Origin of the sequence: Paenibacillus sp. FSL R10-2748 (assembly GCF_038005565.1) — a bacterium.
Taxonomy (GTDB): Bacteria; Bacillota; Bacilli; order Paenibacillales; family Paenibacillaceae; genus Paenibacillus; species Paenibacillus polymyxa_B.
On the sequence record NZ_JBBOTK010000012.1, the window covers coordinates 57,672 to 115,342 of the forward strand.

56 protein-coding genes (2 of these 56 cut by a window edge) are annotated in these 57,671 nt (G+C 44.7%); 37 read left to right on the forward strand and 19 right to left on the reverse strand.

The features are described 5' to 3' along the window. From NSS66_RS24655 to NSS66_RS24665, 3 genes are all read left to right on the forward strand, one after another. On the forward strand, positions 1–1,607 hold the final stretch of the coding sequence (locus NSS66_RS24655) for an amino acid adenylation domain-containing protein (RefSeq protein ID WP_340960009.1). The gene continues 9,607 nt to the left of window position 1, outside the view; the window shows 1,607 of its 11,214 coding nt (coding positions 9,608–11,214); its start codon lies off the left edge, out of view; the stop codon is at positions 1,605–1,607. A gap of 265 nt (positions 1,608–1,872) precedes the next feature. Continuing rightward, a complete protein-coding gene (locus tag NSS66_RS24660; RefSeq protein WP_340960011.1) occupies positions 1,873–3,774 on the forward strand; it encodes a serine hydrolase domain-containing protein in 1,902 nt (633 codons plus the stop codon). Positions 3,775–3,873: 99 nt separating this feature from the next. After that, the gene (locus NSS66_RS24665) at positions 3,874–6,909 is read left to right on the forward strand and encodes a chitinase N-terminal domain-containing protein (RefSeq protein ID WP_340960012.1); all 3,036 of its coding nucleotides are present in this window, start codon (positions 3,874–3,876) and stop codon (positions 6,907–6,909) included. Positions 6,910–7,220: 311 nt separating this feature from the next. On the opposite strand, the gene NSS66_RS24670 is transcribed toward NSS66_RS24665, so the two are convergent. After that, complete coding sequence (locus NSS66_RS24670) at positions 7,221–7,568, reverse strand: hypothetical protein (protein WP_023988452.1); 348 nt, start codon at positions 7,566–7,568, stop codon at positions 7,221–7,223. 365 nt (positions 7,569–7,933) lie between these two features. On the opposite strand from NSS66_RS24670, the gene greA reads away from it, so the two are divergent. Next, positions 7,934–8,413 carry a transcription elongation factor GreA gene (gene greA / locus NSS66_RS24675; protein WP_013310174.1) on the forward strand — a complete coding sequence of 160 codons (480 nt, stop codon included), beginning with the start codon at positions 7,934–7,936 and terminating at the stop codon, positions 8,411–8,413. Between the two features lie 133 nt (positions 8,414–8,546). Here the strand turns inward: greA and NSS66_RS24680 are convergent, their stop codons facing one another. Both NSS66_RS24680 and NSS66_RS24685 read right to left on the reverse strand, forming a co-directional pair. Then, positions 8,547–9,086, reverse strand: coding sequence for a transcription repressor NadR (locus NSS66_RS24680; protein WP_028541390.1), 540 nt, complete (start codon positions 9,084–9,086; stop codon positions 8,547–8,549). Continuing rightward, positions 9,083–10,237, reverse strand: a complete 1,155-nt coding sequence (locus tag NSS66_RS24685; RefSeq protein ID WP_340960014.1) for an IscS subfamily cysteine desulfurase — start codon at positions 10,235–10,237, stop codon at positions 9,083–9,085. The genes NSS66_RS24680 and NSS66_RS24685 overlap by 4 nt, the downstream gene beginning before the upstream one ends. Before the next feature lie 166 nt (positions 10,238–10,403). Here NSS66_RS24685 and nadA point away from each other — a divergent pair, with 166 nt between their 5' ends. Then, on the forward strand, positions 10,404–11,510 hold the full coding sequence (gene nadA / locus NSS66_RS24690; RefSeq protein ID WP_340960016.1) for a quinolinate synthase NadA: 1,107 nt from the start codon (positions 10,404–10,406) through the stop codon (positions 11,508–11,510). 43 nt (positions 11,511–11,553) lie between these two features. On the opposite strand, the gene NSS66_RS24695 is transcribed toward nadA, so the two are convergent. Then, positions 11,554–12,909, reverse strand: coding sequence for an outer membrane protein assembly factor BamB family protein (locus NSS66_RS24695; protein WP_068938719.1), 1,356 nt, complete (start codon positions 12,907–12,909; stop codon positions 11,554–11,556). A 223-nt stretch (positions 12,910–13,132) separates the two neighbouring features. Between NSS66_RS24695 and NSS66_RS24700 the strand changes: the two genes are divergently transcribed. The 3 genes from NSS66_RS24700 to NSS66_RS24710 all read left to right on the forward strand — a co-directional run bounded on the left by NSS66_RS24700 (position 13,133) and on the right by NSS66_RS24710 (position 15,421). Next, a complete protein-coding gene (locus tag NSS66_RS24700; protein WP_231118746.1) occupies positions 13,133–13,462 on the forward strand; it encodes a hypothetical protein in 330 nt (109 codons plus the stop codon). Then, positions 13,428–14,261, forward strand: a complete 834-nt coding sequence (gene yidC / locus NSS66_RS24705; RefSeq protein ID WP_023988458.1) for a membrane protein insertase YidC — start codon at positions 13,428–13,430, stop codon at positions 14,259–14,261. The genes NSS66_RS24700 and yidC overlap by 35 nt, the downstream gene beginning before the upstream one ends. 485 nt (positions 14,262–14,746) lie before the next feature. Next, a complete protein-coding gene (locus tag NSS66_RS24710; RefSeq protein ID WP_340960019.1) occupies positions 14,747–15,421 on the forward strand; it encodes a phosphatase PAP2 family protein in 675 nt (224 codons plus the stop codon). 42 nt (positions 15,422–15,463) lie between these two features. On the opposite strand, the gene NSS66_RS24715 is transcribed toward NSS66_RS24710, so the two are convergent. Continuing rightward, complete coding sequence (locus tag NSS66_RS24715; protein WP_340960021.1) at positions 15,464–16,114, reverse strand: undecaprenyl-diphosphatase; 651 nt, start codon at positions 16,112–16,114, stop codon at positions 15,464–15,466. 147 nt (positions 16,115–16,261) lie between these two features. On the opposite strand from NSS66_RS24715, the gene NSS66_RS24720 reads away from it, so the two are divergent. Both NSS66_RS24720 and NSS66_RS24725 read left to right on the forward strand, forming a co-directional pair. After that, a complete protein-coding gene (locus NSS66_RS24720) occupies positions 16,262–16,972 on the forward strand; it encodes a response regulator transcription factor (RefSeq protein WP_340960022.1) in 711 nt (236 codons plus the stop codon). Further along, positions 16,972–18,348, forward strand: coding sequence for a sensor histidine kinase (locus tag NSS66_RS24725; protein ID WP_028541385.1), 1,377 nt, complete (start codon positions 16,972–16,974; stop codon positions 18,346–18,348). Before NSS66_RS24720 ends, NSS66_RS24725 begins: the two co-directional genes overlap by 1 nt. A 46-nt stretch (positions 18,349–18,394) precedes the next feature. Here NSS66_RS24725 and NSS66_RS24730 read toward each other — a convergent pair whose 3' ends face one another. Further along, a complete protein-coding gene (locus NSS66_RS24730; protein WP_023988464.1) occupies positions 18,395–18,868 on the reverse strand; it encodes a C40 family peptidase in 474 nt (157 codons plus the stop codon). Between the two features lie 352 nt (positions 18,869–19,220). Between NSS66_RS24730 and NSS66_RS24735 the strand changes: the two genes are divergently transcribed. Continuing rightward, positions 19,221–20,255, forward strand: a complete 1,035-nt coding sequence (locus NSS66_RS24735; RefSeq protein WP_023988465.1) for a glycosyltransferase family 4 protein — start codon at positions 19,221–19,223, stop codon at positions 20,253–20,255. 5 nt (positions 20,256–20,260) lie between these two features. Beyond that, entirely contained in the window at positions 20,261–21,004 is a 744-nt protein-coding gene (locus NSS66_RS24740; RefSeq protein ID WP_023988466.1) for a succinylglutamate desuccinylase/aspartoacylase family protein, read from the forward strand. A gap of 225 nt (positions 21,005–21,229) precedes the next feature. On the opposite strand, the gene NSS66_RS24745 is transcribed toward NSS66_RS24740, so the two are convergent. Both NSS66_RS24745 and NSS66_RS24750 read right to left on the reverse strand, forming a co-directional pair. After that, positions 21,230–22,573, reverse strand: coding sequence for a sugar phosphate nucleotidyltransferase (locus NSS66_RS24745; protein ID WP_023988467.1), 1,344 nt, complete (start codon positions 22,571–22,573; stop codon positions 21,230–21,232). 60 nt (positions 22,574–22,633) lie between these two features. Further along, a complete protein-coding gene (locus NSS66_RS24750; RefSeq protein ID WP_076265378.1) occupies positions 22,634–23,470 on the reverse strand; it encodes a DUF6492 family protein in 837 nt (278 codons plus the stop codon). Between the two features lie 208 nt (positions 23,471–23,678). Between NSS66_RS24750 and NSS66_RS24755 the strand changes: the two genes are divergently transcribed. Beyond that, a complete protein-coding gene (locus tag NSS66_RS24755) occupies positions 23,679–24,542 on the forward strand; it encodes a YheC/YheD family protein (protein WP_340960024.1) in 864 nt (287 codons plus the stop codon). Between the two features lie 157 nt (positions 24,543–24,699). Here the strand turns inward: NSS66_RS24755 and NSS66_RS24760 are convergent, their stop codons facing one another. Next, the gene (locus tag NSS66_RS24760) at positions 24,700–25,182 is read right to left on the reverse strand and encodes a DinB family protein (protein WP_340960026.1); all 483 of its coding nucleotides are present in this window, start codon (positions 25,180–25,182) and stop codon (positions 24,700–24,702) included. A gap of 138 nt (positions 25,183–25,320) precedes the next feature. On the opposite strand from NSS66_RS24760, the gene NSS66_RS24765 reads away from it, so the two are divergent. Then, positions 25,321–25,869, forward strand: a complete 549-nt coding sequence (locus tag NSS66_RS24765) for a CGNR zinc finger domain-containing protein (RefSeq protein WP_023988471.1) — start codon at positions 25,321–25,323, stop codon at positions 25,867–25,869. 194 nt (positions 25,870–26,063) lie between these two features. After that, positions 26,064–26,843, forward strand: coding sequence for an ABC transporter ATP-binding protein (locus NSS66_RS24770; protein WP_340960028.1), 780 nt, complete (start codon positions 26,064–26,066; stop codon positions 26,841–26,843). A gap of 17 nt (positions 26,844–26,860) precedes the next feature. Here the strand turns inward: NSS66_RS24770 and NSS66_RS24775 are convergent, their stop codons facing one another. Together NSS66_RS24775 and trhO are read right to left on the reverse strand one after the other, a co-directional pair. After that, complete coding sequence (locus tag NSS66_RS24775; RefSeq protein ID WP_069080113.1) at positions 26,861–27,787, reverse strand: AEC family transporter; 927 nt, start codon at positions 27,785–27,787, stop codon at positions 26,861–26,863. Positions 27,788–27,996: 209 nt separating this feature from the next. Then, positions 27,997–28,890 carry an oxygen-dependent tRNA uridine(34) hydroxylase TrhO gene (trhO, locus tag NSS66_RS24780; protein WP_023988475.1) on the reverse strand — a complete coding sequence of 298 codons (894 nt, stop codon included), beginning with the start codon at positions 28,888–28,890 and terminating at the stop codon, positions 27,997–27,999. Positions 28,891–29,100: 210 nt separating this feature from the next. Between trhO and NSS66_RS24785 the strand changes: the two genes are divergently transcribed. The 4 genes from NSS66_RS24785 to NSS66_RS24800 all read left to right on the forward strand — a co-directional run bounded on the left by NSS66_RS24785 (position 29,101) and on the right by NSS66_RS24800 (position 34,513). Further along, positions 29,101–30,390 carry a glycoside hydrolase family 27 protein gene (locus tag NSS66_RS24785; RefSeq protein WP_209942072.1) on the forward strand — a complete coding sequence of 430 codons (1,290 nt, stop codon included), beginning with the start codon at positions 29,101–29,103 and terminating at the stop codon, positions 30,388–30,390. A 225-nt stretch (positions 30,391–30,615) separates the two neighbouring features. Continuing rightward, positions 30,616–31,659 carry a carbohydrate kinase family protein gene (locus NSS66_RS24790; RefSeq protein ID WP_023988477.1) on the forward strand — a complete coding sequence of 348 codons (1,044 nt, stop codon included), beginning with the start codon at positions 30,616–30,618 and terminating at the stop codon, positions 31,657–31,659. 97 nt (positions 31,660–31,756) lie between these two features. Beyond that, positions 31,757–32,452 (forward strand): adenylate kinase, encoded by a 696-nt coding sequence (locus tag NSS66_RS24795; RefSeq protein WP_028541375.1) that lies wholly within the window; start codon positions 31,757–31,759, stop codon positions 32,450–32,452. A gap of 321 nt (positions 32,453–32,773) precedes the next feature. After that, positions 32,774–34,513 (forward strand): proline--tRNA ligase, encoded by a 1,740-nt coding sequence (locus NSS66_RS24800; RefSeq protein WP_069080118.1) that lies wholly within the window; start codon positions 32,774–32,776, stop codon positions 34,511–34,513. On the opposite strand, the gene NSS66_RS24805 is transcribed toward NSS66_RS24800, so the two are convergent. Then, the gene (locus NSS66_RS24805; RefSeq protein WP_028541373.1) at positions 34,510–35,274 is read right to left on the reverse strand and encodes a spermidine synthase; all 765 of its coding nucleotides are present in this window, start codon (positions 35,272–35,274) and stop codon (positions 34,510–34,512) included. The two genes, NSS66_RS24800 and NSS66_RS24805, sit on opposite strands and share 4 nt — an antisense overlap. Positions 35,275–35,492: 218 nt before the next feature. Between NSS66_RS24805 and NSS66_RS24810 the strand changes: the two genes are divergently transcribed. Continuing rightward, positions 35,493–36,212, forward strand: coding sequence for a YebC/PmpR family DNA-binding transcriptional regulator (locus NSS66_RS24810; RefSeq protein WP_013310214.1), 720 nt, complete (start codon positions 35,493–35,495; stop codon positions 36,210–36,212). Between the two features lie 93 nt (positions 36,213–36,305). Further along, positions 36,306–36,482 (forward strand): hypothetical protein, encoded by a 177-nt coding sequence (locus tag NSS66_RS24815; RefSeq protein WP_226887860.1) that lies wholly within the window; start codon positions 36,306–36,308, stop codon positions 36,480–36,482. Positions 36,483–36,546: 64 nt separating this feature from the next. Here NSS66_RS24815 and NSS66_RS24820 read toward each other — a convergent pair whose 3' ends face one another. From NSS66_RS24820 to NSS66_RS24830, 3 genes are all read right to left on the reverse strand, one after another. Continuing rightward, complete coding sequence (locus NSS66_RS24820) at positions 36,547–37,737, reverse strand: oxalate decarboxylase family bicupin (protein ID WP_340960041.1); 1,191 nt, start codon at positions 37,735–37,737, stop codon at positions 36,547–36,549. Positions 37,738–37,825: 88 nt separating this feature from the next. After that, positions 37,826–38,305, reverse strand: coding sequence for a Cys-tRNA(Pro) deacylase (gene ybaK / locus NSS66_RS24825; RefSeq protein WP_340960031.1), 480 nt, complete (start codon positions 38,303–38,305; stop codon positions 37,826–37,828). A 17-nt stretch (positions 38,306–38,322) separates the two neighbouring features. Continuing rightward, positions 38,323–38,688: a ribosomal protein L7/L12 gene (locus NSS66_RS24830; protein ID WP_068938727.1), complete on the reverse strand. Its 366-nt coding sequence runs from the start codon at positions 38,686–38,688 to the stop codon at positions 38,323–38,325. Between the two features lie 283 nt (positions 38,689–38,971). Here NSS66_RS24830 and NSS66_RS24835 point away from each other — a divergent pair, with 283 nt between their 5' ends. From NSS66_RS24835 to NSS66_RS24880, 10 genes are all read left to right on the forward strand, one after another. After that, entirely contained in the window at positions 38,972–39,880 is a 909-nt protein-coding gene (locus tag NSS66_RS24835; RefSeq protein ID WP_025721092.1) for an ROK family protein, read from the forward strand. 35 nt (positions 39,881–39,915) lie between these two features. Next, positions 39,916–40,524, forward strand: coding sequence for a DUF1349 domain-containing protein (locus NSS66_RS24840; protein WP_013310225.1), 609 nt, complete (start codon positions 39,916–39,918; stop codon positions 40,522–40,524). A gap of 211 nt (positions 40,525–40,735) precedes the next feature. Continuing rightward, the gene (locus NSS66_RS24845) at positions 40,736–42,151 is read left to right on the forward strand and encodes a glycoside hydrolase family 1 protein (protein WP_071559638.1); all 1,416 of its coding nucleotides are present in this window, start codon (positions 40,736–40,738) and stop codon (positions 42,149–42,151) included. Positions 42,152–42,456: 305 nt separating this feature from the next. Beyond that, the gene (locus tag NSS66_RS24850) at positions 42,457–42,837 is read left to right on the forward strand and encodes a VOC family protein (RefSeq protein ID WP_023988486.1); all 381 of its coding nucleotides are present in this window, start codon (positions 42,457–42,459) and stop codon (positions 42,835–42,837) included. Positions 42,838–42,936: 99 nt separating this feature from the next. After that, positions 42,937–43,524 (forward strand): sugar O-acetyltransferase, encoded by a 588-nt coding sequence (locus tag NSS66_RS24855; RefSeq protein ID WP_076160911.1) that lies wholly within the window; start codon positions 42,937–42,939, stop codon positions 43,522–43,524. A 153-nt stretch (positions 43,525–43,677) separates the two neighbouring features. Then, positions 43,678–44,229 (forward strand): phosphodiesterase, encoded by a 552-nt coding sequence (gene yfcE, locus NSS66_RS24860; RefSeq protein ID WP_023988488.1) that lies wholly within the window; start codon positions 43,678–43,680, stop codon positions 44,227–44,229. Between the two features lie 118 nt (positions 44,230–44,347). Further along, positions 44,348–45,379 (forward strand): agmatine deiminase family protein, encoded by a 1,032-nt coding sequence (locus NSS66_RS24865; RefSeq protein WP_254349198.1) that lies wholly within the window; start codon positions 44,348–44,350, stop codon positions 45,377–45,379. Between the two features lie 29 nt (positions 45,380–45,408). Next, on the forward strand, positions 45,409–46,284 hold the full coding sequence (gene aguB / locus NSS66_RS24870; RefSeq protein WP_025721082.1) for an N-carbamoylputrescine amidase: 876 nt from the start codon (positions 45,409–45,411) through the stop codon (positions 46,282–46,284). Positions 46,285–46,881: 597 nt separating this feature from the next. Continuing rightward, a complete protein-coding gene (locus NSS66_RS24875; protein ID WP_340960033.1) occupies positions 46,882–48,903 on the forward strand; it encodes an NAD(P)/FAD-dependent oxidoreductase in 2,022 nt (673 codons plus the stop codon). Positions 48,904–49,093: 190 nt separating this feature from the next. Continuing rightward, positions 49,094–50,014 carry an aminoglycoside phosphotransferase family protein gene (locus NSS66_RS24880; RefSeq protein WP_076160925.1) on the forward strand — a complete coding sequence of 307 codons (921 nt, stop codon included), beginning with the start codon at positions 49,094–49,096 and terminating at the stop codon, positions 50,012–50,014. A 51-nt stretch (positions 50,015–50,065) separates the two neighbouring features. Here the strand turns inward: NSS66_RS24880 and NSS66_RS24885 are convergent, their stop codons facing one another. Further along, positions 50,066–50,497, reverse strand: coding sequence for a hypothetical protein (locus NSS66_RS24885; RefSeq protein ID WP_340960034.1), 432 nt, complete (start codon positions 50,495–50,497; stop codon positions 50,066–50,068). Between the two features lie 179 nt (positions 50,498–50,676). Here NSS66_RS24885 and NSS66_RS24890 point away from each other — a divergent pair, with 179 nt between their 5' ends. The 4 genes from NSS66_RS24890 (at position 50,677) to NSS66_RS24905 (ending at position 54,305) form a co-directional block, all read left to right on the forward strand. Then, positions 50,677–51,126, forward strand: coding sequence for an Imm63 family immunity protein (locus tag NSS66_RS24890; protein WP_340960035.1), 450 nt, complete (start codon positions 50,677–50,679; stop codon positions 51,124–51,126). Positions 51,127–51,258: 132 nt separating this feature from the next. Continuing rightward, entirely contained in the window at positions 51,259–52,242 is a 984-nt protein-coding gene (locus NSS66_RS24895) for an ABC transporter substrate-binding protein (RefSeq protein WP_023988494.1), read from the forward strand. A 33-nt stretch (positions 52,243–52,275) separates the two neighbouring features. Beyond that, complete coding sequence (locus NSS66_RS24900; RefSeq protein WP_025721067.1) at positions 52,276–53,301, forward strand: FecCD family ABC transporter permease; 1,026 nt, start codon at positions 52,276–52,278, stop codon at positions 53,299–53,301. Further along, positions 53,298–54,305, forward strand: coding sequence for a FecCD family ABC transporter permease (locus NSS66_RS24905; RefSeq protein ID WP_028541364.1), 1,008 nt, complete (start codon positions 53,298–53,300; stop codon positions 54,303–54,305). The genes NSS66_RS24900 and NSS66_RS24905 overlap by 4 nt, the downstream gene beginning before the upstream one ends. Before the next feature lie 61 nt (positions 54,306–54,366). On the opposite strand, the gene NSS66_RS24910 is transcribed toward NSS66_RS24905, so the two are convergent. From NSS66_RS24910 to NSS66_RS24920, 3 genes are all read right to left on the reverse strand, one after another. Further along, positions 54,367–54,801 carry a VOC family protein gene (locus NSS66_RS24910; protein WP_023988497.1) on the reverse strand — a complete coding sequence of 145 codons (435 nt, stop codon included), beginning with the start codon at positions 54,799–54,801 and terminating at the stop codon, positions 54,367–54,369. Between the two features lie 217 nt (positions 54,802–55,018). Further along, positions 55,019–56,431 (reverse strand): hypothetical protein, encoded by a 1,413-nt coding sequence (locus tag NSS66_RS24915; RefSeq protein ID WP_068938732.1) that lies wholly within the window; start codon positions 56,429–56,431, stop codon positions 55,019–55,021. A 44-nt stretch (positions 56,432–56,475) separates the two neighbouring features. After that, on the reverse strand, positions 56,476–56,976 hold the full coding sequence (locus NSS66_RS24920; protein WP_264453811.1) for a histidine phosphatase family protein: 501 nt from the start codon (positions 56,974–56,976) through the stop codon (positions 56,476–56,478). 218 nt (positions 56,977–57,194) lie between these two features. On the opposite strand from NSS66_RS24920, the gene NSS66_RS24925 reads away from it, so the two are divergent. Both NSS66_RS24925 and NSS66_RS24930 read left to right on the forward strand, forming a co-directional pair. Next, entirely contained in the window at positions 57,195–57,392 is a 198-nt protein-coding gene (locus tag NSS66_RS24925; RefSeq protein WP_023988500.1) for a DUF3934 family protein, read from the forward strand. Between the two features lie 115 nt (positions 57,393–57,507). Continuing rightward, positions 57,508–57,671: the 5' portion of a pseudouridine synthase gene (locus tag NSS66_RS24930; protein WP_023988501.1), read on the forward strand. Its footprint extends 529 nt past the window's final position; the window shows 164 of its 693 coding nt (coding positions 1–164); its start codon is at positions 57,508–57,510; its stop codon lies off the right edge, out of view.

Here is a 57,671-nt window from a genome sequence, read left to right on the forward strand (position 1 = left end):
CAACCTTTTCGACGACGTATCACATTACGGAAGAACAGCTGGATTCTGTGCCGATCGGACGCCCCATCCGCAATTCGACGGCGTATGTTGTGGATTCGTCATTTAACCTGCAGCCGGTCGGAGCTTGGGGTGAGCTGGTTGTCGGCGGAGACGGAGTTGCACGTGGTTATCTGAACCGTCCTGAGCTGACGGCTGAGAGATTTCTTGCTAACCCGTGGGTGGACGGAGATCGCCTGTACTGTACGGGAGACCTTGTTCGCTGGCGTGAAGATGGCATACTGGAATACGCTGGACGGATTGATCAACAGGTTAAAATTCGCGGTTACCGGATTGAGCTGGGCGAGGTGGAGGCGCGGCTGGCAAGTGTACCGTCCGTGCGGGATAGCGTTGTTATCGCTTTGCGGGATGGAGCGGGTCAGCAGCAATTATGTGCTTACTTCACCGCCGATGAACAGCTGACCATCCGTGAGATTCGAGTTGCGATGTCGGCCAGTCTGCCGAGCTATATGATTCCATCCGCATTTGTACAGCTGGATCGGTTTCCGCTGACGACAAACGGCAAAATCGACCGCAAAGCTTTACCTGTGCCGGACAAAGGGCTGCACACGGGTATAGAATATGTCGCACCGCGAACTGATGTGGAACAGTTGCTGGCAGCCATTTGGCAGGAAGTACTTGAAATTCCACAAGTGGGTATCCACGATGACTTTTTCACGTTAGGTGGACATTCCTTAAAAGTACTGGAGCTTATACGCAAAGTTCACCTTGCTACAGATATTGAGCTTCCCATCCGTAGTGTTCTGGACTTCCCGACTATAGAAGCGCAGGCGCTCACATTATTGAAAGCCGATCTGGAGTACAAGGCCGATAGTCCAATCATTCGGTTGAATGAACACGGTCCGATCTCCATCTTCTGCTTTCCTCCTATGCTTGGATACGGGCTGTCGTTCGCGGAGCTTGCGAAACAACTGGATCAGGACGCAGTCGTGTATGGGTTGGAGTTCGTAGATGATGCTGCGGATGAGCAGGCCATGCTGGCACGTTACGTTGATTTGATCGTCAGCACGCAAGCGCAAGGTCCGTATGTGCTGCTTGGTTATTCCATAGGTGGTAATCTGGCGCATAAGGTTGCTGACACACTGGAACGTCAAGGTCATACTGTATCCGATATTTTTATGCTCGATTCGGTCAAAAGGGCGGAAGCCCTGCCCTTCACAGTTGAAGAAACAGAGCATGAAATTCATGACATGCTGGAACAAGTTCCCGACTCCTACCGTGAGCTGTTGAATGAAATGTACCAACGTAAAATGATCGCTTACGCGGTATATGGCAACCAGCTTGTGAATACAGAGAGCGTTCAGGCGAATATTCACGGCTTTGTCGCCGTTGGATCAGAAACGGTCAAGGGTACAGGAGATAATCGACTCTTATGGAAAGACGCTACACAAGGTAGCTATGAAGAGCATAACTTGATTGGCAATCATTATGAACTGCTGGAACCCGGATTTATCGAGGAAAATGTAAAAAGTATCCGTGCCACCATACAAAAGATAACTCGGAACACGGACAAAGACATGACACAAGACTTGGCACATCATAAATCTTGAAAATCTACGGTCGATGATGTAACGAACTGAATCACTAATTTTTAATCTGTAACACATGAATCCTGATCGACAGGTAAGAAGCCTTCTGCTTACGCGACTCGATCAGGATTCGCTTTATTATGTGCACTCCTGTGATGGGAAGTGCGATGATTCCATAGCGCCATGCTGATGGCTTCCATACGGAGTATAAATATCTGCTCGCTATGCAATCACCGCACGGTTCAAATCATTAAATCAACTTCATACGTAAGGATGGTACTTCAATATGAAGAATAAAGGCATTTGCTACCTATCCGCTTTTTTAGCAGTGTTGTTTCTCTCGAACCTGTTCATTGCTTCGGCATGGGCAACAGACAGCATAACACCTGATTCATTGGAAAAAACAGTGGACAATATTATGAGTACAGAATTGGAAAAATTGCATATTCCGGGGGCAGCAGTCGTCGTGACCCAGGAAAACCAAATCCTTTTTAGTAAAGGCTATGGATATGCAGATATGGAGCGGAAAGTGGCATTCGATCCAGCAAAGACCATTGTTCGTGTCGGATCTCTAACCAAATCATTTAGTGCAAGCGCCACGATGCAGCTGGTTGAGCAAAATAAGCTTGATTTGAATGAAGACGTGAACAGCTATCTCCACAGCTATAAAGCTACGCAATACCAAAATCAGCCTTTCAATTTGCATCAGCTTTTGACACATACCTCGGGATTAGATGAAGCGCTGTACGACATTAACAGCTCGACTCGGGCAGGCGTTTTGCCCACAGAGCAGTATCTCAGCACGTATTTTCAAAATCAGCCTCCCATCCGCAAACCTGGAATTCAGTATGATTACAGCAATGTCGCCTACGGTCTGATCGGTAATATCGTGGAGCAAGTAAGCGGTCAGGGACTGAATGATTACCTCCGTACACATCTGTTCCAGCCGATGAATATGCCCAGCGCGACACTGGAATTGCCGTTAAATCATCCTGCACTGGCCCAGTCGTATCAGTGGAAGGATGGAGCGTATTTGAAACAGCCTTTGTCGTATATCAATCTGCCGGGAGCAGGAGCGTTGAACGTCACACCCAACGAGTTTTCCCATTATCTGATCACTCATTTAAACCAAGGCAAGTATGAGGGCAAAGTGGTGCTCCAGCCACATACGGTAAAAGTGATGCATGCGCAGCAATTTGCAGTCGATGCACGCCTGGATGGCGTGGGCTACGGATTTTTTCGGGGTCATTTGGAGACGGGAGTACCTATGCTGTGGGCTACCGGGGAAATTGATGATTTTATTTCTGAGATGGTATTGATTCCGTCCCAAAAGATTGGTATTTTTGTGATCATTAATTCAGCTGACACGGACACCCTGCTTCATGGAAAAGTCATCAATGCGATAGCCCAAATGCTGCCCTCAGAGCCGCAGGCCGTTTCGCAGTCACTAGCTCGCTCTTCCACACAAGTGAAACTTTCGCCAGAGATCGAGGGCGTATATCAGGTGGATTCTAATCCTGTTCATGGTTGGGGAAAATGGATTCGGATACTGGGAAGCATTACATACACCGTGCGAATTCAAGATGATCATACGTTAATTGTTAAAGGAAAACACCCAAATGAGAATGAAGCAACAGACAAAGTGTTTCAAGCAGCAGGTGATGGATTGTTTGTGGAAAAGGGGGGCCAGCTTAAAATTTTGCTATACCAGGAAAACGGTACTTGGATGATGGTTGCCCCAGATAGTAAGACCATGAAGCAGACGACACTTTGGCACCGTACCTGGACTCTACTTGTCAGCTACGCTGCCGCCTCCTTATTTTTCATCACAACCTTGCTGATTTGGATCGTAAGATATGTGATCAGAGATATCCGTAAAACGAATAATCACATTTCGTCCAACCTTGCATTCATTGCGTCACTAAATTCGATTTTTCTCGGGGTGCAGGTCATCTATGGTAACAATCAGATAGTGTATGGCTATTCCGCCTGGTATATCTGGGGAATTTGCACGTTACCGCTCATTTCAGCTCTCATTGCCGTATGGGTACTGATCGTGAATGGCGCAAAGCTGATTACAGGGGAAAGGAGACCCCGGGCTGCTGGGAAAATCCTATTTGCGGTACTCACATTGCTGCATACGGTGTATCTCTTTTATTGGAATTTACTTCCTATTCATTATTCCTAAAGATTTACAAAACAATGCATATTCGAACATAAATGAATGCTAAAATTTGTATCTGATGCCCCCCAGAGGGGCTTTAAACCAACAAACAGGAGGAGAATAATGGGAATCTTTCGTCGCTTTACATCCCGTAGCTTCAAATACGCAACTGCTATGGTTTTCACTTTATCGTTGTACGCTGGTGTTGCGGGCAGCATACAACCGGTACGGGCAGAAGGTCCGGCGGACCCAGCCCCCTTCATTGCTGCGAAAGTGGTCAATGAGAACGCTGGTAGAAAAGTGCTGTTTGATAATACACATGGACAGACAGCTGGCGCAGCAGATTGGGTGATTGATGGTGGATTTTCAGACTTCGGCCAAGCCCTCGCGAGCAATGGCTATGATGTACACGAGCTTCGCCAATCTACGCCTATTACTTACAATGATCTAAAGAATTATGATGTATTTGTTACGGCAGAGCCAAATATTCCTTTTAAACAGAGCGAACAGGCTGCAATGGAGCAGTATGTAAAAGCAGGCAATAGTATTTTTTTCATTGGAGATCATTATAACGCGGACCGCAACAAGAATCGCTGGGACGGATCGGAGAGCATTAATGGCTACCGTCGTGGTGCATGGGAAGACCCTGCGAAGGGAATGAGTGCAGAAGAAAAAAGCTCAGCAGCGATGCAGGGCGTAGTCAGCTCAGATTGGCTGGGCAGCCAGTTTGGTGTGCGCTTTCGCTACAATGCATTAGGCGATATCACGGCCAATCAGATTGTCGAGCCAGCGCAGGCGTTTGGCATTACAGCTGGAGTGAGTAATGTGGCAATGCATGCAGGATCAACACTCGCGATTATCGACCCAGCGAAAGCCAAGGGAATCGTATATCTTCCTAAAACCAATCAGGCTTGGGGCAACGCGGTAGATCAGGGCGTTTATAACGGAGGCGGAATTCCAGAAGGACCTTATGCAGCTGTATCGAAAGTAGGACTAGGCAAAGCTGCTTTCATTGGGGACTCGTCTCCTGTCGAAGATGCAACGCCAAAATATTTGCGCGAAGAGACAGGAACCAAGAAGACAACGTATGACGGCTTTAAGGAGCAGGATGACGCTGTGTTATTGGTCAATATCGTAGACTGGTTGTCCAACAAGGAGGAGTATACCAGCCTGACGGAAGTGAAAAGCTTACAGCTGGACCAGCCGACGGCATTACTGCCTTTTGAAGAGCCACAGGCTTCCACGGAACCACAAGCCGAGCCTTGGTCCGCTCCCGCAGCCGGCTACAAATGGTGGGATCAGCAAACATTCAAGGCAGGGTCCTATGGCGGATCTACAGCCAGTGCGCAACCAGTGTACAGCATCGTTCGTCAAGAGCAGCTGCCCAATGCACAGCCTTTTCAAATTCGAGTTACTGCCGACCAACTGGCTCCTAACAGCACGATTAGCGGATTTAGCACAGGTATTTATGTAGCGGGCGGCAATCAAGTAGCCCAGATTCAAAATCCGGATGGAAGCTGGCCAACCTCTTACGGCTATAGCGGAACATTTAGTTTGGAGTCCAACGGCAAAGGGCATGCCTATAAGGACTTGACGGTGCGGATCAAGCCGGGAACCAGTGGTTCAGCTAATCTTAGACTGAGGCAAAACGGCAGCAATCTGCTGACCCAATCCGTCGTGCTGGCTGATGTCCCGGCCCAGCCGTTGCCTGAGGAAGGCAATACGGTTCCAGCTCGTATCAGTGTCGCAGAAGCACGGAGTCTCCCGGCTGGCAAAGTCGTGACCTTAGAGGGTATTGTGACGACAGAACCAGGTGCATTCGGTGGTCAAGCCTTTTACATGCAGGATGAAAGTGGCGGTATTTATGTATATCAGAACCAAAGCGGCTTTCATCAAGGGGATCGAGTAAAGCTTACAGCAAGCTTGGCACTGTATAATAGTGAGCTAGAGTTAACCGATCCAGTGGCAATTGAAAAAACGGGAGAAGGACAACTTCCGGAAGCTGTACAAATCATCGAACTCAGTGATGCGAACCAAGGACAGTTGGTTGAGCTTCCTACGGCAATGATTCGTAATGTGATAGACGCGACTCCCGCAGGTTCGTTTGAATTTGATGCAGTATCTGGTGAAGGAAGTCACCATGTGCGCGTCGATGCACGTACAGGCTTAACACGGACATCTTTTCCATATCAAGAAGGACAGCAAGTGAAGCTGAAGGGAATTTCGGCGATTTTCAAAGGGAATTATCAGTTGAAACCGCGTGGACTGGATGATTTTTCAGCTCAGGCAGGCGCAGCTTTGCAGGAAGTAGAGCTTTCAATGGATCAAACGACCCTCAACATTGGGGATACGGCAGCGACACATCTCAAGGGTACGCTGACAGATGGCAGCGAAGCTGATTTAAGCCGCGCTTCTGTTCAGTATATCAGCAGTCATGAATCCGTTTCACTGGATACTTATGGAGAACTTAAGGCCCTAAAAGAGGGGAGCGCGGAGATTACAGCCAGCGTCACCTTGGACGGTCAAACAGTGGTATCCAATCCTGTAGCCGTTAGAGTCAAAAAGACTGCTGTAGGTGAAGTGCCGGGAAAACCTGTGCTGTCGCATGATAACGGGCAGGACACTGGACTGAAGGATGGCAACTACAACATCACCATGAATCTGTGGTGGGGTACGAATGGTGATGAACTCAAGTTGTATGAAAACGACAAGCTGATTGGCACCGAATCATTGCAAGCTGCTTCCCCTGGAGCACAGCATGCAGTCATTCCTGTTACAGGCAAGACCAATGGTACCTACACGTATACTGTAGAACTGATCAACGCTTCTGGTAAAACGACCAGCGACCCGTTAACTGTTGAAGTGACCGATGCTTCGCCTGGTATTCCAGTGCTGTCTCATGACAATTGGGACGGTGACGGCACCTACACCCTTACAATGAACATGTGGTGGGGCACGAATGCGACAAAATACAACTTATATGAAAATGGAGAACTGATCGACGCCCAGGATCTTCCAAGCCAAAGCCCGCAGGCCCAAAGTGCAGTCACCAACATCCAAAATCAAAAGCCGGGTACATACGAGTATCGGGCCGAGTTAGTCAATGCTTCAGGAGAAGTTTCTAGTCAAACGATAAGTGTAGAAGTAAAGGGCCATTAAGTAGAAAGGATGGTCCGTTAAAAAGTAAGAGCATCTATTGACCTCGTGAGAGTCTATAGATGCTCTATTTTATTTTTACGATATGTCTGCCACTATGGTGTTCTGTCGAGCTGTATTTATATAAGAGAGAAGCATGAAAAAAGTACCCGCAGCGGGTACTATCATTTTAGGATTGTGTTGGTTGAGCAGACAGTCCCTCTATATCTGAGGAGCCATAGAAGAACAAGGCAACTAGTATCACAATAATGACAACCTCTGCAAAATATTCTCCATCAAACTCACTCACCACAAGTATCTCCTTTCGCCACTTGTTAATTGTTTACTTTCTGTGAAAAGGCCTGTATTACTTGATCAAGTGTCATATTTCCATTATCATTTAAAAATTTTACCATATTATCGACATTGGAAGGAGTAGATGCTAATGTTTTGTATTTTCCAGTGAGGCCTAAAAATAATGTTGCTTGTCTGTATAAAGTCACGGAATCGACGTTTAGTTTTCCCGTTAGTAGGAGGGCTGCCACTAAGACCTCCACATTTTTCCCTTGAAGAGCAGAAAAGATAGCCGAATTACTGTTTAATCCATTTTTCTTTTGACCGTTGGGGGGGGATTTGGATTTACGATTCCCATTCCCATTACCATTCTTTCCTAAGGAAGCCATTGAATCTTCCTCCCGCCATATACTGCTCCTGCCTGGTTTTCACAAAATTCGGGACAAGGACAGCGGCACTGCATGTGCTCATCAATATACGTTATGATCATACGATATGCGAATAAGAGAGCATTGGTTACTATAAGAATCACCCTGGCTGAAGGTAGTTGGCTACTATTATCAGTAATTTATTTCGCATGTTGGTCCGATTTAGAGTAAACTACAATAAAGCAAGCCAAATGAGCAATTTGCATACATCCCAAGAGCGTTTCCAATCAGCAATGTTTAGACCGAAACGGTTTAGTTCGTTTATTGTATTTTTGAGCGTTGAATTGGAATTAAGCAAATGCTGAAATAGGAGTTGTAGATAAAATATGTCGAATGAAGAAGTATTGTTAACTAAAGAGGGATTGGCCAAGCTAGAGGATGAGCTTAAGGAACTGAAGACCGTAAAACGTAAGGAGCTAGCCGAACGGCTTAAGTTGGCTATCAGCTACGGTGATTTGAAGGAAAATAGTGAGTATCACTCAGCCAAGGACGACCAAGCATTTATGGAAACCCGCATTCTCATATTGGAGAAGATGCTGACCAAAGCCCGGGTCGTGGACGAGAGTAATTTAGACCTTAGAACCGTTAGTATCGGATCGACTGTCATTCTGAATGACATCGAATTTTCGGAGAAGATGGAATACAAAATTGTAAGTCCTGCTGAGGCGGATGTTCTGGATAACAAAATTTCCTATGAGAGTCCTTTAGGCAAGGCACTTTTGGGGAAAGAAGTGGGCAGTATCATTCATGTGGATGCACCCATGGCTGTAATCAAATATGAGTTGCTTGAAATTAAGCTCACATAGTTCATTCCCGATTCCCTTATATGAGGGGGCCGGGATTTTTTTATTTCTCGCTACTTACATACCGTCCATGTGGAGCACAGTTGCACTCCACATACTGGACAGGATTTTCTTTACTCCGCTATAGCGCACTAAGTTAGTCCGTCATCAGGAAGCCTGCTTGCTCCAGTGCAGCGCAGGCATCGTTAATTTTATCTTCATCCGAGGCATTCAAGGTATGCAGGTGGATGCCTCCCGTCAGCTGGGACAAATAAGTGGCCTGGGTGGAACTGATTTTACGGATAAAATCGTCCACTTCCTTGCGAGTTCCAACCCGTATCGGAGCAGTTAGATCCCCGTATACCGGATGCTCAACAATAACATCCTGCACACTTACACCGTAGTCCACAATCAGCTTTAGTTCCTCTTCTGTCTGTTCAGGTCGATGTTTACACACAATAATACGTGAGGCTAAGGGGGCTGTCTGACCCGCAGGCTCCATATAAATGTATCCTTGACTCGTTGCAAGGATAGGCTCTTGGCTTGCTTTTAACAGGGAAATATCCTGTACAATTACTTGTCTGGAAACGGAGGATCTGCGTGCCAGTTCGCTCCCGGTCAGCGGTGATTCGCTCTTCAGCCACAACAGCAGCTGCTCGCGGCGATCCGTACCTGACCGCTTTAAAGATTCAGTCAACGGGATAAGCTCCTTTCTTGTCGATGCGTCAGGTCTGTCAAAATATCTACCAGTACATTCAATTCCTCGATGGTGGTTGCCCTTCCGAAAGAAATACGGATAAATTGTAATGCTTCACGGTCGGATGCTCCAAGCGCTTGTAAGGCAGGCGAAGGATCGTGGTGTCCGGCGGCACATGCGCTTCCGGTTGATATACAGACACCTCTGCGATTACATTCCAGCATAACATATTGTCCCTCGTAACCGTGAAAAAAACATCCAACTATATGATGAAGCACTGCTTTATTCTCGCTTTCCTGTACGACCCAACGTAACGGAATGGATCTTTCCTGAATTTTCCTAATAAAGTGTCTTCTCAGGGTAGCATATCGCTCCTGATGCGACTCCATCTGTTCGGTCATCATTTCTGCCGCCGCGACAAAGGCTGCAATCCCGGGAACATTAACCGTTCCAGGACGAAATCCGTTTTCGTGTAGCGTATCAGGGTACACGGGACGCCACGGGGTTCCGGGTTTGAGATATGCAGCACCGACACCTTTGGGGCCATACACTTTATGGCTCGATACAGAGAGTGCATCTACTCCCATGGCTTCTACATCTAAGAGAATATTCCCAAATGTCTGTACCGCATCACTGTGCAGCAAAATACCCCGTTCGTGTAGCAGGGGAGATATGGCAGCAAGGTCCTGAACCAGTCCCGTTTCCGAATTGGCGTGTTGTACAGATACAAGTCCGGTGTTTTCTCTCAGGTGAGGTAAAAGAGCTTCGCGAGTCATTCGTCCTTCCCGATCCGGTTGCACAATGGTCAGTTCATAGCCCTGCCGTTCCAGCAAAGTAGCAAGGTTGTACATCGAGTGATGTTCCAAAGCGCTCATGATCCAATGCTTTTTATGCGGCGGCAACCCGCTCAGGATCGATTGCACAATCAACATATTAGATTCTGTTCCCCCGGTTGTAAAATAGATGCCTTCCTTTTGCCCGCCAATTATATTCGCCATCCGTTGCCTGCTGTAATCCAGCGCGTAAGTTGCTTGACCGCCCGCATCATGGAGGCTGCTGGCATTTCCGAACATTTCCTTATTTAATACGTTATACATATTTAGAGCTTCGTCACACATAGGTGTGGAAGCGGCATAGTCCAGATAAATCACAGCAATTCCTCCCTGCTCAAAAATAATTCCATTCAAAAACTCTTGAGATTATTGTAGGCATGTGTAAATATAAGTGTCAAGACACTTGTAAATATGTGTGTACACAAAGCGGTTATCTGTTCGTGAGAGCGGGAACGATCAGCCGTATCGATATGGAGGGATTCTAATGTCTATGCTTAACGTTTTACAAGGAAATCGAGGGCTTATACCAGAGCATTATAAGACACTGACGGTTGCTGACATGGAGCAGCGAGTGGCCGAGCTGAAACAAAAATGGGGACCCAAGCTGCTTATACCAGGCCATCACTATCAGAAGGACGAGGTTATTCAGTTTGCTGATATAACAGGAGATTCTCTACAGCTTGCTCAAATGGCTGCACAAAATCAGGAAGCGGAGTTTATTGTATTTTGTGGGGTACATTTTATGGCGGAGACAGCGGATATGCTGACTACTGATCGACAGACTGTTGTCCTGCCGGATATGCGTGCAGGCTGCTCGATGGCAGATATGGCGAATGTGGAGCAGACAGAACGAGCATGGAAGCATTTACAGGAATGGGTAGGAGATACGATCATACCGTTAACGTATGTAAATTCCACAGCAGAGATCAAAGCCTTTGTAGGACGACATGGCGGGGCTACCGTGACCTCTTCGAATGCCAAACAAGTGCTGGAGTGGGCGCTGAAGCAAAAGGAACGTATTTTGTTTTTGCCGGATCAGCATTTAGGTCGCAATACAGCTTACGATCTTGGGATTCCGCTAAATGAAATGGCCGTGTGGAATCCAATGACCGATCAGCTTGAGACTGAACAGGACCCGGCAACTGTAAAAATTATTTTATGGAAAGGGCACTGTTCAGTACATGAAAAATTCACGGTAGATCATATTCGCAATGTCCGCGAGCGTGATAAGAACATCCGGGTCATCGTGCACCCCGAATGCTCTTATGAGGTCGTACAGCTCGCAGATTGCGCGGGCTCCACAAAATTCATCATCGATACCATTCGCGCGGCAGAGCCGGGAACCCAATGGGCTGTTGGCACAGAAATGAATCTCGTGCAACGAATCAAACAGCAGTACCCTGAACAGCAGATTGAATCGCTCAATCCCGATATGTGTCCCTGTCTGACCATGAACCGGATCGATCTTCCCCATTTGCTGTGGGCAATGGAGCAGTTTGATCGGGGTGAGCCTGTGGGTGTGATTCGTGTGGATGCTCAGATCAGACAGGATGCTGTACTAGCATTGAATCGTATGCTTGCTATCCGTTAACCTTTTGCTGTTCCAGCGAGAATGCTGCTTAAAATCTTTGGTCTTATTTTAAAGAAGCAGGGAGCTTGACGCCAAGCAGACGGTTTCCGCTTTGAATAAATATCATTCCACCGGATTTGAGCGTTGGACCGAAGGAGCGTGAGCCTGTGTTGACAGCAAACACGGGCTTTAAGCTCATCAAATCATAGCCATGAAATACGCCATCTGATTGCCCGACATAGACTCCTTTACCGAATACGTCAGCTTGAACGGTCGGATTATCGCCGTCGTAATGAATGAATTGACCTGAGGACAGCTTCATAGCAGTCAGTCTGGATGTACTAAAATCTTGGTAGAACATGCGACCTTCATGAATAGACAATAAAGGAACAAGTTGATCATAGCCATTTTGCGCCCACTTGCGAGCAGGTTTGCTATCTGGTTTATAGTTCCAGAAGTCATAGGAAGCTAGTATCTTTCCCTGAAAGACATAAAGGTCTTTACCGTACAAAAAAGCAGAACCGTATATGCCTCCAGATTGGAAAGTGCCATCTTTATTTTCAGCCTCAGTCCATCGGTACTGACGATCTCCTTTGGATTCACCTGTCTTGAGGTCGTACTGTGCTATCGTAACTTTTCGATTTACCGGGTCATCATCAATCATAAACGTATTGGCAACAGAGTAGACAATCCCGTCTTTAACGGCCAGTGGAAAAGAACTTCTGAAGCTGTCCCAAAGCTTTTTGCCGGTTTTAGCGTCATAGGCATTAATCTGTTCAAAGGTCAGGCTGCCCTGTACATTATAGTTGCGGATAAGCACACCGTCAGTTTCCATTATTTCGCCCAAACCACTGTATGAGTTCTTATCCTCACTGATTTTCCACTTCACCTTGCCACTGACAGCATCAATGGCAGCCGTTTGCACCGATTGCATAATATATATAGTTGGACCAATGCGCTGAATACCATATGCTTCAGTAAATCCAAGCGGAGTGGACCACACTTTCTTGCCAGCTTCTGTAACGGCATAGATAGAACCGCTTCGTGTCATTCCGTAGATGATACCTTTGTTGTACGTTAAAACAGGGGTAAGTTGATCACCATATTGCCACAATTTCCGACCCGAACTGGCCTCAAGGGCAACCAGTCTATGGTTCGAGTCAACCGCGAATACCTTACCGTTTTCCGCTATTGCTACCGCCTGATCTGGATATCGGTTTCTATCGATTGGGATAACGGGAAAAGACCAGGAAGGTTTGATCACAGGTGCCTGGATTGTGGTGCTATAAGCGGCGTTACTCATGGAGACTGCAGATTGCTCTGCACTTGCCTTTTCAGTGAATCCATCGCTGATTAAGGGCAGCCCAATGCTGGCTAACGCCAATCCTGTAAACAATGTGCTGTGTATCGTTTTTCTCATACGCGCTGGCTCCTTTAATGGTTAATAGGGGAGTAAGGCTTTATAGAAAGTCACCTTTGATTAGACTGTAAATAAACCCAAAAGTTTCATGTTGTATTTACATTTTGGTTGTTTTGAGCATAAATACTTAAATTCAGTTGCTTGTGTCCAACCTGTATCTCTAATTAAAGATTAGTCGCTTGTCCGGTTTTCGTGCTATAATTGTAGCAACAAACCGAAGGAGGTGAATCCCTTGTTTGAGCTCCAGGACCTACTCCCTTATTTATTTACAATCGGCTTGCTGTGCACAGTGACTTATGCATATCTCGCTCATTTGCACGGCAATGTACCCGAATGCTGGGTCGAAGGCGGGCCCGTAAGGTCGCATGCTTCTCCACAGATGCCGATGTCTGCCCGTGGACAGGACATGCCTGTCCGGCTGGCCCGACATATCCGGCGTAAGGAAGCGCCGGATGAAGATGCATCCGATTGTTCTCCCTCGTTGAACGATGGCACAGCCAATCAACGAGGAGGAACATATGAAACGATTCAAGGGATTCACCTTTTGGGGTAAAAAAGAACGGATATTAGGATTAATGGTAGCGTTGGCGGTGGTTATGCTGCTGTCTGGTTGTGGTGCGAATGCTGCGGAGATAAATGCACAGACACCCGGATTTTTTAATCATTACGTGGTGTTCCCGCTTTCTTGGCTTATTCAGCAATTGGCGCAATGGTTTGGTGGAAGCTTTGGGCTGGCGATTATGACTTTGACATTCATTGTCCGGCTGGCCTTACTGCCTCTTATGATGCGTCAAACGCGTGCCCAGCAGGGGATGAAGCGTAAGATGAGCGCCATGCAGCCCGACTTGGACCGAATTAAGAAGAAGTATGAAAACAAGAAAGATACCACCAGCCAGCAGAGTATGCAGCAGGAAATGATGTCGCTTTATAAAGAGCATCAATTCAATCCGCTTAATATCGGTTGTCTGCCTATTCTCATTCAGCTCCCGATCTTGAGCGGTATGTACACTGCAATCCGCTTAACCCCGGAGCTGGCGTCTCACTCCTTCCTATGGTTCCGGCTCGGACAGCCGGACTGGATTTTGGCAATCGTCGTCGCAGTTGTATACTTGGCACAGGCCAAGCTTTCTCAGCTTCAGATGACGCCTGACCAGCGCAAGCAATTTGCGATCATGGGCTATCTTTCACCGATTATGATGGCGGTCTTTTCCTTTAATGCCCCTTCTGCCATGCCATTATATTGGACAGTAAGCGGCACCTTTTTGCTGCTTCAGTCGCTGTGGTTCCGCAGACGCTATCCAATAGAGGAAGCAGAGAGTAAGGTTAAACTTGGAGAAGTCACACCAACCTAAATAGAAGATGATATTTGTTTAACTTAAGATTTGCGCTTGTAGTATGCCACGTGTAATCATAGGATGTCATTCGAGCCGTTTATAAGGCTTAGAATGGCGTCCTTTTTTGATGCTGCTTTTTCGCTACATTCCGCTTGTGATTTTGTAGTCAATATGAAATCCTTATATTATAAAATGATTCTTAAAGTTGGGAGAGGCTATATGAGAACTCCAACCACGTCCATAGAATGGTATGATCATCAAATAAAGGAGGACGGATGCTATTGCATGAGAAGCGTGCAAAAAGCACCCGGTTATATACCAACAGGGATGCCTCATGGGCGCCTGATCCCACCTTTTCTAAAAAATGGGTTTCGACATGTGGAGGATGCACCTAGTCTTTGAATGAAATGATAACAGAAAAATGGGTAAAGTAAGATATATACGAAAGCTAATGCTGGACTTTGTTTTATCACGCAATGAATGTTATGGAGGAACTATAGAAAATGAAGAAAACACCAACAAAGCTGCCCATTTCCTTAGCACTGCTCACATGTATAGTATGTGCGCTCGGTTTTGGCTTAATCGCATTATGGGTGAGCGACCATCAAATACGGTATTTTGACCAGAAAATTATTACGGCTATTCGACAGCTGGAGTCGCCCGCCATGACCCGTCTAATGAAATTTTTCACCATGATCGGCAGCGGGATTCCAGTTGTGATCATCATTTTAATTGCCATGTTCGTGCTTTATAGAGTATTGGGACACCGCAGAGAACTGCTTTTTTTGGCGGCTGCTGTGTTGGGATCGGTAATGCTGAATACGATACTGAAATTGCTTTTTCAGCGTGCGAGACCGGAGATTAACCGTATTATTGAAGAGAATGGATACAGCTTTCCGAGCGGACATTCCATGACAGCTTTCAGCATGTACGCTGCGCTGACATTTTTAATGTGGAAGCATGTTCCTTCTAGGCTGGGGCGTATCCTTCTTATTGTGCTCAGCAGTCTGCTGATTGTAGCAATCGGAACGAGCCGCATTTATTTGGGCGTACATTATCCGAGCGACGTTGTGGGTGGCTATTTTATGAGTGGCTGCTGGATGGCGGCTTGTATTTGGTTTTATCAGCGGTACGAAGAACGACGAATGCTGCCACTTCGCTCCAAATCGACAGCATAATAGGTAGCATAAATAAATGAAGCATATAAAAAAGCAGACGCTTTAGCGTCTGCTTTTCATTTGGACAGAGGAAGTGTGTTCAGTCATCTTAGTTCTGGCCTGTTCACCAGGATTGAGCCCCAGCTTCTGCTCCCATTTTCCATAAAATATAATAGCCGCCTGCATGAAGATGCCAGGAAGCTTCCGGCTTCGAATGAATTGATGAACGCCGACGGCACAACCTGCACCAATAAGCGCACCTGCCAAAATATCCGAGGGATAATGCACTCCGGTCCACACGCGGGATACTGCGATGAGTACAGCCAAGATAACCCAGAGAACACGGAATTTTTGATGATGAAGCCATAAAATGGAAGCCAGAGCAAACGCTCCAAGTGCATGGTTACTTGGGAATGAAGCATTAGGATCATGGTGAACAAGCTGAATGACTGAATGTCCGACAAAAGGTCGATCTCTGTAAAACAAATGTCCAAGGCCCCAACTAATTACAAAACCGATACAAACCGTTATAACGGCTTCTAAAACCATCATCCGATGCGGCATTTTAAAAGTGAACCAGTAAATCAGCATAGCCACTCCGAATAAATACGGTGCATATTGCGCCAAGAAACGCATGGTTCCATTTAAAAAGGCGAGGGAATTAGCCAGTTCATTGATCCAGTGAAATAAAGCATAGTCTACATTAATTAACATGAATAAATTACTCCTTAACATCAAAAAATTGAATAACAAAGTTATATTATAGAGCGACTACACGGATAAAAGCTTAAAATCAAATAAAAAATGAATGTCATTTCCGTTACTCATTTGTTTTTTCTATAGAAAATAGGTGGTTTTGCGATGGAAAAGTCGGTGCTGGTCATTGATGATGAAGAGAAGATATCCAGATTGCTTCAGTTGGAGTTATCCCATGAAGGATATGCAGTTGAAATCGCACAGACGGGCAGAGAAGGATTGGAAAAAGCTCTAGCACGTACATGGGATATCATCATTTTGGATGTAATGCTGCCGGAGATGAACGGGGTCGAGGTACTGAAGCAGATTCGAAAAGTGGACAATCATACACCAGTAATTATGGTCACTGCACGTAACACGACTCCTGATAAGGTTTCAGGTCTGGATGAAGGTGCCAATGATTACATTACGAAGCCTTTTGAGATCGAGGAGTTATTAGCGCGGATGCGGGCCAGTATGAGGCATCAAATGGAGCCAGCAGCTACCGCTTTACAAGAAGAGGACAAGTCGCCGTCTAGGCTCCAAGTGGATAGTTTGGTGTTGGAACGCAAAACCAGGTCAGTAGTGCGGGAAGGAAACCGAATCGAACTGACGCCAAAAGAATATGATCTGCTTCTTTATCTGATGGAGCACAAAAATCAGGTATTGCAGCGGGATCAAATGATTCAGGACGTGTGGGGATTTGATTTTGTCGGTGATACGAATGTCGTAGATGTGTATATCCGGTATGTTCGCAAAAAAATTGATCATGGATACAAAAAGAAATTGATAAAAACCGTGCGCGGTGTTGGGTACTTCATCCGGGAGGAAGACTAGTGAAGCTTCGGACCAAAATCACCCTGCTCAGTTCTATTTTAGTGATGTCGATACTCCTGTTTGTGGATGTTACAGTTCACCTATTGTTCGTCAAAATCGCTACGCGAAATGAAAGAGAAGTGCTGCAAAATAAGTGGACTGAAATCATTGCCGAAACCGGACCCACGATGATTCTGAAGAATGCATGGGGCCCCAAACTGAAAGATGAGCTTTCTGGAGATACCATTTTGAGGGTATTTGATCAGCAATCCCGACTTTTGTATGAAGTAAGTCGCCAGTCCCGCTTTAAGCTGGGCGATATACGTTTTAACACTTCTCAAAGCTCTCAACTGACAGATGTACAGGGTCATAAAATTCTGGTTATCCATCTGCCTGTGCTTTCTCTGGAGGGCAATCAGAAGGGGACGCTGGAAATCGTGGAAAAATGGGATGCACTCGAAACCAATCTCGATATTTTAAATACGATTCTCATCACATCGACTGTAGGGGCTATGTTGCTAAGCTTGGTAGGAAGCACGATTTTGGCGAATGCCATATTGCTGCCGATTTCCAGTAGTATTCAAACGATGCAGGAAATTGAAAGAAGCTTGAAATTTAAAAAAATCCCCGCTGGCAGTCATAATCAAGATGAATTGTCCCAAATGACCGCCACTTTTAACCGAATGATGGAGAGATTAGAAGAAAGCTTTCAGAGCCAGCAGCAGTTTGTTTCAGATGCCTCACATGAGCTGAACACCACTCTTATGATTATTGAGGGCTATGCCAACATGCTGCGGCGGTGGGGCACGCGTGACGAGGACATTCGTAAGGAATCCATTGAATCGATCTATGAAGAAACTCAGCGAATGCGTACGATGACACAGCAGTTGCTGACTCTTGCCTCCTCACAGCAGAAAGATCCTGAGCCGCATGAGCGGATAGAAATGATCGGTTGTTGTCAACAGGTGGTAGCGCATCTCAAGCCTGTACATGATCGTCAAATTTCTATTTTAACAGAAGAGAACGAAATTTGGCTGGATGCCAATCTGACAAAAATAAAGCAGTTGCTAGTGATCCTGCTGGATAATGCATTAAAATACAGCTCGGATGAGATCGAAATAGGGTTATCTACAGATGAAAAGGATGTCTATATCCAGGTTAAGGATTATGGGATCGGAATACCTGAGGGCGAGATCAAGCGGGTCTTTGAACGATTTTATCGGGTAGATAGCTCCAGGCATCGTAAAACCGGAGGAACGGGGCTGGGGTTGCCAATTGCCAAGGCAATTACAGATGCCCATCAGGGTACGATACGCATGGAGAGCGTAGAAGGAGAAGGAACGGTAGTCATCGTCACGCTGCCCCAAAGACAACAGGAAAGGCTGTCCCTCCAGTAGATATATCTACTAGCGGGACAGCCCTTTTTATCATCTAAAATTTATTCTAAAGGACACGACGTGCTGTTGTGTAATTGCGACTCCACCATCCGGAATTTAGATCTGTAACCGTTACGCCGCCTTTACCATACGTATGCAGAATTTTGCCGTTCCCCATGTAAATGGCTACATGATGAATTGGTGCATAGAAAAAGACCAAATCGCCTTTTTTCAGCTGACTACGCGGTACAAAAGTGCCAACAGTTGATTGCTGTCTAGACGAACGTGGTAGCTTAATGCCATTTTGTGCAAATACATATTGAGTGAATGAAGAGCAGTCAAAAGAGCTTGTATTGCCAGCTGGGGCTCCATGCTCATAACGCACGCCCATAAACTGGGAGCCTTTAGAAATAATCCGATCAGCTTTACTTACCGAAGCAGCATGAGTGGTGGCTGGTCCAACGACGAAGCTCCCTGCGCTCAATGCCAAAGTCATAGTAAAGCAAATACCCATCCACAATTTTTTAGAAGTATGTTTCATATATAAATTCCTCCGTTATTCGTATTGTGTTGATGTCCTGAAATGACAATAACACAAATAAAATATCCGGAATTTACCACTCATGGTTACAAACCTGTTACCCCAACGCTTTGTCGTCATTTATTAGAAAACGATGAGAATTATCTCCTTAATTTTGGCTTGACAAATTGTATAGACCCCACTTATAGATAGGCTCGTATGACAAAAAGCGACTTGCAGACGATTGGCACAAGCAATCACGCAAAATATACATACCTATATACTACAATTTATAACTTGTACGGGAGTATGCTCTGATTCCCGTTGACATTGTAAGGATCACACCGATTTCCGGTCAGGAAGGGGAATTCGTATGGCTTCAAAGCAGAATAAAGCACTCAAAAAACGGCGTCTAACCATTGTTCAGGTCATTTCCAACTATCCAGATGCACAGCCGGTACCCTCCAACAAGGGCGGAACGGAAAAGGTCGTGCATGAATTAACTGAGGAATTGGTGAGACGAGGGCATCATGTATCTCTTTTTGCCGCTCTTGGGAGCAGGAGCAGTGCGCGGTTGATTACCTATCCCAAGGGTTTGAAACATAGTCAGATCCCCCAATATGTACTCCGGCATATGCCTTCCGACACACATATCATTCATGATCATACCTTTCGTTCTGCTGTAGGGCGTAGGAAGCTGCCTTGTCCATCAGTATGCACCGTTCATCTTCCAGTGAAGAGACACGGTAAAAACCCGGTATATGTCAGTAAACGAGCACGTCAGCTGATGGGCAGGGGCAAAGGATTTTATATCTATAACGGCATTAACACACATGAATACGAGTTCAGCAGTGAGAAGCGTGGCTACTTGCTGTTCATGGGCAGAATTATACGAAATAAAGGTGTATTGCAGGCCATTCAGGTTGCAGAACGAACAGGAAAAAAACTGCTTATTGCAGGTCCTATCAAAGCTCCAGAATTTTTCCGCAAAGAGATTCAGAAACGAATTCAGCGTAATCCGAATATACGCTATGTGGGGGCAGTTGGAGGCGATCAGAAACAGAAATTGCTGAAACATGCAGAGTGTCTGTTGTTTCCGACACTGTGGGAAGAGCCATTTGGACTCGTTATGGTTGAGGCCATGGCTTGTGGAACACCAGTGCTGGCATTAAAAAACGGCTCCGTTCCCGAGGTGCTCTCTGGCTTTCCACAGTTGATTTGCAAATCGGTTAGCCAAATGGCACGAAAAGCACAGCAAAAAAACTACCCGTCACCAGCGAAGCTGCGTTTGTATGTGACTCAAAGATTTACCAACAAACAGATGACCAGTAACTACTTAAGACTATACCGTGAAATCATCCGTCGGAGAGAACAAAAGAGAGGACAACGACAGCCTACACGGAGGTGAGGGGAATGCAGGTTAAACGGTATATGCTCGGAAAGGGCTCTTGGGCAACTCCTTATTATATAGCCACAGGGGCACAGAAAGGTCCGTGTGTGATGGTGGTGGCGGGAATACATGGTAAAGAAATAGCAAGCATACGAGCTGCTGAGAAACTGGTAAAGCTTTTGAATCAGCAAAAACTGCGATTTAGCCAGGGTAAGCTTATAATTGTACCGATTGTAAATCAAGAGGCTTACCGCAAACGGATTAGAGGAATACCTGATCTTAATCGAACCTTTCCGCGCAAAAAAAAGCAGCTGGCAACACAACCACTTTCCGCTGCTCTATTCAAATTAACACAAAAGCATCAACCTGAATGGTATCTCGACTTGCATGAGGCTAACGGATTGTCACAAAAGGATGCCAAGGTGCTTGGTCAAACGCTAATCACCAACAAAGCCAATCCGGTGGTTCCTGCGGTTCGCCGGATTATTAAGCGAATGAATCGCTCCATCCAGATGAGCGACCGACATTTCAACATTCGGCTGCATGAGCTCCCAGGTTCCTCCCGCACTGCTGCAGCCCGCATTTTAGGTGCACGCGCGGTTACCGTGGAAACGGGTTGGAGCCTGCCCAAGAAAGTACGCATACACTATCAGTTAGAGATCGTCCGGCATTTTTTAAAAGAAGCCGGAATAGTCAAAGGCAACGAGGTATATTTATCTGCCAAGGTTAGAACTATTATCTCAAGAAAATATGGCATCACAAAATAAAATCGCTTCTGGAGCAAGGATTTTTTCACCTTGCTCAGGAGCGATTTATTATGTGCGACCTCCGTTCAGAATCCGTAGCGTGCTATGTTATATCTGAGGATTTTGCAAAAAATCCAATAAGCGACTTCCAATGAACAATATATAGATCGAAATGCTCTAGTTCGTATATATATTGCACTTTGGAGCGACTGGAATCGAATTTTGCAAAATCTGATCTATGTGTTGTCAGGCCTCGGATTTATAGAAGGCATTCACCAAGCTGTTCCCCAGACGTACCTCAATCAGCTCCAGTGGTGTATCCAGATCGGCACGGATCGTGTGATACGTATCAACCGGAATGCTAAATACAGAACCGCTTGCGGCAGCAAAACGTTCTCCGTTCAGCATGACCTCTCCACGACCGGACACAATCGTCCATACTTTAAGTCCACTGCCGTGAATACGGCCATTCAAGCGGTGATCTGGCAGTACCGTCAGCCGTATGGCCAGTATATCGTTCAGACTCCGATGATCAAACTCGTCCAGCACCCGGTAACTGCCCCAAGAGGTTTCACCATGCATGGGGTGAAGTTGAAGTTTACCTAGCTGCTCCTTGATTACGTGGGCATGGCTCTTGGACGCAATGAGAATGCCGTCGGGACTCGCAGCAGCAATAATATCTTCCACGCCAATGACATGAATTGGATAGGGCAGCTCATTGACGATGTGCGTACCAAGAGTCTGACCACTAATCTGTCCACGCCCGATCACTTGGCTGCTTAGCTGCTCTGTTAGGGCCTGCCAGTTGCCGATGTCGTGCCATTCGCCATCGTAGGGCAGGACGATGGCATGTTCGGCACGCTCTGCAATCTCCTCATCAAAACTGCGAACCGGGAGGCTATCATACATTGCGCATAATGCTTTATCGTTCAGCGGCAAATAACTTCGCTCCATACAGGACAGCATATACCGCAATGTAAAAGCGTAAACACCACAGTTCCACAGCGCGCCCTGATGAATAAGCTGTTGTGCCCCGGAGAGATCCGGCTTTTCTGTGAAGCGGGCAACTTGCGCATAAGAAGTTTTCCCTTCCCGTATCATTTGCAGACCCGGAACGACATAGCCGTATTGGTCGGAGGGATGAGTAGGCCTTGTCCCAAGCATAGCCAGATCGGCTCCGCTCTCAAGCAATAAGCCGGAGAGCGCTGCTATGCTATGGAAGAAATCCTCCCCTGCATACATGTCCGCTGGAGCAATGCAGAGAACTTCATCCAGCCCCGTGCCTCTGGTGTGAAAATAAGCAGCCGCCAGTGCAGCTGCGGTGAAGGTTCCCCGTTTGGCAGGCTCGCCTAGAACGGGCAGACGACCTTCTGTATGGCGAAAGGCTAGATTTACCTGACTCCGATGAGCCAGAAGCAGGGCTGAGGAATCCAGCCCGGCTAAGGTGAGCTGACGGTACACCCGGCTGAGCATAGATTCCTTTCGCCCGTCAGGAGCGGACAACAACCGGAGAAACAGCTTCGACCGGATTTCGTTGGATAGTGGCCATAGCCGTTTTCCGGCACCACCGCATAACAATACGATGCGCACGGACGTTTCCTCCTTCAATGCAGATCCATTGTACTGCATCATTTTGCAGGATTTTAAGAACTATTTTAGCGATGATTCAATCTTTGTTTTTGGAGCAAGCTGGTACACCTTGCGTTGATGAAAAGATAAGGAGCGATAGCTCTTGGCCAAGACATCCAATTGTTTTTGCGACAGGGAAGAAGCCCGACTATGAAGCGCTTTATTCAATGACTTGCGCAAAATCATCCGAGAGGGCTGATTGCTGTATAAATAGTTGGCATACGTTTCATATTCGGAAAACCCAAACTGTTTTGTCCGGTCTATACTGTGGATAATTGCGTTGTACCAAGGTTTTCCATGTCGGGCCTCGATAACTTGCTTGAGCTGGGTAAGCCGCGCTTTTTCAAAAAGCATATAGTGAGTAACAAAGGACTTTGGTGAGGGCGCTTTAACGCCCATCAACTTGTGATAGGTGCGAAAATACTCAGGCTGGCTCCAGCTGCGGTAGTAAAAAATCGTTTTTCCGTCTTTACGGAACGTATGTGGACGAATCAAAATCGTGTCCGCGTCAATGACGAGAAAAAAAGAGGCTTTACTGATTTTGTCGCCATTCATTTTGAGCAATTGTTGATACAGCCAGCCTGAGCGGTCCCAGCGCGTTGTCCCGTAATGAATATGTTTTTTGGTGATGGGCAGCACCGTTTTTTCGTCTATAAATGTACATTTCTTGTTTACGCACAGACGGCGAATCCCGGTGCTTTGCGGTGAAACGATATAAATATTTCCAATTCGGTGCTGCACATGACGGCGCAGACTATCAATCACCAGCGGTAGTGTGGCAATATCTTTATCAATTGCGGGAATCAGAACATCGATTGTAAGGGAACCCTTCCGTGGCCCATCCGATTGCGCTGACATGTTATTCACTCCCTATATGTGCAAATATATGCTCCCAGCGTCTCACAATATCGTATGCTTGGACAGGCGCTTTCGACCGGGCAAGGTCAAACGTCCATTTCTATGCAGGACAGGGCTGATGAAGCTTCGAATGGGGAGTTAGCGCATACGATAGATTGATCTTTTTTAACAGGAGCGTTCTACCTGAGAGTAGAGAGGAGAGGGGCAAGTGAATTCTTCACAAGCGCAGGCGTTGCGCAGCAAATGGCATAAAACCCAATTGTTGCTCCAGCATGGCAGCATCAAACCTTATGTACCAGAAACTCGCAAATATAACAAAGCAAATTTGAAGTCAATGCTGGAGAAATACGGTATGGTCTATGTAAAACCCGAGCGAGGTACCTTTGGTAAAGGTGTAATGAGAGTAGAGCAGGAGGCCGGCCAGCGTTTCGCCTATCAATATGAGGAAACGCGTCATGAATTTAAACATTTGGATGCACTATATACCAACCTATCGAAACATACGGGGAAGAAAAGTTATCTCATTCAAAAGGGAATCCATTTACTACGCCATCAAATGCGTTATTTTGATATTCGGGTCATGGTGCAGCGGAATGAAAAAGGGCTATGGGAGTCTACCGGAATTATTGGACGTCTTGGTCATCCCCGTAAAATCGTGACTAACTATCATAGTGGTGGTAAGCCGATGGCCTTGGAGCAGTTACTAAAATCCCATTTATCGCAAAGCAAACAGGCGGAGCTGGTCAAGAAACTAAATGAACTGGGTCTTACCATCGCCAAACAACTGCAAAAAACATATCCGAATTTCCGGCAAATTGGTGTGGACATTGGACTGGATCATCGCTTTATCCCGTGGATCATTGAGGTGAATACGAAGCCGGACCCATATATTTTTAACCAATTAACAGATAAGTCCATGTACCGTAAAGTGTTAAGCTATTGGCGACTGGCTAATGAAAAAAGGAAAGTCTCCGTCCCAAGCAAAGATACAAATAAAGACAAGAATAAAGATAAGAGTAAAGATAAAAATAAGAATGTAATTAAAGATTCAAAAAAAGAAAAAATATCTTGACCAGTAGATTGCTTCATTGCGAGCAGCTAATACAGAAAAAAGGATGAATATTTCATAATTCATCCTTTTTTATTGCCTATTTTTTAAGAATTTTATCTTTTTTGTTCTAAAAACTCTGATGAAAATCTGCTGGTTCTTTTAATTAGGATATTCATTTTTAAACGCGCCAAGTACCCAGTTGTTTACGTATAAGTACGATTTGTCCACTATGATATGCATCGTGCAGCGTCCACCGCGATAATTCTGCACCGAGAGTTTCGGAACCGAAAGGCTTATCCAGATCAGCATCAGTCAAAGCAGTAATGGCGACAAGCAGTTGGTTTACAAGAGCTTCTGCTTCTTTCAGTGTCTTCTGCCATCCTTCATGGTCTTCAGTATCCCCTGGCGGACCGAATGTCTCATCGTTGCTTATTCCAGTTGAGCTTACAGGTCGGTCAGTTAAACGTCTCAAAATACGCTCATTGTAATAATTAATGTGACGAACCGTTTGCCAAATCGTGTTTCCTCCACCTGGTGGTGTCCAAGTGGCTTCCTGTGTATTCACACCGTGAAGTGCTGCGGCAAGAGGAACAATCCATTCTTCCTTATCCCATGAATTTTCTCTTTGCAATACCAGCATATTTACTCGATCTCGGCTCACCTAACCCAACTCCTTTTGTAGGGATGTAACTAGCTAAATGTAGAATAAATCGTTACAATTAATAATGTAGCATGACAAAATAAGATTTGCAACCAGTTAAAATGATTTTAGTGGTTACAGGCGGTAGGGGGAACTCTTTTGAATACACTTTGGACTGATTTTGTAAACAGCGAATGGCATGACTGGAGAGGTAGCGGGCGTTCAGAAGATCGTTTGTTGAAGCCGGAATGGCAAAATGACTTTCTCATACAGTGGCAATTTTCCGCTCCGGTCCCAGCCAGTGCAGAAGATATCGAAGAAATGCAAATTCTCCGGCGGGAATTGCGTAGCTTCGCTGAGCACCTGACTTCCGGAGGACAAATGACATCTGATCTGGTGGATACGATTAACCGGAAGATGATAGAAGGGGGGCCGGTCACTCGCTTATTAAAGCAACAGGATGAGCATTTCAACATTGTGCTGGAACCTGTGGCAAATGGTTGGAAAAAAGTGCTGGCAGAGGTGGTAGCCGATTTTGCCCAGGCATTCGTCAATAGCGGCGGCTCCAGAATTCGTATTTGCGATAACACCGATTGCCGATGGGTGTTTTACGATGATACCCGAAATCGGTCAAAGCGATTTTGCGACGATAAGATGTGCGGTAATTTGATGAAGGTACGTCGATTTCGCGAACGTAAGAAACAGTAGATGAAGCGAGAGAATTTACATGAGCAGTACATGTTGAGCCCACTCCTATATGAACAATGGAGTGGGTTATTTAAAATTGAACAACCAGTGACCCTATGCTATGCTTACATGAAAGAGAAGCTAGACGTACTAACGATGATCTTTACTATGCGTATAAACATCTGATGATACGACGAATAGAAAGGATGTAAGCCATGAATTCTGTCATTGAACTTAACAATGTAAGCTGGAAGAGAGATAACCGCACCATACTGGACCAAATCAATTGGCAGGTAGCTGAGGGAGAGCACTGGGCTGTACTCGGCTTGAATGGGTCAGGTAAAACAACGATGCTTAATATGATTAACGGTTACATATGGCCAACCACAGGTAGTGTCGGTGTATTGGGCCATACCTTTGGAGATGTGGATCTGAGGGAACTGCGAAAATCTATCGGTTGGGTCAGTTCCTCTTTACAGGAAAGAATTAATGGGAGTCAGCGTACGCAGGATGTTGTCATTAGTGGCAAATTTGCCTCCATTGGACTTTATGATCAGACGACGGATACAGATTATGAACAGGCCGTTCAGCTTATGACGCAACTGGGGTGTGCTCATCTGGTGGATCGGTTGTATCAGGGATGCTCACAGGGAGAAAAGCAAAAAGTGCTTATCGCCCGTGCATTAATGGCCTCGCCCAAGCTACTGATTTTGGACGAGGCGTGTAATGGTTTGGACTTTTTCTCCCGGGAAGCATTGCTGGATAGCGTTCGCCAGTTATCGGAGTCGCAGGCTTCGCCGAATTTACTGTATGTTACACATCATATCGAAGAAATTCTACCGATGTACACGCATACGATTCTAATCCGCCGGGGCACGGTATTTGCCAAAGGTAAAACGACTGATATTCTAAGCAGTGAAACGCTTAGTGCTTTTTTTGAAACGCCTGTGCAAGTAGAATGGAGACAGAATCGCGCATGGCTCTCTATGGTGTAGAGAGTCTTTTTTGCTCGCTAACCTGCTACCAACATAATCAGAATAGGCAAAATCAGGAATGAGGCAAGCGTGCTCCACAGGATGCAGGTGGAAACCAGTTTTGGCGATGCATTAAATTTTTCTGCTAAAATGACAGCATTCACAGCAACCGGCATCGAAGCCAAAATGAAGAGAACGGAGAACAAAAGGCCTGAAATTCCCAGTATCAGCATAGCAAGACAAGCCGCAAGCGGCGAGAGTAGAAGCCGAATTGTTAGTCCGGCATAGCTGGCTTTTTTAATAGACGACTCCAGCTTGAATATTTTTACATAAGCCATCTGGGTACCAAGGATCGCAAGCACGACCGGAGAATAGGCGGCAGCAATCATCGAGACGCCTGACTGAATCCCTAAGGGAAGATGCCAGTCCAGCAACCGCAGTCCCATGGCAAGTAGAGCTGCATAGATCGCAGGAAGTGAAAACACCGACTTAACAGCACTTTGAACAGAAAATTCAGAGCGGGCTGCAAAGTAAACGCCAATGGTATTGACCATAATCATCTGGATGACGACATACACGGAGGCTTTATCCAGACCGAGCTGCCCAAAGGCAAGTAAAATAAGGGGCAGGCCATAATTTGCACTATTGGTCAGCGTAGAGATTAAGGTAAGTCCAGCCGTTTCCGGAGTGCTCAGTCTAAAGATTTTCCCCGCTAATTGTGCAATTCCCCACAACAGCAGCAGGTTCAGTATTGAAAAAGCGGCAGTCTGCGCCACATCATGCCAGGAAAGCTGTGCTTTGAGTAGCGTGTCCAGAATCATTGCGGGGCTTAAAAAATATAAATACAAAGTCGAGAGCGGTTTCGTTTCCAGCTTCATAAATTTGCCGAGTAAAAATCCGGCGATCACTGGAATGGACAGCGGAACGATAACGGATAATAGAGTTGAAAGTACGATTTGAATCATGAATTCCACCCATCCTTTCTGTAATGACATTTTCCATTATAAGACGCTACTTTCGAGTCCGTCCAAGATGAAAATACAATCAAGGTCATAGGTACATACTATGAAGCTTTCGACACTTATTGTGAAAACAACAAAAGGGATGCCCACAGCCATGTTGAACGGCTAATAGGGCATCCCTCTTGTTATAATGAACCAATGATGCTGCTAATTTATGCAGTAGCCACGGTTTCCGCTTTGATTCGGCAATCGTCAGAGCAATAGTGCTGATGCTGTTCTTCGCAATCCGGACATACGATATGCTGGAGATTGCACACCGGGCAATTGATATAATGATCGCTCGGCGTTTCACAATGGAAGCACTTGCCGACAATGACGTCCTCATCCGTATGATTGATCGGAATCGAGATTCGTTCGTCAAATACGTAGCATTTACCGTCAAACAAACGTCCTTGTACTTCCGGGTCCTTACTGTAAGTCACAATGCCGCCATCCAACTGGCCTACATCGTTAAATCCTTCTTTGATCAAAAGACCGGACAACTTTTCGCAACGGATACCTCCGGTGCAGTACGTCAGGATTTTCTTGTCTTTGAACTGAGTCATATTGTCGCGAATCCATTGTGGAAATTCACGGAACGATTCGACTTCGGGGCGAATAGCCCCGCGGAAATGACCGATGTCATATTCATAGTCATTACGTCCGTCCAGAACAACTACATCTTCATCTTGAAGCTGTTCATAAAACTCCTTTGGTGACAGACGCTTACCGCTAATTTCATTAGGGTCCAGCTCATCTTCATGACGCAGCGTAACAAGCTCCTGACGATGGCGTACAAATATTTTCTTGAACGCATGACCGTCAGACTCATCTATTTTAATAACGATATCGTGGAATTTCGGATTGGCGCGCAAATCACGCATATATTGCTCCGTTTGCTCTACTGTACCAGACAGTGTTCCGTTGATTCCTTCCGCAGCAATCAAGATTCTTCCCTTGACGCCCAGCTCCTTGCAGTAAGCCAGATGCTCTGCCGTAAAGGTGGCAGGATCTTCAATGTTGACATATTTGTAAAACAACAAAATTCGATAAGCATGTTCACACACGTAAAATCACCCTCTGATTCAAGTCAAAGTTTTTTAACAAGCAATTTTAAATGTACCACATTCTTTAAGTTAGTCAACTTAAATGTATAAAAAGTGGAAATGGAAAAGATGACGAGCGACAAAAGTAAGGGTTTACATTATAATAGTAACGTAGTGATGAGGAGATTTTTAGTAGCAGGATGAGTTCTTCTAGATGAGAGGATGAATGAAATGAAACATCATTTGACAGCGCATACACCACCTATGGGGTGGAATAGCTGGGATTGCTACGGTGCAGCAGTACGGGAAGAGGAAGTACGGGGAAATGCTCAATATATGGCGGAGCACCTGAAGGAATATGGTTGGGAATATGTCGTTGTAGATATTCAGTGGTATGAGTCAGGAGCAGTATCTTCACAGTATCGCCCGTTTGTCCCATTGGAAATGGATTCATTTTCACGTCTTATTCCAGCGGTGAATCGTTTTCCTTCGGCAGCAGATGGACGAGGCTTCCAAGCTCTTGCGGAATATGTACACGGACTGGGATTGAAATTTGGTATACATATTATGAGAGGCATCTCCCGTCAGGCGGTGCACCAGGATACCCCGATTTTGGGAACTACAGCCACGGCGAGACAAATTGCGCACCCCAACTCTATTTGTCCTTGGAACACAGATATGTATGGGGTAGATGCATCCAAGGAGGGCGCACAGGAATACTATAATTCATTGTTTGACCTGTATGCGGAATGGGGTGTGGATTTTGTCAAAGTAGATGACATTGCTGCATCACGTCTCTATGGTATTCATTTGGCGGAAATTGAATTGATTAGGCGAGCTATCGCCCAATGCGGACGTCCGATGGTGTTGAGTCTATCGCCTGGTCCGGCACCGCTGGAGCAGGCATCCGATTTAATCGCAAACGCGAATATGTGGCGTATGACGGATGACTTCTGGGATGTATGGCCTTTACTGTATGGTATGTTTGAGCGCTGCGAAAAATGGGCGGAACATGTAGGTCCAGGTCACTGGCCGGATTGCGACATGCTACCACTGGGTCATCTGGGTATTCGTTCGGTAGATTCGGTAGATTCCGGCAGCCATGACCGATGGACACGCTTTACGAAGGATGAGCAGCTAACGATGATGACCTTGTGGAGCATTTTCCGATCTCCACTGATGTTCGGGGGGGAACTGCGGGATAATGATGCATGGACCCTTTCCTTGCTAACTAATGAAGAAGTGTTAAATGCTCATCACAACGGTTTGAATGCGCGGCAGGTGTATAGAAAGGATGAACATATCGTTTGGACTTCACATAACGAGGAAGGTCATGTATATGTAGCTTTGTTTAATGCTGGAGATGAAGCTTCAAAGGTGCGTGTATCCTTAAAAGACCTTGGTATTGAAGGGCATCCAAATGCCAGAGATTTATGGAACCATGTAGATTTAGGTGTTTTAGCACAAGAACTGTCCGCAGATTTACCTCCTCACGGAGCAGCGCTATTTATTTTGAAATAATGTAAGGAAGAACTATGCGCAGTTCCAACCCAAGCACCTTATCGTAAAAGTGGAAGGCATCTTTACGATAGGGTGTTTTTTTGCATGTGTAACTTTAGGATATTTTAACGAACTCGACATTATTCTTGGGAATATGACATTTGGAACGTGTTAATTTTATATAGTGCCTATTTCTGTACAAATTTAAATCATTCTAACGAATAGACTCGAGAAAGGAGTCAAATGATGAAATTAAAAAAAATCCACAAAAATGAACAGGACGAGCCTTGGCCCTCTAGCAAACCAATACTATGTATCGGGGGGGCCAATCTGGATCGTAAAATCATGATTAAAGGTACATTTCAGCTTCATACCTCCAATCCGAGCAGTACAAGGCTGCAATCTTGCGGTGGGGTAGCACGAAATGTAGCTGAAAATTTAGGGAGGTTGAGCCAGCGGGTCAGCCTGCTAACTGCGGTTGGAGACGATGCGGAAGGTGAATTTATTATCGAACAATCCAGCCGTTACATGCACGTGGTTCCTCTGCAAGTCAAAGGTGAACCGTCAACTGGAGTTTATACTGCCTTGCTGAACGAGCGTGGTGAACTGATTGTAGCGACAGCAGAAATGGAGATTTATGATCAGATTCGTCCTTCAGTAATTTTTGAAAATGCTCCTTTAATCGCCTCGTCCCGACTGGTTCTGCTGGACACTAATTTCTCTATGAACGTAATTGCGGCCACCATACATGTCTGCCATGAGCATCGGGTTCCGATTGTCGTTTCTTCGGTATCAGCCTCCAAGATGAGAAAGCTTCCCCGAAATTTGCATGGGGTGGAATGGCTGGTATGTAAACCGGTGGAGGCTGAAGCCTATTTGGGGCTAGAACTTACAGATGATCAGCATATGTTGGATGCCACCCGGATTTTTCACAAACTTGGGGTTCAAAATGTCATTTTTATCTGCGGTGCTGATCGTGTTTTGTACGCCTCTCAGGATGGAACTCATGGACAAATTCCTATGCATCCTGTTCAAGAGGTCATTGATGTCACAGGCGCAGATGATGCTTTTATTGCCGGGATGATTTATGGTATTACCCAAGGTTATCCTATGGAGCAAGTGTGCCAATTTGGAATTAGCTGTGTCGACTTGACCCTGCAAACGGATCGGACGGTTTCAGAGACCCTTTCTATGAATAAACTCCATTCTAGGTTTCAGGAGCTGTATGGCACACATTCGCAAAATTTTGTGTTTTTCAAGGGCGTGTATTTTAAAAAGAAAGATACATAAGTAATCAAGAGAACTCTACCCTACAACAACGCGTATTTGGAGCTTCACGTACGTAATGGCCTCAATTATTGAATTTGTAAAAGGAGCATGTTGTCTGATGGACAGTGTGAAATACGTAATTGTTTTTCTGCCACTGTGCCTCCTTTATTTGCTTTTAAAGGGAGGTTCTTTGGTAGTAGGTTTACTCTATCGATTGATCTATTCCATGCGGCCCTTACATGCAGGACAGGATAACGAGTTTCGTGCTGTGCAGCACGCTAAACGTATTATCGTGATCGGCTCGCCGGGAAGCGGTAAGACTTTTTTGGCCAAACGTCTTTCCATGTGGACTCAATTGCCGTATATCTCTTTGGATGATTTGTATTGGGGCCCGGAGTGGAAGCGGAGCACTGACAAACAATTTCTCAAACAGCTGGGTGAAGTGCTCCAAAGGGAAGAGTGGATCATCGAAGGGAATTATCATGAGCGTTATTTTACCGAGCGACTCCAGCGCGCCGATACGATCATTGTAATGGATGTTAGTACGCTTGAAGCAATAACAGGCGTTATCACACGTTCGCTCAACCGTTTTCTGTTTTCCAAGGAGCTACCTAAAGGAGTAAAGGAGGAAGCAGTTCGTATTTGGGATATTTCGCCTCGCTTTGTCCGCTTTGTTCTGGGTTTTCGCAGGCGTATTCGTCCTAAAATCTGGCCGCTCATTATGCAATATGGTAACCAACGGAATTTGATTATTTTGAAATCTAAATATCGTTCATGTCCCTGGACAGCTCCAGATAGACGATTATCTCCTTGACTAGAACTTACGTTTCGTGTAAAGTGGTGAAAATTGTAATATATAGGAATAGTGTAGACCAAGGATCAAAGGTTCAATACCCGCTGTACAGAGAAGAAACTCATGGGCTGAAAGGTTTCTCGCCGCGAATGAACGTTTACCTGCCTTGCGAGCTGTAGCGGTTTGTAAGATAAACCGTTACCGGCTAGACGCCGTTATCTGATGAAGGACCGTTCCGTGTATGGTTACGGTCAAATTAAGGGTGGTACCACGACACATTCGTCCCTGACGGATGTGTCTTTTTGCGTACATTTTATCGTCCATACAAGGAGGTAGCTACACATGCGCCAAAGCCAATTATTACTGACAACCTTGCGTGAAGCACCCGCAGAGGCCGAAGTGATCAGTCATCAGCTTATGCTGCGGGGAGGATTTATCCGCCAACTGGCGGCTGGAATGTACACCTACATGCCACTGGGCAGACGGGTGCTCAGAAAAGTAGAGCAAATCGTACGGGATGAAATGGATCGCGTAGGGGCTGGGGAACTGCTGATGCCTGTATTGCAGCCAACGGAGCTGTGGCAAGAATCAGGGAGATACGATGTTTACGGTCCTGAGCTGATGCGTTTGCAAGATCGGCATGATCGGGAGTTTGCTTTGGGGCCTACACATGAAGAGGTCATTACGTCTTTAATACGAAATGAAGTGAATTCTTATCGCAAATTGCCTGTAACCCTGTATCAAATTCAAACCAAATTTCGGGATGAACGACGTCCTCGATTTGGCCTGCTTCGCAGCAGAGAATTCTTAATGAAGGATGCCTATTCGTTTGATGCACATTGGGAAGGACTAGATCATACCTATTGGACCATGTTCCAGGCATATCATCGTATTTTCACCCGCTGTGGTCTAAATTTTCGTGCTGTAGAAGCAGATGCGGGTGCCATTGGTGGCGAAGGTGAAACCCATGAATTTATGGCTCTAGCTGATATTGGAGAGGACACAATTGTAGCATGTACCTGCTGTGAATATGCAGCTAATCTTGAAAAAGCCGTGGCGCGGTCGACGGGGGAAATAGAAATAGCCCCAGTCTCAGATGAAAATGAACATGTCAGCCATCCTTCTTTCGATACAGCTAAAATGGAAAAATTCCATACTCCAGGTCTGCGTACAATAGATCAACTGGTTGAATCGCTTCACATAGAACCTGAAGAAATCATAAAAACACTGATTTATATGGCTGACGATCAACCTGTTGCTATAGTTGTCAGGGGTGATCATGAGGTCAACGAAGTGAAAGTTAAACATATTTTAGGTAGTGAAAAATTCGAAATAGCAAGTGCAGACACCGTGTCAAAGGCGACTGGAACCCCCTCGGGGTTCATAGGCCCATGCGGATTGACGATCCCTATGTGGGTAGATTACGCCGTTGTCCAAATGTCCAGCGGTATCGCAGGCGCCAACGAGCTGGATTATCATTATCGACATGTGAATCCAGTGCGCGATATAGATCTTCGGCATGTGGCTGACTTGCGGAATGCCATAGAAGGGGATAGATGTCCTCGATGTGACGAAGGGGAATTGAAACTTCATCGTGGGATTGAGATCGGACACGTATTTAAACTAGGCACCAAATATAGTGAGAAGCTGGGTGCGACTTTTCTGGATGCTTCCGGAACTGAGCAAGCGATGATTATGGGCTGCTATGGCATTGGCGTATCCCGGATCCTTTCCGCCATTGTAGAGCAAAATCACGATCAGAACGGAATGATATGGCCTTATGCGCTGGCCCCATTTCAAGTTCATATTATTCCGATTTCTGTGAAAGACAGGCTTCAGATGCAAATAGCCGAGAAATTATACAACCAGCTGCAGGATCGTGGCGTGGAGGTGCTGCTGGATGATCGGGAGGAACGGCCCGGGGTTAAATTCAAAGACTCCGATTTAGTAGGTATTCCCGTGCGCATCGTCGTTGGTAAAGATGCCGAACACGGGAAAGTAGAGTTAGTGGAACGAAAAAGCTGCAACAAAGAGACGATTCATATCGAAGATGTAGAGAGACGAATATTGGAACTACACTAAGCATCTGTATCCCGTAGAATATGACCTTCTCCAAGTGTAATCTCATGAAAGTCCGCCATCTGACGTGCCTGAAACCGGATGGGCTTGTCCCGACCAATCATAATGATATTTTGAATGTCGGCAGCGCCTTCCGAGGGGAGCGAGAAAGTTGTGACATAGGCGAATTCTTCACGCAACGTTGTGTGAATGGCATTGATCAGGTGGTCGTGTTCACTTTTGCCCATTAAATTCATGATCAGGGAGCCTTCGGAATCCAGCTTTTCTTTGGTCATCTTGAAAAATTCCCAGGATATTAAATGCAAGGGTGTACCCTGCTCCGTGAAGGCGTCCAAAATAATATAGTCATAAGCATCCGGCGCTTCCTTCTCCAGAATGCGTCGTCCATCGCCAACAGTCACATTATCCTGATCGTATCCAAAGAATGTTCGGCTGAACTCTACGACTTGTGCATCCAGCTCGGCAATCTTAAAGCGTTTATCTGTAAAATGACCCGCTATTGTACCTATACCATGCCCAATAACAAATACATCTTCAAATGACGGATCGTTCAGCTCCATGAGATGGATGATTGCTCTCGGATATTCGAACACAATGCGTTGCGGATGATTCAAGTCCACCGCGCCTTGGACGGCTGTATTTGAAAACTGCATTACTCGAAATAATCCCTTTTCACCATACAGCTCAGTGGTTTCGTATACTGTGATTTCATGATTATGGCTCAACTTTTTGTACAAGACATCCAAGTGAATGATCTCCTTCAAGTCAGACTTCCTCCTCATCTTAGAGATTGATAGGGGGATTGTCCATAGATGAGGAGAATTGAAAGTTCACATTTCCAAGCATCCCTAATTAGGTAGAATTGTTTATTTTTCCATAACGGAGTTGTTTGAACTTGTTCGTATGTCCTTTAGGAGATATAATATACAAGGATATAATGAAGTTCGTTGTGTATATTCATACAGGAAGAGAGCGGGATATTATGGGACGTAAGTGGAATAACATTAAAGAAAAGAAGGCATCCAAGGATGCTAATACGAGTCGTATATATGCTAAATTTGGCGTGGAAATTTATGTGGCAGCCAAACAGGGCGAACCTGATCCTGAATCCAATCGGGTATTAAGAGTCGTTTTAGAACGTGCAAAAACGTACAATGTACCCAAAGCGATCATTGACCGTGCTATTGAAAAAGCAAAAGGTGCTGGCGATGAAAACTACGTAGAGCTTCGTTATGAAGGTTTTGGACCGAACGGTTCCATGGTCATTGTAGATGCACTGACCAATAACGTTAACCGTACAGCATCAGATGTGCGTTCTGCTTTTACTAAAAATGGCGGTAGCTTAGGCGTGAGCGGATCTGTAGCCTACATGTTTGATTCAACAGCAGTTATTGGTCTGGTGGGTAAAACCGCAGATGAAGTGCTGGAGCTGCTGATGGAGGCAGATGTAGAGGTACGTGACATCATTGAAGAAGATGAAGCCGTCATCGTCTATGCAGAGCCCGATCAATTCCATGCTGTGCAGGAAGCTTTCAAACAAGCAGGAGTGACTGAGTTTACCGTTGCGGAGCTCACTATGCTTGCCCAAAATGATATTTCTCTTCCAGAAGATGCACAGGTTCAATTCGATAAATTGATTGATGCATTAGAAGATTTGGAGGATGTTCAGCAGGTTTACCACAATGTAGACTCTGAGGAATAGTCTTTGTTAATTAGTTTATAAAAACACCGTATTCCGATACGGTGTTTTTTTTGTATAGTCATCACCGGACCTCAGTCGCTAATCTTTGGCGGAGTGGCTGAGATTATCGGGAAAGTAACAGGCCAACCGATTCAGCATATCTCGTTGTCTGATGAAGAGTTGGAAGTGGGAATGGTTCACGCTGGAATGCCTGAAGAGTATGCAGATATGTTGGCGGGATTGGATAGAAGGATACGTGAAAATGGAAGTAATAATGAAGGGGGCAATTGAATCAACCCGTCATATTCAAAAAGAAGGTTCACTGATCTAGTGGCGAGCGTGATACCGTTCCCGGTTATTTCTTTTTAGGGTCATAAGAATAACCAGGATATTTGACGACGGGCCATTTTACCTTTCGTAAGTTAGAGATCACATCAGTACCTACATGTAAATTACTCTGAACCAGTTCTGTTGGCGTGAGAGCCATCCATTGATTCAAGGAAACATCTGCAAAACGGTCACTTTTAAACATTTCAAGAAACCATAGTGAGCTAGAGCCAGTATTTTGAATATAATGACCGTAAGCAAAAGGCACATATCCGACATCTCCGGCTCTAAAATCAAATGTGCGGGCCCCGCCATTACCACCAAAGACAGTCATCCGTCCTTGCCCTGTCAGATAGTATTGCCATTCGTCATTATTGGGGTGCCAGTGCATTTCTCGCATGGCTCCGGGCTCAATCTCAACAAGGGCGGCTGCGATGGTTTTGGAAATCGGAAAATTGGAGGAGTCAACGATTCGTACGCTTCCGCCCGGCGTTTTGATTGGGGGCTGGGCTAGTAATTCATGCTTGAAGGATTGGGGCAATGTCCCGTAAGGAGAGGGAACAGCTTGGCTTTGGATTGAACCGGGAACGGAATCCTGATAGATGTATACTTGATCTTGAGGAATCGCTGCAAAATCAGCTTCTGGTACACCAAAATTTGCAGAAAGTACGTCTTTGGGAGTATGTGCGAACCAATCCGAGATGGATAGGGTGTTCAGATCGGAGAAACTGCCATCATCAAAAACCAGCAAAAATTCGCACCCATCCTCAAGCCCCTGTATAGAGTGCGGAATGCCAGGAGGAAAATACCAGAGATCCCCGGGACCCACATCAGCAATAAAATTACGTCCATTTTGGTCAACTGCCGTAATGCGAGCACTTCCCAACAGCATATATGACCATTCCGCCTGCTGATGCCAGTGAAGCTCACGTACACCACCCGGTGTTAAACTCATATTCACCCCGGCAAGGGTTGTAGCAATAGGTAATTCCCTTACTGTTACTTCTCTTGACCACCCACCATGATTAAGCTGCATATGAGCATCAGAAAAAGAAAATCTCATATTCGGAATGAGACCATTGTCCGTTACGGGGGGAACCAGCATATCAGGATTCTGTAGATCCCTCATCACATCACGTGGACCCTTGTCGATACCCCCAGCACCATCACTTCTGATGGGTTGGGGGATTCTTGCATTTTTCGGGCAATCATTATGCATCATTAGATCTTCCTCTCCAGGTTGAAGCTTGATGAAGTATGGGATAAGAGAAAATACGCATAAAGATTTTATGATCAAGTGGTGAGTTTTATGCTGTATGCGTCAGATCTGTAAACTGTGCCTGAATGATTAGAGCTAAATCGTGTGGACTCAACTCCAGTTGGGTCCCAATTTTCCCACCGCTCACAATGATGGTTTCCAGTTCCAATGCAGGCTGGTCGATAAAAGTGGGGTAGAGCTTTTTCATTCCTATGGGGGAGCAGCCACCGCGAATATATCCCGTATACTTTTGCAAATCCTTAACTGGAAGCATTTCAATTTTTTTCTCTCCCGCGGATTTGGCTGCTTTTTTGAGATCAAGCTCTTTATGTACAGGAATTACAAAAACAAACAGATTTTGTTTGCCATGTGCAACCAAAGTTTTGAAAACCATTTCCGGGGCTCTCTCGATTTTATCAGCCACATTCATCCCGTCTATTTTTCCGTCTTGATGATCATAACTCAAAATATTGTATTGTATATGTTGCCCGTCCAATATGCGCATGGCGTTTGTTTTGCTGGCACTCATCTTATTTCTTCCTTTCTTTAGAGTTTTTCCAAGTGATCCACATAATCCTTTGCATCCTTAAGGGAAAGATCCTTAGCGGTTCTCAGCTCTTTTATGGCTTGAATCTTTTTACCTTCCCTAATTAGCAGGAGCAACCTTTCATTGATATCTTCTGAAGCTCCTGCATCTAGAATATGTGGAGGAGTGGCAGCGATGGTACCTGACAGCGATGCGCCTTGTATTCCTGAACGATTTTCAAGACGCTCCACGTCGGATTTCAAGTCATTAAGCCGAGATTGAAGGCTGTAGACCTTAATTAAAAGTATGACGGAGAGGAGCAACGCGATTATTGCTATATACTCAATAGCTGACAACAGAATCCCCCCAATTTCACTTAGTTTCATCGCAAAGATGCCGCACTAAAAATTTGATTCTTATTTCTAGTATAGCATGATGATCGAAGAGAAGAGGAAAATGTGTACAAATTGACTTTTTGCAGGCAGAGCGTTATATTACAACTTATTATAAACCTTTTAATAAATACTGGAAAAGGAGTGTATTCAAATACAACCAGTCTCCAATAATACCATTCGGGTTAAACAAATTAATGTAGAGTTAGTTAAAAACACACTGAAATCCAAGGAATATGCAACCAAGTCATCCATAGCCAGTATCACAGGTCTTAGTGTGGCAACTTGCGGAAATATTCTGAATGAGCTTCTTCAAACCGGGGAAGTATTAGAGACGGAATTGGAAGAGTCGAATGGCGGACGTCCGGCTAGACGTTACAAATATAACGCTGACTATTCTTATATTATCTGTTTAAATGTGAAAACGGAAGGCGGTATACATTCTCTTACTTATGCTGTTGCCAATTTGCTTGGTGATATCATCATCGAGAATACTTCCAATGTGCCTCATATTGATTATGAGGTCATAGAAACCCAAATTGGAGAGCTGATTAATAACTATGGAAACGTCAAAGCCATTGGGATTGGCATCCCCGGGGTTGTTCATCAAGGGATTATCGATGTTTGTGATCTCGACCTGCTCATAGGAGTCCCTGTAGGTCCACGGCTTCAAGATAAATACGGATTAGAAGTTACCATTGAAAATGATATGCATTTGACAGTCTACGGATTTTATAACATGCAGAATTATGATGAGGATAAAACCTTTGCTATTGTTACGTTTCCCAAAGACAATTTCCCCGGCGCGGGTTTTATTGTCGATGGACATTTGTTAAAAGGAAATACCAAATTTGCTGGGGAGGTTTCCTTCTTACCCTTTGATTTAACAAGAGAGGAACAGCTTAAACAGTTAAATAGCACAGAGGGATTTGTTCCTTTGGCGATCAAAACGATAACTTCCATTATTGCGATCATAGACCCTGTATCTATCGCTTTGACTGGAGAGTTATCCAAGCCGACTCTGTTGGACGATATTTATAACGGCTGTCTAAAAGATGTACCCAAAGAACATATGCCCGAGATTTTTGTGAAAAACGATACGCATGATGAATACATGCGTGGGTTGATTTCGGTTACCCTTGAAAGTCTGACGTACAATTTGCAATTGGTGGAGAAAAGGAAATAGGGCATCGTTTAATAAAGCATGAGAGGATGAGATTAATGACTCAAAAATCGATTGCATGGACTACAGGGACATGGACTAATCACCCTGTATCATCCATAGAAGAAGATCAGTTCCTTAAAGTTGAAACCAGAGAAGGAAGCGACTACTGGGAAAAAACTTTGTATGGATTTGAACGCAGTAGCGGACATTCCCTGCTCACAGACTGGGAAGAAGGCTCTGCCATCGAAGTCACGTTTCAACTAGGCTCATTTACGGAGCTCTACGATCAGGCCGGTATAATGCTGTATCAAGGACAGCAAAAGTGGATTAAAGCCGGAATCGAATTAAATGATGGAATTCCTCAACTGGCAGTTGTAGTAACAGATGGCTACTCCGATTGGTCATTAGCTCCTGTACCTGATTGGGTAGGGAAAAATGTGACGATTCGTGCTTCACAGCTACAGGATGCAGTTATCATTAGAGCCCGAACCGAAAATCAAAGCTGGCGCACCGTACGTGTAGCACGTTTTCCTTATGAAACGGGACAACAGGCGGGTCCTTTTGCCTGCGCGCCGACTCGAGCCGGTTTTCAGGTTATCTTTACTCGCTGGGTAAGCACTGAACCAGATAGAGACATTCATGTAGATCCGCCATTTGAAGAATAGCCATTTTACTCAATAATAGAAGAGTTATAAATATGGGGGTAATTATTGGAGATAATACAATTATAAGCTCTGGAAGTTTTTAAAATAATACTTGACATGAAACGCGTTACAAACCTTAAGATTCAGTTAGAAGTACTTTATAACACATTAGCATAGAGGTAACGTATTTCTATCCTAGTTAATGAAAAACATCAGCAAAGGCGGAGAAAATATGAGTACACAGTTTCCAAAAGATTTCCTGTGGGGCGGAGCAGTTGCTGCTAATCAGCTCGAAGGCGCTTATCAAGAAGATGGAAAAGGCTGGTCCATTCAGGATGTAACTCCTCGTGGTGGTTGGGGGCCCGTTACGGATGTACCAACAGAAGATAATATGAAGTTGATCGGTATTGATTTTTACCATCATTATAAAGAAGATATCAAACTTTTTGCGGAAATGGGCTTCAAAGTGTTCCGTACTTCCATCGCATGGTCACGTATTTTCCCTAAAGGTGACGAACTGGAGCCTAACGAAAAAGGCTTGCAATTTTACGATGATTTGTTTGATGAACTTCACAAATATGGAATTGAGCCACTCGTTACATTATCTCACTATGAAACACCTTTACATTTGTCCAGAGAATACGATGGTTGGGTAAACCGTAAGCTTGTTGATTTTTATGAGCGCTATGCTACAACTGTATTTAATCGCTACAAAGATAAAGTTAAATACTGGTTGACTTTCAATGAAATCAACTCCATTCTTGAAGCACCATTCATGAGCGGAGGAATTAGCACACCAAAAGATCAACTTAGTGAGCAAGATCTTTATCAAGCTATTCACCATGAGCTTGTAGCGAGTGCAAGAGCAGTAAAAATCGGTCATCAGATCAACCCTGATTTCAAAATTGGCTGTATGGTGCTGAGCATGCCTACTTATCCGCTGACACCTAATCCGGACGATGTGATTGCTGCGATGGAATTTGATCACAGAAACATGGCATTTGCCGATATTCACGCAAGAGGTCAATACCCAGGTTACATGAAACGTTTCTTTAAAGAAAACGGAATTTCTATTCACTTTGAACCAGGTGATGCCGAAGATTTGAAGCATACCGTTGATTTTATCTCGTTCAGCTATTATATGAGTACTTGTGAGACAGCTGACGAAGCTAAAAAAGTCAAAGGTAAAGGTAACATCCTTGGTGGTGTCAGCAATCCGCATCTCGAGGCAAGTGAGTGGGGCTGGCAAATTGATCCGCAAGGTCTGCGTTATGTCCTGAATACGTTCTATGATCGCTTCCAAAAACCACTGTTCATCGTTGAAAATGGCCTGGGCGCCGTTGATGAACTGATCACGAATGAAAAAGGCGAAAAAACGGTTGAAGATGACTACCGAATCAACTACCTGAATGATCATTTGGTTCAAGTTGGAGAAGCTATTGAGGACGGAGTAGAGGTTTTGGGCTACACGTCTTGGGGATGTATTGACCTTGTCAGCGCATCGACCGCTCAGCTTAAAAAACGTTATGGCTACATTTACGTAGACCGTCATGATGATGGCAGCGGTACACTTGAAAGATATCCGAAGAAATCGTTCCATTGGTACAAAGAAGTTATTGCTACGAACGGTGAAAGCTTGAAACGTTAATTTATAAATAAACCAGTGATTAAGTATTAAATTTACAATGAAGGCTTATAGATAGCGACCGCTTCTTCTCTTTTACGAAGCGGTCGCTAATTTTTTAGGGGTATTAGCAACCGGGTTACAAGCTGAGGACGAAAGAGCTTTCATGAATGATTCGTAAGCGTTATTTATTGGTAATTGATGATAAATAGATTGGACAAAAATTAATTACTGAGATATATTGAGACTTATTAAAACGTTAATAATAACGATGTTAAAAATTGAGTCCAGTATAAATTAATGATGAGGGCTGCAGAAGGAGGAAAATAATGAAGATTGAGCATGTAGCGATCTGGGTGAGAGACTTAGAAAAGATGAAAAGCTTTTACGAGCAATATTTTGATGGAAAATCTAACGATAAATATTATAACGCTACAAAAGGATTTGAGTCCTATTTTATCACCTTTGAGGATGGAGCAAGGTTAGAGGTTATGCGTAAAACGGGAGTAGATCATTCACCACAGATAAATATTACGGGCTGGGCTCATGTGGCATTTTCCGTTGGAAGTAAAGCACGGGTGAATGAAAAGACAGAGCAGCTCATGCATGCAGGATATGAAGTTGTGGGTCAGCCAAGATTGACAGGTGACGGCTATTATGAAAGCGTAATTAAAGATCCAGAAGGTAATTTGGTGGAAATTTCAATGTGAGTAGCTTTCCAGTTCTGAAGAGTGAGCATGTGGAATCCTACAATGAAGCTTTAAAAGAAATCTGAATTCTGTATCTAAATAAGCAAAGCGAGGATGGACATGACAGAAAAAGAAAAATCACAACTAGGACTCCTATACAATGCTAATTATGATGAAGAGTTAATTGAAGAACGTTTACACGCTAAAGTTCTCTGCCACGAATATAATCAGCTCCATCCTAGAAATATCGAAGAACGAGAAACACTCATCAAAACTTTACTTGGGAAAACAACTGATAGATTCTTGATTGAGCAACCTTTCGTATGTGACTATGGCTATAACATTGAAATCGGTGAAAATTTCTATAGTAACCATAATCTAGTTATGCTTGATGGGGCAAAAATCGTTTTTGGTGATCATGTGTTCGTTGCTCCTAACTGCGGCTTTTATACTGCGGGTCATGCTCTTGATGTAGAACAACGTAATGAGGGATTGGAGATTGCATTTCCAATTACAGTCGGCAATAATGTGTGGATCGGTGGTAATGTCAGCGTTCTGCCTGGTGTTACTATAGGCGATAACTCCATTATCGGTGCAGGAAGTGTTGTTACCAAAGATATCCCTTCTGGTGTGATTGCTGCTGGAAACCCTTGCACGGTAATCCGTAAAATCACCGAAGATGATAAGACCAAGTATAAAAGGAACTAACAATAAACTACAGCTCACTCGGAGCTGTAGTTTATTTTCTTAAAAGAGTATTATCAAACGAGAGAAAATTTTTGCACAGATTTGTTCAGGGAATAATGCAATAATGTACTTAAGTGGAATGTTTTTAGCCTATTCAGAAAGGAAAGAACAATCATGAAATTGATGTTTATTTCAGATATTCACGGCTCGCTGCACTGGTTGCAATTGGCACTGGAAAAGTTCAGGGAGGAGAAAGCCGATCGTCTTGTCTTGCTCGGAGATTATATGTACCACGGACCACGTAATCCGTTACCAGAAGGGTATAATCCGGCAGAAGTGGCCGCTCTGCTGAATAAGTACAAGTCCCACATTGCGGTTTCTGTGCGCGGGAATTGCGATGCAGAGGTGGATCAGATGCTACTTGAGTTTCCTATGATGGGTGATTATGCTTGGCTGTACCATGAAGGACGGAGAATCTATGTCACGCACGGACATGGCTTTAGTATCGGAAATTTACCACCACTGGAAGCGGGAGATGTGTTCATCCAGGGACATACTCATATTCCGGTAGCGGATGTGGAAAATGGGGTCTTTATACTGAACCCCGGTTCGATCTCGCTGCCAAAAGATAACTATCCATCCTCTTACGGTGTGCTGGAGGGAGCACATTTCACTGTGAAGGATTTTGATGGGAATACGGTGAAAGCAATCACGTTTTCAAAGTAATTTACCCAAATGTGATTGTAAATTATTAAAACTTTTCCGCTTCGATTGAGACAAAGATCATATTATTGTATGATAGGAGCGGAGTCTACATTATGAAAAAGAAAGAGAGCTTCAATACATGCAAATTAAGGATTCACATTATAAGATGCCGCCTGAATGGGCGCCACATGAACGCACGTATATTTCTTGGCCTGTAAAATCTTCAATGGTTTACCCGAATATGCATGCTGATGTATGCAAGGGCTATGCCGGAATTGTACGCGCCATGGCGGAATTTGAACCAGTTACTGTGGTCGTAAATCCGGATGATCTGGAGAGCGTTAAGGCGCTTGAACTTGGGGAACGTGTAGAACTGCTGCCGATTGAACACAGCGATGCGTGGCTGCGTGACAATGGCCCTACTTTTCTCACAGACGAGCGTGGTCAGCTGGCAGGTGTAAACTGGAAGTTTAACGCCTGGGGTGGTAAATACGCTCCATGGGACCTGGATGACCAGGTTGCGCCGCAAATTTTGGACAAACTTGGAGTTCCACGGTTTGATGCACCGCTTGTGATGGAAGGCGGCTCACTGCACGTAGATGGCGAAGGCACACTGATTACAACCGAAGAGTGTTTGCTCAATTCCAACCGAAATCCGGAATTAAGCAGAGAAGAAATTGAACGGTATGTATGTGAGTATACAGGTGTAGAGAAAATAATTTGGCTAAAACGTGGTCTTAGTGGCGACGAAACAGATGGCCATGTGGACAATATTGCTTGCTTTGCAGCTCCTGGCAAGGTCATTATGCAAGTATGTGATGATCCTGAGGATGAAAATTACGAAATCACGCAGGAAAATCTGCGTATTCTGGAACAAGCAACGGATGCCCAAGGCCGTAAGCTGGAAGTGATTCGGATCGGTCAGCCGCCGCGTGTGGATTATGAAGACAGCCGATTGACACTGAGCTATATTAACTTCTACTTTGTGAATGGCGGTATCATTTTGCCAGTGTTTGGCGGCACTGCCGCTGAGAGCGATCTTGCAGCTGAGCAAGTGCTGGCAAATGTATTTCCAGATCGCATCATTCGGACTGTAGACGGTATGGCGGTCATCCGTGAAGGCGGTAACGTACACTGTACGACCCAGCAGATGCCTGCTTTAAAGCGTTGAACGATACAACATCTAAAAGGAGGACTAAAGTGAGAAAAGTAAAAGTGGCAGCGACTCAAATGAGCTGCTCTACCAATATCGAAGAAAATATAAGCAAAGCAGAGAAGCTAGTACGTGAAGCGGCTGCGCAGGGCGCACAAATTATTTTGCTGCAGGAGTTGTTCGAGACTCCATATTTCTGTCAGAAGGAAAAGTCTGATTATTATTCATATGCAACTGAGCTGGAGCACAACAAGGCGGTTAACCATTTTAAGAAGATCGCCAAAGAATTACAGGTTGTGCTGCCAATCAGTTTTTATGAAAAGAAAAACTACGCGCGCTACAACAGTCTTGCTGTAATTGACGCAGACGGTGAAGTGTTGGGTAAATACCGCAAAAGTCATATCCCAGACGGTCCTGGGTATGAGGAAAAGTTTTATTTTAATCCGGGCGATACCGGTTTTAAAGTATGGAATACACGTTATGCCAAAATTGGGGTAGGCGTGTGCTGGGATCAATGGTATCCTGAGGCGGCCCGCTGTATGGCGCTCATGGGTGCAGAACTTTTGTTCTATCCGACAGCTATTGGCTCGGAACCGCAGGATTCTGCCATTGATTCCAAAGATCACTGGCAGACTTGTATGCTGGGTCATGCTGCTTCCAATCTGATTCCAGTCATTGCTTCCAATCGGATCGGAACTGAAACAGACGAGGACTCCAGTATTACATTCTACGGTTCATCCTTTATTGCCGGGCATCAAGGTAACAAGATCGCAGAAGCGGGTCGTACCGATGAGGAAGTGCTTACTGCTGAATTTGACCTGGATGAGCTGGAAGTAGGACGGATTGAATGGGGCATTTTCCGTGACCGTCGTCCTGAACTGTACAATATGATTGCCACCTATGATGGTGATTTAAAAGTATAATCTAGACAAGTCTCCCTTGACGTCAAGCTGAGGTGTTTCCTTTCTTTGGACGCACCCGGCTTTTCGGGCAGGGGATTTTTGGTTTCTGAATGGAATACTTCTAGTGATGGATAGGAGGAAGGAAAATAGAAATGAGGCGTAAGGGTATAGACCAATCGCTCGCACAGTTCACAACTTCGAATCTCTCCTAAAGCCAACGCCTACGTACCTTTATTCAGAAAAAATGGATATGCCGCAATGTGTGGGCTGCTGGACAAATATGTTAGGGAAGGGATTTTGGAGCGTGTACCCAACGGTTTCAAAAGAACGGATCGGTAGATGGTCCGGAATATAAGCATGATTTTTCACACTAAAGGAACATTTCTCATAGGATTGTTCCTTTTTTATGTCTAAATCCAGTTAATCTATAGACTGAAACTATGATTTGGTGCATAAAATAGCATTAGAATTTATGGATTAGATGATATAAAATCAAGTCATAAGGAATGATCGTACTCAATAACATCTCGATATTCCCAAAAGTGAAAAAAATCACATATGAGAATGCTTTATGGAAGCTTGAACATGAAATTTGTAAACTCGCAAGGAGGAAGAACAATGAACCACTATCCTGCTATCTTTGAACCTCTAACCATACGACGCATGACCTTGAAAAATCGGATTGTTATGCCCCCGATGGGAACTAACTTTGCTGCCATGGACGGAAGCTTTGTTCAGGATCATATTGACTATTACGTGCAACGGGCCAAAGGTGGTACCGGCTTGATAACAGTAGAAAATGTTTGTCTGGATTTCCCGATGGGTACAAACGGAACAACCCAGTTGCGTATGGATAACGACCAGTTTATTCCCGGACTGTTTAGATTAACAGAAGCCCTGCACTCTTATGGAGCCTGTGTTTCTGTACAAATTAACCATGCGGGTGCTTCGGCTTATGCGGGACGACTGAACGGAGTTCAGCCTGTATCTTCTTCGAATATTCCTTCTAAAAAGGGCGGAGCTATTCCAAGACCTCTGCAAAAAGAAGAAATTTACGCCATTGTGCGCAAATACGGAGAAGCAGCGGGAAGAGCGCAACGAGCAGGATTTGACTGTGTTGAAATTCATGCGGGACACTCCTACTTGCTGAGTCAGTTTCTTTCACCGATGTATAATAAACGCACGGATGAATTTGGCGGAAGCGCAGAAAACCGTACTCGTTTTGCCAGATTAGTCATTGATGAAATTCGTTCAGTGGTCGGCCCATTTTTCCCTATTTGCTTACGTTTTAGCGCGGAAGAGTTCACAGAAGGTGGGAACACACTGGAAGATACACTCGAGTTATTGGAGTATCTTAATGATGAGGTAGATATTCTGAACGTTTCTGCTGCTCTGAATGATTCCATCCAGTTCCAGATTGACGGGATGAACCTGCCGGATGGTTGGCGCTCATATATGGCTAAAGCGGTAAAAGAAAAATTCGGGAAGGTCACGATGACCTCAGGTAATATTCGGAGCCCACAGGCTGCGCAGGATATTTTGGAGAGAGGTGACGCTGATCTGCTGGCTATGGGTAGAGGGTTGATTGCAGAACCGAACTGGGTGCTTAAAGTGCAAAACGGCTACGAACATTTGCTTAGAAAATGTATATCTTGCAACATTGGTTGTGCCGATCATCGTATCTCCAAAAGTAAACCGATTTGCTGTACGGTAAATCCGGATCTGTTCAAGGAATCTGAATACCGGAAACAACGTGTTAAAAACAATGTTCAGGTTGTTGTTATTGGTGGGGGCACTGCCGGCATGGAAGCAGCATGTACGGCAGCCGAAGTAGGCTGCAAAGTAACCCTCTTTGAGGAGAAACCAGAGTTGGGCGGCTTGGCTCGTGATATTGCCCGCTTGCCGGACAAAACACGTATCAATGATTTCCCTGATTATCTGATTCAACGCACCAAACAGTTAACAAATCTGAACATTGTAACAGGGACCCGAGCCGATTTGGCGATGATTAGTGCCCTGAATCCTGATATTATTGTCAATGCGACGGGGGCCACACCACTTCTTCCGCCAATTGCAGGTTTACATGAGCAACTGGGCAAACCGGGCACAAAAGTGTTCTCCATCTTTGATCTTTTGCACAACATGGAGAAATTCCAGGAGTTTGAAGGTAAACGCATTGCTGTAGTTGGTGGCGGAGCTGTGGGACTGGATGTCGTCGAATATTACGCAGAGCGTGGAGCAGAAGAGGTTTCCATCATTGAGATGATGCCGCTACTGGGTAAAGACCTGGATATGATTACTCACATTTCCATGATGAAAATGGTAGAGGAGCAGGAAGTGAACGTCCATACGGAAACAGCTTTGACAGAAGTGTGTAGCGACCGCTTCAAAGTAAAGCATGGAGAACAGGAGTTTGAGATTCCTTTTGACCTTGGATTCGTATGCTTGGGTATGCGTTCGTACAGTCCGCTGATGGACAGCTTGCTCGAATATGGTAAAGAACATCAAGTAGAAGTTATTAATATCGGGGATAGTAAACAAGCCCGTCGTATTATTGATGGCACACGTGAAGGTCGCAATATTTTGAAAACCATTCAACGGGTAGACGAATTTAAACATGAGTTTTCTTATTCTTACTAATTTGACAATACAAGTGATGGGTGTTCACGATGGCAACCCAGTGAATATTGAGGTTGAAGAGACGACTTGTCTTTTCAGCCTTTTTTATTTGAGTTTTTCCTGGAAGAAGATTGATTCCTCTGTCATTTCAAAGGTAAACTATGGAAAGGAAATATAGTAAGTAAGGCTATCTTAACGTGGGGGGATGAGCGTGAATCGACTCTTTAGTGAAATACCGGGTGCCAGCATGTGGAGCAGCGTGGAAGAGATTCATAAAGGCTGGTCTAGTGACAAAAAATATTATATTCAAACCACTGACGGTAGGGACTTGCTGCTAAGAATGTCGGATATGGTTCATTATGATAAAAAGAAACGCGAGTTTGAAGCTGTAACAAAGTTGAATCACGTGGAGAATCTGTTCATGTCCCGGCCGCTTGAATTTGGGATTTGTCATGATGGTCAATCTGTGTATTCTCTGTTCACCTGGATCGAAGGGAAAGATGCTGAAGAGATCATCCCCACGTTAACTGCAGCACAACAGTATCAACTCGGAGTTCAGGCAGGAGATGCACTAAAAAAAATGCATGAGATTCATGCGGAGCAAGATCGAGTCCCATGGGCTGAACATTATAATGCCAAAATCAACAGATATATTACAAACTATAAGTCATGCGGTATTCCCCTAAAGGGAGCAGATCAAGCCATAAGCTTTATTGAGAAAAACCGCCATCTATTAGAAAATCGTCCCCAGACTTTTCAGCATGGAGATTATCATGTAGGCAATATGGTGGTTAACCCATCTGGTGAACTGGGTATCATTGATTTTAATAGAATGGATTATGGTGATCCTTGGGAGGAATTCAATAGAATTACCTGGTGTGCAGCATTAAGTCCTTTATTCGCTTCGGGCCGTATCCACAGTTATTTTAATAACCATGTACCTGATTTATTTTTTAGATTAATGGCTCTGTATATTGCAAGCAATCAGCTTTCATCGATTCACTGGGCCATTCCATTTGGCAAAGAAGAGGTAGACGATATGGTGCAACGAGCTGAAGAGGTTTTGGAAGCGTATAATTACTTTCAAACCTATATACCGAAATGGTACGTGCCCAGTTACAGCGACTTGTAAAAGCGAAGACCGCCGCTCCTGGGGAGTGACGGTCTTTTTTTTAGCATTCTATTATTGTTTCTTAATCTTGTACGTAAATTCCCAAACGGCTTGATGACCTGAATAACGTCCACGGTTTTCAGTAACCGTCACTCTTAACTTAACGGTAGAACCTTTAGCAGAAACCGAGGAGACCTTTACATTCTTGGTGGCTTCGCCTTCATCAGGAATTTTGTCTTGTTCCTCAGCGTACGCATACAGCTTTATGCTAGCATTCGATTTGACCTTCACCTTCACGCTGTTACCTTCACTAATGGATTGATCTGCCACCTGGGCAGCAATGGCCCATTCGTTGCCTACGTGATCGTTGGATACCAAGGTTGCTTGTTGAAACGTAACGATATACGTTGATGTTGCCGAAGCTGCGAGTGCGTACGTTCCGTTGAATATTAAGGATACCACTACCAATAGAATAGCTGATGCTTTCGTCCATACTCTATTCATTCGCCTGTCTCCTTCAGTTGGATATATTGAGGAAATTCCCTCTATTCTAATTATCGTTTGCATCAAACAGAATTGTTAATGGTTGGTAAAAAAAGAATTTGACTTCTTATTGCATCACTTGTGATCTAACATGATTATGACTTGAATTTATTTAGTAGAGAAAGGGAAGGGAAAATCTGATGAAAAAAATATATAGCGAACAAGAACTCATAGATATGACTATTAAACAGCTTGAACAAACTTCAATATATGAAGACCAGTATGAGCAATATGTAAGACGACCTTTCCGTACGGATTTTTATGATGATCTGAGCCCGTATGTGCAAGTGGGCAAGCGGGGTTATACGCTCCAGATCTATGAAAGAGGCATACAGATGCTGAACAAGCTTACGAAAGAGGAAGAGGATGTGATTTATTGGATCATCGAAGATACAATTCACATCATTGCTCATCTAAATTTGCTTCGCAAATATAAAGTGGATAACATAAATACTCATTTAAAATATACCAAGGAAATCACGAAGGAGCTGACAACTGCAATGAACAAAGCATTTTATGAAATTGGAGGAATCTACCAGGAATGGCATGAAGCGAATAGAAGGGGAGCACTGGAGAACCCATTAAAGTAAAACAAAAAAATAAAGAAACAGTTGACAATCACTAATATAAAATTTACAATTTTATATTAGTGATAATGATTATCAATATCACTAATTTTAAGTATGTTTTGCACTTACTATATTTCAAAGGAGATTTACAACATGCATCGTATGATGAACAAGAAATTTCACATGATTTTATGTGCACTATTCGTAGTGATTTTTGTTATTTCAGGTTGTGGGAATGCTGGCAGTTCCTCTGATTCATCTGCTAAACCCGCGTCGCCCACGAAGGAAGAGGTAAGCAGTGATTCTGATACGCGTACAGTCTCTACGGTAAAAGGAGATGTGAAGGTGCCCGCTAATCCTCAACGGGTAGTAGTGAACTGGTATGTTGGCGATGTATTTACACTAGGGATTAAGCCGGCCGCAGTCATGGGGTGGAAACAAGAAACGATGCCTTTTTACGATAAGTTTAACGACATCCCCAATATCGAAAAGTGGGAAACTGAGGAAATTATGAAGTATGATCCTGATCTCATCATTACATATGATACAAAGGATTATGATAAGCTCTCTAAAATTGCGCCTGTTCTTGTGATACCTGAGGATAAAATGACCTCCCTAGAACGTTTGAAATTTCTTGGTCAGGCCACAGGACATGAAGCAGAAGCAGACAAAGTGATTTCACTGTTTGAAAGCAAGCTGAGTCAGGCCAAAGAAAAACTAAATTCCGACATATTCAAGGACAAAACGTTTAGCATTTTCGAGGACTGGGGCAGTGGCTCCTATGGAATTTATTATGAAACAGGCTCACGTGGAGGAACGTTGCTTTACAATTATCTTGGACTTCACAAACCGGAAAAGCTCAACACATTGGTTAAAAGCTCCGGAGAGCGTCGAGGTTCTTTATCCTACGAGGTAGCTGCTGAATACTTTGGAGATTATGTCCTTTGGTTTAAGCAGGAAGGCAAAGAATCCGAATATGCGAAGACAAAAATCTGGAGCAGTATTCCAGCCGTTAAAAACGGACATATCATCGAAATTCCAGCGAAATATGCAGGACTGTTCTATTATTCGGACGTTGCTAGTATGACGGGGCAGCTAGATTATATTATTAGCAAATTGCTGGAACAGACTAAGTAACGTTGCATAATTGACCAACTAAGGGTGTAATCGATGTCTACTCACAAAGAACCAAATAAAAAAGGAATATTTCATTTTATAGGCTATATGATCATGGGCGTGTTCCTGCTCCTGGTGGTTACCGCAGCATCTATTACCTTTGGTGCTGCGGAAATGAGCTTGAAGCTGGCGTGGGGGGCTATATTTCAGTTTGATCCCAACATTACGGAACATCAGATTATTCACACCTTGCGTTTTCCACGCACCGTGGCAGATATCATAGTAGGGTGCAGCTTGGCTGTGTGTGGGGCAATTATGCAGGGAACCACTCGTAATCCACTAGCGGATTCGGGACTCATTGGCATAAGTTCAGGCTCGACATTTGCTATTGCGTTATGTATGGCCTTTTTGCCTGGTCGTACCTACGGAGAAACTATGCTGTATTCTTGCCTAGGTGCAGCAATCACTACTGGCATCACGTATTACATCGCTTCTATAGGCAAGCGAGGAATGACGCCTCAGCGACTGGTGTTAGCAGGAATGTCCATCTCCATGCTTTTTGGTGCGTTTAGTACGTTTATCGCTATTAAGTATGAGATTGGCCAAGCCCTTGATTACTGGTCTGCTGGTGGTACAGCCAGTGCCAAGTGGGGCGAATTAGCTTTCATTGCGCCACTGTTTGTAGTGGGTTTGGTCTGTGCCATCGCGCTTTCTCCCTCGATTACGATTTTGAGCTTCGGGGAGGATGTGGCATCAGGCTTGGGTATTCGTGCGAATAGGATTAAGCTGTTTTCAACCTTAATTGTATTAATTTTAACAGGGTTATCGGTTATTGTGGTCGGCCCTGTTGGCTTCGTTGGTTTGATCGTGCCACACATTATGCGCCATCTGGTCGGAACAGATTATCGGTATATTATCCCGGCCTCAGCTTTGTATGGAGCAGTCTTTCTGTTGGCGGCGGATTTACTCGGACGACTGATCAATCGCCCTCACGAAACACCCCTTGGCATTATTTTTGCCTTGGTGGGCGTACCCTATTTTCTCTACCTTGTGCGCAAGCAGAGGAGGGAGTTTAGTTGAAACTGTCCCGTAATACCAGGGGGATTAGCATTATTTTACTGTTAGTAGTGCTGACGCTGCTAGTGGCTGTACTCAGTATGAATGTTGGGAAAATGAACCTTTCTCCACTCGAAGTTTTCAAGGTCATCATTGGCGAAGGAACGAGCAAACAGAACCTGATCGTGTTTGACTTTCGACTGCCACGTATTGTGCTTTCTATATTGGTAGGTATTGGCATGGGGATATCAGGCTGTATTATGCAAAGCTTGCTCAAAAACGACATGGCCAGCCCGGGGACGCTCGGCATCAGCTCAGGCTCAGGGTTATTTGTACTTATGTATATTACGCTGTTCGCTAGTGAAGGATTGCTATCGCCTATTCTTCTTCCAGGACTGGCTTTTGCAGGCGGCCTTACGGCAGCATTTTTGATTTTTTTGTTTGCTTTCAGGCGGGGAAGAGACATCTCGCCTACAGGCTTAATTTTAACCGGTGTCGCTATGGGCAGTGGCTACAGCGCATTATCTCTGATGTTGACACTCCGGCTAGACAAGCAACAGTATGACTTTGCTCTGAGATGGCAGGCTGGAGACCTGTGGGGGGACGACTGGAGCTATATTATGGTGCTGCTCCCGTGGGTGCTTATCATTTGCTTTTACGTTTTTTACAGGTCGAACACACTCAATACGTTGAATTTGGGGAATCAGACAGCATCGGGGCTCGGCGTAGCAATTAAAAGGGAGTTTATCGGCTTGACGATTGCTGCCGTTGCGCTCGCTTCTGGTAGCGTGGCACTTGGCGGAAATTTCTTTTTTGTAGGCATGGTCAGTCCCCATCTAGCACGCAAGCTAGTAGGACCCAATCATAAGCTATTGCTACCTACGACGGCATTAGTTGGTGCACTCGTCATTTTGATTGCTGACACACTTACTCGGACGATTAGTTTTGGAGCTGATATTCCAACCGGAATTATTATCACCATACTGGTTACCCCTTATTTCCTTTACTTGCTGTCGAAAGCAAGTTAAATGCATAATGAAAAGACGCTAACCCATGTCCATGCAAAATATGGCTGGGTTAACGTCTTTTTTATTGTTCTTTGGGCGATTCTTCATTGTCATAACTCAATTGCCATTCAATTCCAAACTTATCTTTAAGGCTACCGTAGCATTTGCTCCAGAATGTTTCTTGAAGCTCCATGTTTACGGTCCCCCCTTCTTTTAACTTATGGAAGTACGATCGAATTTTCTCTTCGTCCTTATTGACGATGGCGAGGCTGATGTTGTTTCCGGCTACGAAAGGCATCCCAGGAAAAACGTCTGAAAACATGACATTACTACCATCAATTTGAAGCCGCGTGTGCATGACCAAATTTTTGGCTTCTTCTGGTAGAGGATAATCGGGATTGGGCGGTGCTTCACCGAACGTCATGATATGTGGTTTCTCAGTCCCAAATGCCTCTGCGTAAAACTCCGCTGCTTCGCGACAGTTTCCATTAAAGTTAAGATAAACATCAACAGACATGTGTTTCACTCCTTTATGGCTGATTTTTTACTTGCAAATTCTCACCTATCATTATTAGCCTGTGCAGAAGCAAAAATACCAAGTGTTCATGGACTTTCTAACGTGTAGCCGTTGAGGGGGATGTTAGCGTCTTTTTTAGGGATTAGAATTAAACTAACCCGCAAAAAGGCTGCTTGTCCTTAAGCAAACTATTTTGCGGGTTCTGATTATGGCTTGTTTAGAGGGAAATCAGGTTTGGAGTGGCAGGGTGATAGAGCAGATGACGTGAAATATCGCCGGGATGCTGTACGAAAAGTGGTCCCCAAGCAGGATTGGTATCGTGCATCAGCTTTAACAGGGACAGCATCCGATTAAATATAACCTGCAGATCCGCTTCCCGGGAAAGTCCCTCAGTAACAGCAGCAGCTACCACATGCGCGGCGTAGAAACCAGAGCGGTGCTCGTCGGTAAGAGAACCGGTGGTTTGCAGCAAGGTACGTAAAAGTGCGGCGACGCTCTCATCCTCGTTTCTCCAGTTTTGGATTTCATCCAGACTGTGATTTTCAAGGCTTGCAAGTTTAGTCTTCATAATGGCTTCAGCTACAATTCGTGCAGAACGTTTTGCTGTATTAGCGTCGATGGCTCTGCCGTTAAGCTTAATACTTGATAGATCCTTGTCGACTTCCGATTCAATGACTTCTGCCCATGCTCCAGCTTGGTCGAATTCCAAAAGTGCAGTGGCGTAGGCACCCAAATATCCCCGTAAAATATCTGCAGCATGTGGATCACGGGTAGGTCCTTCATTTCGAAGTTGAGCTCTTCCCGAAAAGGCGGCATTCATACCCCGGAAATAACCGATTAAGCCAATGGCAGCTGCTGGTCCCAGATTAAGGACACCCAATACATCCGAGGCGGTTTCATCGATGCGGGAAGCCCAGTAGTCCGGTAGTCCTTGTCCGATGTTTTCGCTGTTTAATCTGTTTCTAACGACATTGGCCAACTCTTGAATTAGACCCAGATCAGCATGCAAAATGTCATGACCACATACTTCATGAGGGATACTGGACCAAGCCAGCAGTCCATTTGTCGCATGCGCAGGAGGAAGACTGACAATCGCTGCTTGCACTTTAAATACTGCTGTGGCATCAGCGGGCCATGTGTACGGGCCATTTTCCGGCTCTCCCCATTTAACAAGTGCTGGAATAATACTGAGATCCGGTTCTTTTATTCCTTCACGATCTTCTGCGCTAAGAAAACCGTCATACAGGTCACTCACAATCTCCTGAAAAGCATCGGTCGCAAGTGCATTGTAGCCTTCTCCGTTTTGCAGAATGCTCTGAGCGATATCCAGCATGAGTCCGGCAGCTCTAGTTCTACTTGGGTCCTGAATCAAAATTTCAGTGAAGCCCTGTTGCCCAAGCTTGTCCAATTCCTTAATAAACGGAATCGCGACCGTTTCCTGATATATTTTCGGCAGTTTGGCTTTTGCCGCATGGAGTCTTCCCATCAATTGGTGATAATCCGTAGGGGCTGCCGGCCCCTGAAGATTGGAGAGAACCGCCTTTTTCACATTTTCGATACAAACAGACATGTTGGATACGTCGGGTTTGGTAACAGCGGTGATGCGATTTCTTTCGAGCATTCCTTGCATAATTAGATGACCTCCCAGTTTTTTTTGAATTAAACTACAACAGTTTACTCTGTACTCCACAAATGCTTCGCCTGACATTTTCCATCACTAAAAGTTAAAAGATAGAGATCCGGATTCGTGATTTCCTCCAGAATAAAATCTGGAGCATAATGATGCAGCAGGAGTGTTATGATCAAGCGATGGGTGACTAACAGAAAGGTGTGTCGACCGCTCTCCAGCAATTCTTCCGTTAAGGCAGTGACCCGGGTGTTAACCATTTTTTCAGACTCTTCAGCCGTAACTTCGGGCACCCCTCGTTCTCTAAGACGATCTTCAGGTGGATCAAGTTTGATGTTTAATCGTTCTTCAATGATTTCCGCTGTCTGCCAAGCTCGTTTATACGGACTGGAAATCAAACGGTCTACATGCAAACCATCCATATGCAGTAGAAAATCCGCCAACTGCTTGGCTTGCTCGAAGCCCTCTGGAACTCTGAGCGGAGCATCCGGCTCATTACCAGTCCCAATACCGTGACGAACCACAAACAGCCTTACGTCATTATTCATCCTGTATCCTTCTTTTCTAGAGAAAATTAGCCATTTAAGTGGGGGAAAAGAAAGCTTTTTTCGCGGCCTACAATAACATGTGTGAGCTTTCACATGATTATGTGCTCCTTTATTTGGCACAGTTTATGCTTCAATTTTTTAAAACAAATGGGCATTATGATCAAAGTAATGGTATGATAGCTTAGTTAAATCTGAACGACTAGTAATGGAGTGATCATATGGGTGGAAAAAGCAAGGGCGGCGGGACCGGCAGAGGTACAGGTAGTAAGGGCTGGACACGCTGGAACAAAACTGCGAAGCCAGTAAGGACAAAAAGCGCTTCTACAAGCGCACCGGGAAGCAAAGCGGCAGGTGGCACAAAAGGCGGCACTGCCAAACCAACAAGGAATAAAAGCGGCGGCAGCAGTAGCAAATAAGCCGGGAAAGTATAAGTTGTCGTAAACGGCGAACATCTGATTAAGCAAGAACAATCAGGTGTTTTTTTAATTATTTTACTTATACTCGCATATTATAATCAGAAGCAGGTGAATCGTGAGAATTAACAAGTACATAAGTGAGACAGGATTTTGCTCACGTCGGGAAACCAATAGGTTGATTGCAGCAGGACGAATTACGATTAATGGAAATGTTTGTGAAGCGGGCGCAGAAGTAGAGCCACAGGATATCGTGCTGATTGATGGAAAAGCTATTCCGCT

Coding starts and splice junctions, on each gene's coding strand:
- NSS66_RS24660 (WP_340960011.1), top strand. CDS start 1,873: ATGAAGAATAAAGGCATTTGCTACCTATCCGCTTTTTTAGCAGTGTTG.
- NSS66_RS24665 (WP_340960012.1), top strand. CDS start 3,874: ATGGGAATCTTTCGTCGCTTTACATCCCGTAGCTTCAAATACGCAACT.
- NSS66_RS24670 (WP_023988452.1), bottom strand. CDS start 7,568: ATGGCTTCCTTAGGAAAGAATGGTAATGGGAATGGGAATCGTAAATCC.
- greA (WP_013310174.1), top strand. CDS start 7,934: ATGTCGAATGAAGAAGTATTGTTAACTAAAGAGGGATTGGCCAAGCTA.
- nadA (WP_340960016.1), top strand. CDS start 10,404: ATGTCTATGCTTAACGTTTTACAAGGAAATCGAGGGCTTATACCAGAG.
- NSS66_RS24695 (WP_068938719.1), bottom strand. CDS start 12,909: ATGAGAAAAACGATACACAGCACATTGTTTACAGGATTGGCGTTAGCC.
- yidC (WP_023988458.1), top strand. CDS start 13,428: ATGAAACGATTCAAGGGATTCACCTTTTGGGGTAAAAAAGAACGGATA.
- NSS66_RS24710 (WP_340960019.1), top strand. CDS start 14,747: ATGAAGAAAACACCAACAAAGCTGCCCATTTCCTTAGCACTGCTCACA.
- NSS66_RS24715 (WP_340960021.1), bottom strand. CDS start 16,114: ATGTTAATTAATGTAGACTATGCTTTATTTCACTGGATCAATGAACTG.
- NSS66_RS24720 (WP_340960022.1), top strand. CDS start 16,262: ATGGAAAAGTCGGTGCTGGTCATTGATGATGAAGAGAAGATATCCAGA.
- NSS66_RS24730 (WP_023988464.1), bottom strand. CDS start 18,868: ATGAAACATACTTCTAAAAAATTGTGGATGGGTATTTGCTTTACTATG.
- NSS66_RS24735 (WP_023988465.1), top strand. CDS start 19,221: ATGGCTTCAAAGCAGAATAAAGCACTCAAAAAACGGCGTCTAACCATT.
- NSS66_RS24740 (WP_023988466.1), top strand. CDS start 20,261: ATGCAGGTTAAACGGTATATGCTCGGAAAGGGCTCTTGGGCAACTCCT.
- NSS66_RS24750 (WP_076265378.1), bottom strand. CDS start 23,470: ATGTCAGCGCAATCGGATGGGCCACGGAAGGGTTCCCTTACAATCGAT.
- NSS66_RS24770 (WP_340960028.1), top strand. CDS start 26,064: ATGAATTCTGTCATTGAACTTAACAATGTAAGCTGGAAGAGAGATAAC.
- NSS66_RS24775 (WP_069080113.1), bottom strand. CDS start 27,787: ATGATTCAAATCGTACTTTCAACTCTATTATCCGTTATCGTTCCGCTG.
- NSS66_RS24785 (WP_209942072.1), top strand. CDS start 29,101: ATGAAACATCATTTGACAGCGCATACACCACCTATGGGGTGGAATAGC.
- NSS66_RS24790 (WP_023988477.1), top strand. CDS start 30,616: ATGAAATTAAAAAAAATCCACAAAAATGAACAGGACGAGCCTTGGCCC.
- NSS66_RS24795 (WP_028541375.1), top strand. CDS start 31,757: ATGGACAGTGTGAAATACGTAATTGTTTTTCTGCCACTGTGCCTCCTT.
- NSS66_RS24800 (WP_069080118.1), top strand. CDS start 32,774: ATGCGCCAAAGCCAATTATTACTGACAACCTTGCGTGAAGCACCCGCA.
- NSS66_RS24810 (WP_013310214.1), top strand. CDS start 35,493: ATGGGACGTAAGTGGAATAACATTAAAGAAAAGAAGGCATCCAAGGAT.
- NSS66_RS24820 (WP_340960041.1), bottom strand. CDS start 37,737: ATGCATAATGATTGCCCGAAAAATGCAAGAATCCCCCAACCCATCAGA.
- ybaK (WP_340960031.1), bottom strand. CDS start 38,305: ATGAGTGCCAGCAAAACAAACGCCATGCGCATATTGGACGGGCAACAT.
- NSS66_RS24830 (WP_068938727.1), bottom strand. CDS start 38,688: ATGAAACTAAGTGAAATTGGGGGGATTCTGTTGTCAGCTATTGAGTAT.
- NSS66_RS24840 (WP_013310225.1), top strand. CDS start 39,916: ATGACTCAAAAATCGATTGCATGGACTACAGGGACATGGACTAATCAC.
- NSS66_RS24845 (WP_071559638.1), top strand. CDS start 40,736: ATGAGTACACAGTTTCCAAAAGATTTCCTGTGGGGCGGAGCAGTTGCT.
- NSS66_RS24850 (WP_023988486.1), top strand. CDS start 42,457: ATGAAGATTGAGCATGTAGCGATCTGGGTGAGAGACTTAGAAAAGATG.
- NSS66_RS24855 (WP_076160911.1), top strand. CDS start 42,937: ATGACAGAAAAAGAAAAATCACAACTAGGACTCCTATACAATGCTAAT.
- yfcE (WP_023988488.1), top strand. CDS start 43,678: ATGAAATTGATGTTTATTTCAGATATTCACGGCTCGCTGCACTGGTTG.
- NSS66_RS24865 (WP_254349198.1), top strand. CDS start 44,348: ATGCAAATTAAGGATTCACATTATAAGATGCCGCCTGAATGGGCGCCA.
- NSS66_RS24875 (WP_340960033.1), top strand. CDS start 46,882: ATGAACCACTATCCTGCTATCTTTGAACCTCTAACCATACGACGCATG.
- NSS66_RS24885 (WP_340960034.1), bottom strand. CDS start 50,497: ATGAATAGAGTATGGACGAAAGCATCAGCTATTCTATTGGTAGTGGTA.
- NSS66_RS24890 (WP_340960035.1), top strand. CDS start 50,677: ATGAAAAAAATATATAGCGAACAAGAACTCATAGATATGACTATTAAA.
- NSS66_RS24895 (WP_023988494.1), top strand. CDS start 51,259: ATGCATCGTATGATGAACAAGAAATTTCACATGATTTTATGTGCACTA.
- NSS66_RS24900 (WP_025721067.1), top strand. CDS start 52,276: ATGTCTACTCACAAAGAACCAAATAAAAAAGGAATATTTCATTTTATA.
- NSS66_RS24910 (WP_023988497.1), bottom strand. CDS start 54,801: ATGTCTGTTGATGTTTATCTTAACTTTAATGGAAACTGTCGCGAAGCA.
- NSS66_RS24915 (WP_068938732.1), bottom strand. CDS start 56,431: ATGCAAGGAATGCTCGAAAGAAATCGCATCACCGCTGTTACCAAACCC.
- NSS66_RS24920 (WP_264453811.1), bottom strand. CDS start 56,976: ATGAATAATGACGTAAGGCTGTTTGTGGTTCGTCACGGTATTGGGACT.
- NSS66_RS24925 (WP_023988500.1), top strand. CDS start 57,195: ATGGGTGGAAAAAGCAAGGGCGGCGGGACCGGCAGAGGTACAGGTAGT.